The organism is Blastomonas sp. (genome assembly GCF_046294995.1).
Classification (GTDB): Bacteria; Pseudomonadota; Alphaproteobacteria; order Sphingomonadales; family Sphingomonadaceae; genus Blastomonas.
The window spans coordinates 1-54,692 of sequence record NZ_JBKBOG010000016.1; the positions used below are offsets into that span (position 1 = coordinate 1).

A 54,692-nucleotide genomic window follows, 5' to 3' on the forward strand; every position below is an offset into this window, starting at 1 on the left:
GGTTCCAGAAGATCGACGTCAACGAGCCGACCATCGAGGACACGATCAAGATCCTCAAGGGTCTGCGCAGCGCGTTCGAGGATCACCACAAGGTCAAGTACACGCCTGAGGCGATCAAGACTGCGGTGGAATTGTCGGCGCGCTACATCAACGACCGCAAGCTGCCCGACAAGGCAATCGACGTGATCGACGAGGTCGGCGCGATGCAGATGCTGGTGCCGCCCAACAAAAGGCGCAAGATCATCACCGCGCGCGAGATCGAAAGCGTGATCGCGACGATGGCGCGCATCCCGCCCAAGTCGGTGTCGAAGGACGACAAGAAGGTGCTCGAGCATCTCGACCGTGACTTGAAGCGCGTCGTGTTCGGCCAGAACAAGGCGATCGAGGTGCTGTCGAGCGCGATCAAGCTCAGCCGTGCAGGCCTGCGCGATCCCGACAAGCCGATCGGCAACTATCTGTTCTCCGGCCCCACCGGCGTCGGCAAGACCGAGGTTGCCCGTCAGCTCGCCAGCATCATGGGTATTCCGCTGCAGCGCTTCGACATGTCGGAATATATGGAGCGGCACTCGGTCAGCCGCCTGATCGGCGCGCCTCCGGGCTATGTCGGCTATGATCAGGGCGGTCTGCTCACCGATGCGATCGACCAGCAGCCGCATTGCGTGTTGTTGCTCGACGAGATCGAGAAGGCCCACCCCGACCTGTTCAACATCCTGCTGCAGGTGATGGACAACGGCAAGCTGACCGATCACCACGGCAAGACTGTCGATTTCCGCAATGTCGTGCTGATCATGACCACCAATGCCGGCGCTGCGGACATGGCGCGCGAGGGCATCGGCTTTGGCGATGTCAGCCGCGAGGATGCGTCGGACGAGGCAGTGAAGAAGATGTTCACTCCGGAATTCCGCAACCGTCTCGATGCGGTGGTGCCGTTTGCCTATCTGGGGACCGAAGTCGTCGCACGCGTGGTCGACAAGTTCATCCTCCAGCTCGAGCTGCAGCTGGCCGAACAGAACGTCCACATCCGGCTCGATCAGGAAGCCCGCGACTGGCTGTGCGAGCGTGGTTACGATCGCCTGTACGGCGCGCGTCCGATGGCGCGGCTGATCCAGGAGAAGATCAAGCAGCCGCTGGCCGAGGAACTGCTGTTCGGCAAGCTGGTGCAGGGCGGCGAGGTCAATGTGCATCTGAAAGATGGCACGATGGCCTTCGAGATCGTCCCGGCACCGCCCAAGGCGCCGAAGCCGAGGAAATCGCGTACGGCCAAGAACGCCAGCGACACCAAGGCGGATTGAGAATACGGCCCGGCTGGCACAATGTCAGCCGGGCCTTTTTTCTTTGAGCACCGTTACCCCCTCCGTTTGTCCCGAGCCCCTCGGCTGGCTGTCAAGCCAGCCGCTCGGGATAAACTTCCCGGCGCAGTCGGGAAGTCGAGCGACGTGCGCGCCACCGTTCGTGATCACGTCCCTCGACTTCGCTCGGGAACTCGGAGAGGGTTGAGCTGAACCGTTATAGGCCCAGACCGCCATGAACACCTTCTCCCGCACCTTCACTGCCGAACCGCAGCACATCGACGAGCTCGATCACGTCAACAATGCCGTGTGGGTGCAATGGCTGCAGGAGCTGTCGGTCGCGCACTGGCAGGCTGCTGCCGACCCCGCGCATGTCGATGCATACTTCTGGGTGATCGTCCGGCACGAGATCGATTATCGCGGCAATATCAAGCTGGGCGAGCAGGCGGTGGGTCGCACCTGGGTTCCCGGTACGCCGAAGGGCGCGCGGTTTGCCCGGCATGCGGTGTTTTCCGATGCGAACGGGCGCGAGATTGTCAGGGCGATTTCGACCTGGGCAATGCTCGACAAGGTGACGGGTCGCCCTGCGCGGGTGACGGCTGACATCGTGGCTGCGTTTCAGGACTGAGTTAGCTTCACCTACCCACCCGTCACTTCCGTCACCCCCGCGAACGCGGGGGCCCCGCTTCCTCTTTACCGTTAACGCAAAAGCGGGGTTCCCGCGTTCGCGGGAATGACGATGAAGGCAATGGAACGGACCCTAGCGCCCCGCCATTTCCTTGACCCTTGCCAGATACGTGCGGCCCACGCGCAGTTCGCTGCCGTCGGCGAGGCACGCGAACCACACCCCGCCGCCATTGTGGCGCAGCGAGGTGATGTAGTCGTTGCGCACGATGTGCGAGCGGTGGAGCCGGACGAATCGCGCAGGGTCGAGCCGCTCCTCGAGCGTCTTGATCGTCTCGTGCATCAGATAGCTGCGCGGGCCGACGTGCAGCCGCATGTAATCGCGTTCGGCGTCGATCCGCTCGATCAGGTCGGCATCGATGCGCTTGAGCTCGCTGCGATGCGGCACCCAGAATTCGCGGACCCAGGTCTGGCTCTGCTTGGGCTCGGCCGGAGCCGGGTTGTCGAGCACGAAGCTGCGCCGGTCGAGTACGCGCGCGACCGCGCGTTCGAGCCGGTCGGTGGCGACGGGCTTCAAGAGATAGTCGATCGCCGCCAGATCGAACGCCTCGACCGCGAATGCCTGATAAGCGGTGACGAAGATGATCGCGGGCGTCTGGTCCATCTTGCCCAGCGCGCGCGCGACCCCCATGCCGTCGAGCCGGGGCATGTTGATGTCGAGAAACACCAGCTCGGGGCGCAGTTGCTCGGCCAGCCGCAGCGCCGATTCGCCGTCGCTCGCGGTACCGACCAGGCTGATCCGGGGCAGCCGGGCACACAGCAGCTGCAGCCGCTCGACCGCCAGCGGCTCGTCATCGACGATCATCGTGCGCAGGGGCGCACCATCAGGCATCGTGGGCAGGGGTGCGGTATCCATATCAACAGTCATTGCGCACCGCCGGTAGGGTAAGTTCGACCACAAAGCCTCCTTCAAACGGGACGTGCCATTCGATCCGCGCCGCGCCGCCATAGCGCGCATCGAGCCGGTCGCGGACATTGGCAAGGCCGATGCCGCTGCCCTTGTCCTGGTCGGACGGGATCACGTCGCCGTCATCGCTGACCGTCAGATGCAGGACGCCGTCCATCTCGCGCGCGGTAATCTGGATCGTCACCGGGCGGGTGGCGCGCGCGACGCCGTATTTGATCGCGTTCTCGACCAGCGGCTGCAGGATCAGCCCCGGCACGCAGCATCCCATCAGGTCATCGGGCACGTCGATCTCGATCTTGAGCCGGTCGGGAAAGCGCACCGCCTCGATCGCCAGATACAGCCGCTGCAGCTGGACCTCGTCCTCGAGCGGTACGTCGTCAAGCGGATCGCCGGTCAGGCTGGTGCGGTAGAAGGTCGACAGGTTCATGATCATCGACTCGGCTTCTTCCGGGCGGTTGCGCAGCACCAGGGTAGAGAGCGAATTGAGCGTATTGAACAGGAAGTGCGGATTGACCTGATAGCGCAAGCTGCGCAGCTCGGCCTGCTGTGCGGCCTGGGCAAAGCGCGCGGCGCGGCGTTCGGCCGCGCGGACCTCGCTGGCATAGCTCAGCGCCAGATACAGCATCGCCCACGACATCAGGAAGTAATAGCTCGAGATCGCAAACTCGAGCACGATCGCGAGCGGATCGATCTCGGCGATCTTCTCGCGCAGTTCATTGTCCTCGAACACGCTGATCGGGTCGTAGACGTTGAACGCGAAATAGTTGAACGACGAGATCGCCAGCGCCGCAGGGATCGCGCCGATGCACGCGGCGATGATGCGCGGGGTGAGCGGCTTGTCCTCGAACCAGCGCAGGCCCAGATACAGCGCGATATTGGTGATGATGCCGAACACCGTCACCCCGACCCGGCGGACGACCAGCTCCTCCTGCGCGGGGAAATCGAGCACCGCCGCGCGCAACGTCACAATGATCATGTAGAACAGCCAGAACCCCAGGATCGACAGCAGGGCAACCTGCTGGTCCACCCTGGGCCGGGCACTGCGTATCACGAGTGTTTTCATCGGCTGCATTCTTAACCGCAGATGACTGCGATGTCTTCACCGCCTCCGCCTGCTGGTCGAACCGGGGGAGAGGTTGGTCGAAACACCCACCCGGCTTCTTGCGCAGGGCTACTCGGCGAGTGCGACGCCCGGGCTGCGCGGATCGGCAAAGCCGGTCCATTGGCCATCGCGCATCTGCGCGGCGTTGAGCTTCGATCCCAGATCGCCCACCACCACCGGCTGGCCAAGTGCGGCGAGCGCCTCGCTCATGTCGCCAAGCGCGGTGCCCTGCTCGACCATCAGCGATCCGTTGCCGAAATAGATGTTGGGCAAAGCCAGCGCGTCGCCTGCGGGCAGGCCGAAGTCGATCACGCCGATCAGCGCCTTGGTGACATGCATGATGATCCGCTTGCCCCCGGCAGAGCCCACCGCGAGCACCGGCCGGTCAGCGGCATCATAGACGATGTGCGGCGACATCGAGGACAGGGGCCGTTTGCCCGGCTGTACCCGGTTGGCGACCTTCTTGCCGTCCTTTTCGGGCGCGAAGGTGAAATCGGTCATCTCGTTGTTGAGGAAATAGCCGTTGGCGATCAGCTGGCTGCCGAACGGCCCTTCGACCGTCGAGGTCATGCTGACGACGTTGCCCGCGCCATCGACCGCGACGAAATGCGTGGTGCCGGCAACCTCGCTCGAGATCGCTGCGGTGCGCGGCTCGGCGCCCGGCGGGGTGCCCGCTTCATAGCGATTGAGCGCCTTGGCGGGGTCGATCATGCTCGCGCGGCTGGCGACATAGGCCGGATCGAGCAGGCCGTTGACCGGCACCGAGACGAAATCGCTGTCGCCAAGATATTGCTCGCGGTCGGCATAAGCGAGCTGCATCGCCTCGCCGATCAGATGCCAGGTCTTCGGATCATTCTGGCCCAGCCGTGCGATATCGTGTGGCTGGAGCATGCCGAGAATCTGCTGCACCGTGGTCGCGCCCGACGAGGGCGGGCCCATGCCGCAGACCTTGTAGCCGCGATAGCGCGAGCATACCGCCGGGCGTTCCTTGGCCTTGTAGGCGGCAAGATCGGCCATCGTCATCGGTGCCGGATTGACGCCCGCCTTGCTCACCGCATCGACCAGCGCCTGGCCGTACTTGCCGGTGTAGAACGCGTCGGGACCACCTTTGGCCACCGCGCGCAGCAGTTCGGCGAGCGCGGGGTTGGTCACCCGCTCGCCTGCGGCCTTGGGTCCGGTGGTGTTCCAGTAGATCGCGCGGGCATCGGGGAAGCGCGCCCAGATCGGCGCGAGGCGGGTCAGCGTGCTGGCGAGGACGTTGCTGACCTCGAACCCTTCGTCGGCCAGCCGAATCGCAGGCGCAAACAGGTCCGCCCAGGGCAGCTTGCCCCATTTGGCGTGGGTCATCGCCATCAGCCGGATATTGCCGGGGACCCCCACCGCGCGTCCGCCCTGGAAAGCGTCGATGAACGGCTTGGGCTTGCCGTCCTTGCCGAGCAGCCATTGATCGGTGGCAGCAGCAGGCGCCATTTCGCGTCCGTCGATGGTACTCAGCATGCCGGTCGTCGCATCGTGATGCAGCAGCAGCCCGCCGCCGCCTATCCCTGAACTTTGTGGCTCGACCACGGTCAGCGCCAGCATCATCGCCATCGCTGCGTCGGCGGCAGACCCGCCCTTGCGCAGGATTTCCTGCCCCGCAGCCGTTGCGCGCGGATCGGCGGCGGAGACCACCCCCTTGCCGGCCTCGGCGGTGGCGGAGGTATCGCGCGGGGTCGGCGCCTGCGCATGGCAGGCGATCGACAGCGAAGACAGGGCGAAGGCGGCTGCGGTGAGCAGCGTGCGGGAGAGTGCGGTCATCCCAGCGTTATAGCGCGGGGGCGGGAGGCGGCAAGCACTGCCTCAGGCGAGCAATGCAACGCCTGCGGGGGCGGCAGGTTTGGCAGCCCAGACCTTCTCGTGAAAGAAGAACGCGACCGCGTTGACCATCGGCTCGACGATCGCCAGCCCGCCTGCAATCTCGAGCGATCCGGTGAAGGCATAAGCGACGGAAAACCCTATGGTCAGGTGGACCGCGAGATAGCTCAGGGTCTTGGCAAGATCGCGGGGCATCGGGAAACTCCTGTCGGGTGGCAACAGGCTTATTGATAATCGCTCGCAACAAGTTTCGCCAATGAAGGATTTGAGCCGCGTTGATCGAGTGGGGCGATCAATCGCGCGGTGTAATGAAAAATGGTTCACGCGAAGACGCGAAGAGCGTTCGTTTTCCGGCGAAAGCCGGAATCCAGGGGCGGTGTTACGCTCCGGGACTCCTGGGCTCCGGCTTCCGCCGGAGAACGGAATTGGCCGTAAATTCTCTTCGCGGCTTCGCGTCTTCGCGTGAAACCCCTTTAAGCCCGAGCGCTCAGTCCACCCCGACCGCTTCGCCCAGCGTCGCAAAGCCATCGCGCTTGAGCAGCTTTTTCAGCCCCCGGTTGATCTGCGCCGCCAGCCCCGGCCCCTGATAGACCAGCGCCGAGTACACCTGCACCAGCGATGCGCCTGCGCGGATGCGGGCATAGGCGTCCTCTGCCGACGCGATGCCGCCGACGCCGATCAGCGGGATCGCGCCGCCGCTGGCCGTGCGGAAATCGCGCAGCCGCTGCTGCGCCAGATCGCGCAACGGCGCGCCCGACAGCCCACCTGCCTCGCCCGCATGGCGCGAACGCAGCGTGGGCCGCGAAATCGTGGTGTTCGATACGATCAGCGCATCGAGCTTTTTGTCGATCGCGATCCGGGTGATGTCGTCGATGTCGGCGGGTTCCAGATCGGGTGCGAGCTTGAGGAACACCGGGCAGCGATGATCCCCGCGCGCCTCGATCACCGCATCGAGCAGTGCGGCCAGCGCGCCGGCATCCTGCAGCGCGCGCAGGCCCGGCGTGTTGGGCGAGGAGATGTTGACGGTAAGGTACCGCGCCAACGGCGCCATGACCCGCGTCATCGTCGCATAATCGGCGATGCGGTCGGCCGAATCCTTGTTCGCGCCGATATTGACGCCGATGATCCCGGCCTTCGATCGGCCCGCGACCAGCCGCTCGACCACGGTGCCCGCACCATCGTTGTTGAAGCCCATGCGGTTGATCACCGCTCTGTCCTCGACCAGCCGGAACAATCGCGGGCGCGGATTGCCTGCCTGGGGCAACGGTGTCACCGTGCCGATCTCGACAAAGCCGAAGCCGAAGCCGAACATCGCATGCGGCACCTCGGCGTTCTTGTCGAAGCCCGGTGCCAGGCCGACCGGGGCGGGAAAGTCGATCCCCGCCACCGTCATCGCCAGCACCGGATCGGGCGCGGGCGGGGCCGAGGCAGGCGCCAGCCGCAGCGCCGCCAGCGTCAACCGGTGCGCGTTCTCTCCATCGAGCAGGAATATGGCGGGCCGGGCGAGTGAAAACAGCATGGGTCCAGCCTATGGCTTTGCGACGGGCCGATGGTCAAGCCGCGCCGGGGCGGTTTACCCTGCCCCGCCGACTGTATACGGTTTGCGCCAACGCCCATCAGAACAACAGAAAGTCGCCCATGTCCCTGCGTATCTTCGCCACTGCCCTGCTGATTGCTGCCAGCCCGCTGGTGCTTGCCCATCCCGTTGCCGCGCAAACCGCGTCTGCCGCCACGCCTGCCCAAGCCCCGGCAAGCGCCGAACTGGCAGCGTTCTTCGAGCAGGTCGATGCCGAAAACCTCGCCGCATCGCCGCAAGGCAAGGCCTATCGCGGCATTCGCGATGCCGATTACGGCAAGTGGAACGACCCTTCCGATGCGGCCGAACTCGCCAATTTCGAGCGCGGCCAGAAGGCACTGGCGACGATGAAGGCGCGGTTCGATCCGGCCAGGCTCAACGCGGAGGATGCCCTGAGCTTCCGCCTGTTCGAATATCAGGCCGAGCGCGCCGCCAAGGCGCATCCGTTCCGCCGCAACGAATATATCTTCGACCAGATGAACGGCGCGCAGAGCCAGATGCCCGCGTTCCTGATCAACATCCACCGGGTGGCGGACAAGAGCGATGCCGAGGCCTATGTCTCGCGGCTTCAGGGCATCGGCCCACGCCTGGACGGATTGATCGCCGAGTCGAAATCGCGTTCGCAAGCGGGCGTGATGCCGCCCAAATGGGTCTATCCTTATGTGATCGACGATGCGCGCAACGTCATCAAGGGCGCGCCGTTCGACGGTGGCGCACCTTCGACGCTGCTCGCTGACCTGACCAAGAAGGTCGAGGCGCTTGATATCCCCGCTGCCGAAAAGGCCGCGTTGATCGAATCGGGCAGCCAGGCGCTGCTCACCAGCGTCAAGCCGGCGTACCAGCGGCTGGTCGCCGAAATGGAGCGGCAGCTGGCGATCGCACCGAGCGAAGACGGCATCTGGCGGCTCAACGACGGAGCGGCCTATTATGCCGAGCGGCTGGCCAATTATACCACCACCGATCTCAACGCCGATCAGGTCCACCAGATCGGCCTCGACAATGTCGCGCGGATCCACGGGCAGATGCGCGAGATCATGAAGACGGTCGGCTTTGCCGGCACGCTGCAGGAGTTCTTTGCCTTCGTCCGCACCGACGACCAGTTCTATTTCGACACGCGCGAGGAGTATCTCGCCACGGTCGATACCAAGCTCAAGGCGATGCAGGCCAGGCTGCCCGAATATTTCAACACGCTGCCCAAGGCGCCGCTGACGGTGAAGGCGGTCGAGGCGTTTCGCGAGAAATCGGCGGGCAAGGCGTTCTACCAGAGCCCCGCGCCCGATGGATCGCGCCCGGGCACCTATTACGTGAACCTCTACAACCTCAAGGACATGGCCTCGACCGAGCTTGAGGCGCTGGCCTATCATGAGGGGTTGCCTGGCCATCACCTCCAGCGCGCGGTGCAGACCGAACTGGGCGACCTGCCGCCGTTCCGCCGCTTTGGCGGGGTCACCGCCTATACCGAAGGCTGGGGCCTGTATTCCGAAGAGCTGGGCAAGGACATGGGCTTCTACGAAGATCCCTATTCGGACTTCGGCCGGCTGGGGATGGAGTTGTGGCGCGCCTGCCGTCTGGTGGTCGATACCGGCATTCACCACAAACGCTGGAGCCGCGAACAGGCGATTCAGTATCTGACCGACAACACCCCCAATCCCGAGGGCGATATCTCGAAGGCGATCGAGCGCTATGTTGTGTATCCGGGCCAGGCCAACGCCTATATGATCGGCAAGCTCAAGATCATGGAATTGCGCGAGCGGGCGCAAAAGGCGCTGGGCGCCAGGTTCAATTATGGGCGATTCCACGATGCCGTGCTCAAGAGCGGACCGGTGCCGCTCACCGTTCTGGAAGAGCGGATCGATGGCTGGATCGCGGCCGGCGGCTGATTCCCCCGGATTGCGGTAGTTTTGGATTACCGGGCAGAATTTGCACGATTTTTTCGCGGTGTCGAATCCATCCAATCAACCCTTCGGGTCTTGGCCTATAGCGCGTTTGCGACCCGAAGGGCTCAAGGCAGAGATGCCGAGAGTTCTTTTCCTAAAGGCGATCCCGTCCTCGTGACGGGATCGCCTTTTTTTTATCGCGAATTCGGGCTATACCCCCCACTGGGTCGACATCGAATAACACCGGCAAGAGGAAAGGCGGGCAACCCGCCGCCTGTTGACCGGTTGGGTGGGGTCGCGCATGCCGAATCTTCAATATGCCCTTCCAGGCGAATCACTTCGTGAGTTCGTCTCGGTCTATTATCTGTTCGACAGTCCCGACCCTTATGTGGTCGATGGCGAACGCGCCGCGATCGCGCAGCTGCGGCTGGGCACGCGCGGCCGCGTGACCATGCATTTTCCCGACGGATCCAAAACGCAGATCAGCGGTGCCACGCTGGTCGGGCCGACGACAGCGGCGGTGAAGTTCGAGATCGAAGGCCCGTTCCATATGTTCGGGCTGGGCATCACGGCGGCAGGCTGGGGCGCACTGACCCAGCAAAGCGCCGCGCGCTATCTCGACAAGATCGTGCCTGCGGTGATGGTGTTCCCCAATATCGAACAACGGCTCGATGAGCTGCGCGCGCTCGAATCGCTGCCCGAGATGTGCGCGGCGGCCGATGCCATTCTGGGCCCGATCATGGCGCAGGCCAATCCCGAGATGGTGGCGTTCACCCGAATCGTCGATCAATGGCTTGCGTCCAGCGTCTCGCCGATGGTCACAGAGCTGCACGCGCAAAGCAACCTGTCCGAACGCCAGCTCACCCGGCGGGTGAAGCAGCTTTACGGGATGCCGCCCAAATATCTCTCGCGCAAATACCGTGCGCTGCGCGCCGCACGCGCGCTGATCGATGCGCAGCCCGACGAGGCCGATTTCCTGCGTGATGCGTTTTATGACCAGTCGCACATGATCCGCGAGCTCAAGCTGTTTGCCGGGACCACGCCGACCAGGCTTCGCATCGGCGAGGGCGAGCTCGCCCGGCTGATCGACCAGCGCAGCCAGCTCAAGGGCAGCATCAATCCGCTGGTCGCCGACACCTGACGGCCGATGCCTGACGCTCAGTCGCGCAGCTTGAGCTCGAGCCGGTTGATGCCGTTTTCGGTCCGGTAATCGACGATTTCGGCCCAGGCGCGGATCATCGCCAGCCCCACGCCGCCACCGCGCTCCGCATTGGGCATCTCGATCTCGCCCTCTGTGCGCGGATCGAACGGCGGACCCGAATCGGACAAGATCACGCGCACCGAGTCGCCGTCGCCGGTCAGGGTCAGTGTGCCTGCAAATCCTGCGCGAGCACCGCCATGATCGTAAAGATTTGTCACCGCTTCTTCGGTCAGTATCGCCAGCCGCGCCTGTTGCTGGGGGGTCAGTGCATTGGTTGTACTGAACAATTGCGCCATCGATACGGCGCGATGTATCGATTCGGGACCGTTCTGGTCGAGTTCGCAAGAATGCGGATTGAAATTGCGCCGGATCATGGCTGCGGTTATGCCATGTCAGCGGGCAAGAAGGGATGCATATTATGAAGTGCGCACTGCTTGTTACTTTTTCACTGCTGGCGATGACGGCCCAGCCGGCCTGGGCCGACATTGGCCGGGTCAAGAAAACCGCCGGCATAGCCTCGATCGAACGCAAGGGCGCTCGGCTCGATCCGGCGGTGGGTACCAGCCTTCTCCCCGGTGACGTGCTGGTCACCGGCAAGGGCGGCCAGATCGCGGTGACCTTTGCCGACAACACCCGTTTCTCGGTCGGACCCAACAGCCGCATCGCGGTCGACACGTTCGATTTTGACCGGACGACCCGCTCGGGCGCTTTCGAGACCCGGGTCGAAAAGGGATCGCTTGGGGTTGTTTCCGGGCAGATCGCGAAGTCGCGGCGCGATGCGATGAAGGTTCGCACGCCGACATCGCTGCTGGGGGTGCGCGGCACCCGCTTCATCGTCAACGTGCCTGAATAATGCGCACGTCCTGGGGGGCATATCTGGCAACCTGCGTGGGGACCAGCCTGTTGGCCGCATGTGCGGGGCCATCGCTGCTGCTGCTCGACAACGAAGACGGCTCGTCCGAAGGCGCGCTGGCGGTGATCGACGAGAATTGCGGCACGCCCGATGGGGCGACGATCGCCGGAGCGTTCACCCGCACCAAGCTGTCGGGCTGCAAGCCGCAGCCCAAGGGCGTCGGTGCCGATGGCCTCAAGCCCGACGAACGCGCGCTGATCAACGATCTGCCGCCGCCGCCTGCGCGTTTCATCATGTATTTCGTGCCCGACACCACCGATCTTGCACCGGGGTCCGAGGGCATGATCGAGGCGCTCGACCGGCACTTCAAGGCGCGGCCAGGCGCCGAGATCGAGATCATCGGCTATACCGACACCGTGGGCAAGGCGGACTACAACCTCGTTCTCTCGCAAAAGCGCGCCGATGAAATCAAGGGGCGGCTGGTCCAGCTGGGCTTCCCCACCGATGCGATCACCACCACCGGGCGCGGCGAGACCGAACTGCGCTTTCCCACGCCTGACGAGACCGAGAATGGCGGCAATCGCCGGGTGGAGATCATCGTCCGCTGATCGGCTGCGCTTGCCAGCCGCAATTTGCCTGGACTAGACACCTTTCATCGTCAGTCCCTCATTGTGCTCCGGCGAAAGCCGGAGTCCAGGGCGGGTACAATGCAACCTCGCTCCTGCACTCCGGCTTTCGCCGGAGAACGGGATTGCCAGAATCGCCGGAGTGTTTACCCCCCACATGCTCACCGACATCCAGATTTCGCGCGCAGCCAAGCTCCAGCATATTTCCGTCATCGCCGACAGGCTGGGGCTGAGCAGCGACTCGGTCGAACCTTATGGCCATTACAAGGCCAAGATCGACCTCGCCGCTGCCGGGATCGGAGCGGATGGCGGCAACGGCAAGCTCATCCTGGTCACCGCGATCAACCCCACGCCCGCCGGCGAGGGCAAGACGACGACCTCGGTGGGGCTCGCCGATGCGCTCTGCCGGATCGGGCACAAGACCGTGCTGGCGCTGCGTGAGCCCTCGCTGGGGCCGTGCTTCGGCACCAAGGGCGGTGCGACCGGGGGCGGCTATGCGCAGGTCGGTCCGATGGAAGACATCAACCTGCACTTCACCGGCGATTTCCACGCGATCACCAGCGCGCACAACCTGCTGTCGGCGATGATCGACAACCATATCCACTGGGGCAACACGCTCGACATCGATGTGCGCCGCATCGTCTGGCGGCGGGTGCTCGACATCAACGACCGCGCGCTGCGCCAGATCGTGCAGTCGGTGGGCGGGGTCGGCAACGGTTTCCCGCGCGAAAGCGGGTTCGACATCACTGTCGCATCCGAAGTCATGGCGATCCTGTGCCTGGCGCGCGATCTGAATGATCTGGAAGAACGGCTGGGGCGGATCGTAATCGGCTACACCCGCGCCAGGACGCCGGTGACCGCAAGCGACCTCAAGGCCGCAGGCGCGATGGCGGTGCTGCTGGCGCAGGCGATCAAGCCCAATCTGGTGCAGACGCTCGAGGGCAACCCGGCGCTGCTCCACGGCGGGCCGTTCGCCAACATCGCGCATGGCTGCAACTCGGTGATCGCGACGCGTGCGGCGATGGCATTGGGCGATTTCGTGGTGACCGAAGCCGGTTTCGGCGCGGATCTGGGCGCGGAGAAATTCTTCGACATCAAGTGCCGGCAGGCGGGGCTGCATCCGGCGGCGGCGGTGATCGTCGCCACGGTGCGCGCGCTCAAGATGAACGGCGGCATCGCCAAGGCCGACCTGGGCACCGAAGATGTCGAGGCGGTGCGGCGCGGCAGCGTCAACCTGATCCGGCATATCGAGAACATGCGCAGCTTCGGGGTGCCGGTGGTCGTGGCGATCAACCATTTCACCAGCGATACCGCAGCGGAGATCGCAGTGCTGCACGAGGTGGCGGCATCGCAGGGGGCAGAGGCGCATGTCTGCCGCCACTGGGCCGATGGCGGCGCGGGAGCCGAAGATCTGGCGCATGCGGTTGCAGCGCTGGCGGGCGCCGGGACGGCACAGTTCGCGCCGCTCTATAGCGATGATCTGCCGCTGATCGACAAGATCACCACCGTCGCCACGCGGATCTACCGCGCCGGATCGGTCGCGGCATCGGCGGCGATCCTGGCGCAGCTCAAGCGCTGGGAAGAGGCGGGATACGGGCATCTGCCCGTGTGCATGGCCAAGACGCAGTACAGCTTTTCCGCCGACCCGACCCTGCTCGGCGCCCCCACCGGCCATGTGCTGCCCGTGCGCGAGGTGAAGCTGAGCGCGGGCGCCGGCTTCGTCGTCGCGATCTGCGGCGAGATCATGACCATGCCGGGGCTGCCCAGGGTGCCCGCGGCGGAGACGATCCGGCTGGATGAGAAGGGCGAGATCGAAGGGCTGTTTTGAGAAATAGAGCGACTGCGCCTTGCCAAGCCGATTGGCCTATCGCTTGATGAGAGAGGCAGCGAGATCTGGTGGCTCTGCCACCTAGTCGCAGCGGTGACGGTGATGGTGCGGCTGGGCGCTGCTGGTTTATCGTCTCAGACAGCCACAATCCGGAGAGTTCACCCCCACCCAACCCTCCCCCATCGAGGGGGAGGGCTTTTGCAGGCCTCCCGCAAGCGGGAGGAGAGATGCGGTTAAATCAACCGTTCACGTCGGCCTGGGTCACCGGAACGATCCGGATCTCGACGCGGCGGTTCTGGGCACGGCCATCTTCGGTGGTGTTCGATGCCACCGGCTGCGATTCGCCGAAGCCGCGGGTTGCCAGGCGCGCGGGCTGAACGCCGCGGCTCGACAGATAGCTCGAGACCGACTGCGCCCGGCGTTCCGACAGCGTCTGGTTATAGGCATCGCTGCCGGTCGAATCGGTGTGACCGTAGACATCGATATAGGTGCTTTCATACTGCACCAGCGTCGCAGCGACGTCGTTCAGCGTGTTGCGGAACTGCGGCTTGACCGCCGAGCTGTCGACATCGAAGGTCACCTCGCTCGGCATGTTGAGCAACAGGCTGTCGCCATCGCGAACCACGTCGATCCCGGTGCCTGCGGTCTTCTGGCGCAGTTCGCGTTCCTGCTGCTCGAGATAATAGCCGATGCCCGCGCCTGCGACCGCGCCGATGCCTGCGCCGACGATCTTCTCGGTCCGGTCGCGCCGTCCGCCGACGATGTCACCGAGCAGATAGCCGCCAAGCGCACCGCCGACGCCGCCGAGGGCGGCACGGTTGATCCGCTGCTGGCCGGTTTCCGGATCGGTGACGCAGGCGGCCAGCGCAAGGCTGGACAGGCCGGCGAATGCGGCGATGCGGATGGTCTTGCTGTTCATGATTTTGCTCCCAGGAGAATTCTGTCGTGCGTACGTCTCGTAACGCCTCACCGCGTTATTCGATCCTGCGGCTGAATGGTTCCCGAACCGAAATGTAACTTCTGTTAATCGAGGTCGCAAACGGCCGCCGCCGGCCAGGATGCTGCGCCCATGAAATCGAGTGACACGTCGGGCTGCCGCGATATAGGATGACGCCTTGCAACTGCATAAGGCCCGATGGACCCTCTCCAACCTTTTCCGTGGATCGACGCCGTCATCATTCTGGCGCTGATCTTTCTCAATGGCGTGTTCGCCATGTCCGAACTTGCCATCGTATCGGCCCGCACCGCGCGGCTTGAGGCGAAGGCCAAGGAGGGCAGCAAAGGTGCGCGCACCGCGATCCGGCTGGGCGGAGACCCGGGCAAGTTCCTTTCCACCGTCCAGATCGGCATCACGCTGATCGGCATCCTGGCGGGCGCGTATTCGGGCGCCAGCCTGGGCGGGCCGGTGGGCGACCGGCTGGCGCTGATCGGGGTGCCTGGCGATATTTCCGACACGGTCGGTTTTGCGGTCGTCATTGCGCTGACGACCTATGTCAACCTGGTGATCGGCGAGCTGGTTCCCAAGCAGTTCGCGCTGCGCAAGGCAGAGGAGCTGGCGGTGATCATGGCGATCCCGATGGACCTGATGGCGCGCGGGGCAGCTCCGGTCGTGTGGCTGCTCGACAATTCGAGCGCGCTGATCTTCCGGCTGCTCGGGCTCAACCGCGAATCGGAGAACATCGTCACCGCCGAAGAGCTGCACATGATCTTTGCCGAGGCGACCAAATCGGGCGTGATCGAGGAGAGCGAGCGCGCGATCATCTCAGGCATCGTCCGGCTGGCCGACCGGCCGGTCCGCGAGGTGATGACGCCGCGCACCGAGGTCGACTGGCTGCCGGTGGAGGCGGGACTCGACGACTTGCGCCGAATCATGGCCCATTCCCCGCACAGCCGTCTGCCGGTGGCCGATGGCTCGGTCGATGCGATCATCGGCATCGTCACGGTGCGCGATCTACTCTCGGCGATCATCGAGGGTGCGCCGCTCGATCTGGCGGCGTTGGTCCGGACAGCGCCGATCGTGCCCGATCAGGTCGATGCAATGGACGCATTGCGGGTGCTGCAGAAGGGCGAGGTGCCGATGGCGCTGGTCCATGACGAATACGGTCACTTCGAGGGACTGGTGACACCTGCCGACCTGCTGCAGGCGCTGGTCGGCGATTTCGTATCGGACCAGGGCGAAGGCGATTCGCCGATGGTGGTCGAGCGCGCCGACGGCAGCATGCTGATATCAGGCGCGATGCCTGCCGATGCGATGGCCGAGCGGCTGGGGATCGATCTGTCGGGCGACCGCGATTACGCCACTGCCGCAGGCCATGTGCTGCACTGCCTGCGCCACCTGCCCAAGGAGGGCGAGGTGTTCAACGACCAGGGCTGGCGCTTCGAGATCGTCGACATGGACAACCGCAAGGTCGACAAGCTGCTGGTCAGCCGGATCGAGCCCGAAGCGGCCTGAGCCGCAGCCGCCGAGTGTTATTGGCCAGCGTTACTGCGGCGCGCCTGCACCCGCGCCCGGAGCTCCGACCGCGCCGATGTTGCCGAACAGATCCTGGAAGAAGCTGCGGTTGCGGCCCAGCGTCGGGGTCTTCTTGCCCTCGGGGCTGATGCTGGCGACCTGCTCGAGCCCGGTGAAGTCGACCGTCTCGACATTGCCTGCAGCGTCGAAGCGCACGCGCATCACCTGCTGCGCGGTCGGGCGCGGGTTGCCGAAGGCGAGCTGGCGCGTATCGCGCGCGAAATAATACCATTCGTTGCTGGCGAACTGACCGGTGAAGGTCGGCCGGCCCAGCGTGCGCTCGACCGACTGGCGGTTGTCGACGCCGGGCAGGATCTGGGTCGACAGCGTCTGGTCGTAGATAAAGCCCTGGTGCCCGCGCAGCTGGCCGCAGCCTGCCAGCAGCGGAAGCACCGCCAGTCCGATCAGCATGGCGGCCCGTGTGGTGCGGCGGCCTGGACCGCGATGTGCGTTAGCTTTGCTGATCATCATCTTTCCTTGGCGTTGATCCGCCTGACTGCCGGGTTACCGGACGCTGCGCTCGAGGCTTTGGATGCTTGCACTACTCTTGCAACCACTCTTGCAACTTGCCGTTCGCGCCTCAATATGCGCTAAGCCCCTGCATCACAAGTGGCCAATGAATTGTGGCTTAACGCTGCCCGCTCCATCTGGAAATGCTCAAATCATGTCCGTGTTTTCCCGAATTTTCGCCCGCAAGGATCCGCGCCAGCAGGCGGCGCCTGCCTATGAGCGGGTCGTCGCGCTGGGACGGGATCCGTACTGGTATCTCGACGGCGGTGTCGAAGACAGCGTCGACGGGCGGTTCGAGGCGGTGACGACGATGCTGTGCGCGGTACTGTTGCGGCTGGAGCATGACGATAGCGACGCTGCGGTGCGGCAGTTTTCGGTCCACCTCGCCGAACTGTTCGTCGACGACATGGACGGCCAGCTGCGCCAGAATGGCGTCGGCGATCTGATCGTGGGCAAACATATCGGCAAGATGATGAGCGCCCTGGGCGGAAGGCTTGGCACCTATCGTGAAGCGCTTGCCGCAGGCGACAACGTGCAGCTCGCCGAAGGTCTGCGCCGCAACCTGTACCGCGACGCTCCGGTCAGCGATACTGCGGTGGCGGCATCGGCGCAGCGGCTGGCCGATATCCATGCGCGGCTCAAGGCGCTGCCGGTCAGCGCGGTGATGCAGGGCGATTTCTGATGGAGAGCGCAATCGAGTTCTCCCGCCCCGTCGATCTGCGCGCATTGCCGCGCCAGCAGGTCGAACTGGTCGCCAACAAGACCGAGCGGGCCGCGCTTGCACGCCGGTTCGGCATCGTCGCCATCGGTGCGCTGAAAGCGAGCGCGACGCTTGAGGAAGGCGCGGCGGGGGTCGATGTCACCGGCAGGATCACCGCCGAGCTGGTCCAGAGCTGCGCCATTTCGGGCGACGACTTCCCGGTGCGGGTCTCGTCGCAATACCGTCTTCGCTTCGTTCCCGAGGCGGATTACGAGGCAGCGATGCAGGCCGCGGGCGACGAGGTCGAACTGGCCGAGAGCGATCTCGACACCATCGCCTATTCGGGCAGCACGCTCGATCTGGGCGAGGCGATCGCCCAGACGCTGGCACTCGAGATCGATCCTTATGCCGAGGGCCCCGGGGCCGAGGCTGCGCGCGCGCAATATGGTCTTTCGACCCCGGAGGAAAACGGCCCGTTCGCAGCGCTCAAGGCGCTCAAGGACAAGCAGGGCTGACGGCAGGCGGGGGCTGGGCCAAGCGCTGGCTCAGGGCACCCCGGCGTTGCCCAGCAGCCGGTCGATCGCGCGCAGCGCCCGCGCATATTCGGGCGAATCCACCGCAGTGTAATCGCGCTCGAACGCCGCCTGGTCGAGCCCTTCGGGCTTTGCCAGTGCCTCGCGGGGCAGCATCTGGTCTTCTGTGATCGCGATCAGCCGCAGCCGAACGGTACGCGCCAGTTGCGGGTTGACCGCGGCCATCGCGAAACGTTCGCCTGAGCGGTCCGCCGACAGATCGACGAACGAAAAGCCGGTGCCGCCCTCGGTGCTGTCGGCCAGCTCCTTCCACGTCCCCATGGACCGCGCCACCTGGCTGCCGACGGTGGCCGCGAGCGCGGCCGACAGCGCCCAGTGCTTGGCGAGATCCTCGCGCCCGGCCAGCGTCAGCGTTTCTGCGCTGGCGCCGCAGGCCAAGGACTGCTCCCACACGGCGCCGGCAAGCTTTTCGCGGTATTCGGGTACGGCGCGCATCGCGACGGCGGTCAGCACCACCCGGTTGTGCTCGTGTGGTGTGGTGCCGGCGGGGATATTGAGCGCGGCGGCGCGGCGGACGAGCACCGCAAGGTTGGTCTGGCCGGTATCGGCAATCGCGCAATAGGCATCCAGCAGCGCCTTGGGGTCGGGATTGGTCGCCCCGGCGCGCGTCAACCCCCACAGCGCCGTTCCGCGCCCGGGATTGACCAGCACCAGCCCGGCCTGCCGGGGGGTGATGGCGAACCCCTTCATCGCCCGATCGAGCGGGATCGGCCTGGCGGAATTGCTCTGGGTCTGGGCCCAGATCCGGTTGAGCGCCCAGCGTGTCGCCGATTGCGGGAGGGGAACGCGGCCTATCGTGACCGCGATGTCGGGGAGCGCGGTTCCGTCCGTCGCTGCGGCCGGACGGACCACGGCAACGGCGTTGAGCCACAGCCCCCAGCCCATGTCCCGGCTCGCATCGACGACGATCTCGCCTGCAGGCGGGGTGGGCTTGGCGCCCTTTGCGCGTTCGGGGCCGGGCACTGACCGGAGCCGTGCCTGCAGGCGCAGCGGCTGCAGCGCCTCGCTCGCCAGCGCGGCGAGACCGTCGAGCTCGCGCTGGGCCAGCGTGATCCGCACCAGTTCGCCGCGTTCGGTGTCCTCCCCGGTGATGGTCTGCAGGACATCGCGCGCGGCCGCCGCTGTCGGCCCATCGGGCGCGCGGGGTGCCGGCACCACGGGAGACAGGCTGAGGAGACACAGGGCCAGCACCGTCATCAGCCCCGCCACCGCGACGACGGTGCCGATCGCAAGCCTGCGCCAGCCGGGCCGCCGGGGGGCGGGCGGCGCCGCGCCCGGCAGCAGGGTATCATGGGTCGGGGTCATCGGTCAGGCCTGAAGCGAATCGGTGGTTCGGTGAAGACGCACCGCCGCCAGCCAGGGCCAAGTGCGCCGCGAACGTGCACGAAAAAGCGCCGGAAATCGAATGATCCCGGCGCTAAATCCGATTTTTGCGATGACTGTCGTCGCTTATGCGGCGGGCAGTGCAGCCTGGGCCTGCTTGACCAGGGTCTTGAAGACCTCGGCTTCATGCATGGCGAGATCGGCCAGGACCTTGCGGTCGAGTTCGACGCCCGCCAGCTTCAGACCGTGCATGAACTGGCCGTACGTGAGGCCTTCCATGCGGGTCGCAGCGTTGATGCGCACGATCCACAGAGCGCGGAAATTGCGCTTTTTGGCCTTGCGGTCACGATACGCATACTGGCCTGCCTTTTCGACGGCCTGACGCGCGATGCGGATGGTATTCTTGCGACGGCCATAATAGCCCTTCGCCTGTACGAGAATGCGCTTGTGCTTGGCGCGGGTGGTAACACCCCGTTTGACGCGTGCCATGAACTATATCCTTTGAATTACGAGAATGGGGGAGGTTGAAAGATCAACCCAGGCCGTAAGGCGCCCATTTCTTGATGGTGCGGGCATCGGCATCGGAAATGACGCTGGTGCCGCGATTCTGGCGGATATACTTCGCGTTGTGGCTCATCAAACGGTGACGTTTGCCAACGACTCCGTGCTTGATCTTGCCGGTGGCGGTGAGCTTGAAGCGTTTCTTCACACCGCTCTTGGTCTTCAGCTTGGGCATTTTGGTCTCCTTCGTTGGAAGTCCGTAATCAAGCGAACGTGGCAGCCCATAACCGGCCAGCCCGCTTAGTCGGAAGCGTGCGCGCCTAGCGGGATTCGCGCAGCTTTGCAAGTCGGCAGTTGGCGCGGCATGTGCGGGGGCGACCCGGCGCCGCCCCCGCACAGCGGATTACAGGCGGTGCATCGCGCAGACCTTGTTGCCTGCAGGGTCGCGCAGATAGGCGAGATACAGCTTCATGCCAGCGCCTTCGCGCACCCCCGGCGGGTCCTCGATCGCGGTGCCGCCGTGCGCCAGTCCCGCAGCATGCCAGGCATCGGCCTGCTCGGTCGAGGTCGCGGCAAAACCGATGGTGCTGCCGTTGCCGCAGCTTGCCGGCTGACCGTCGATCGGCTTGGTCAGCAGGAACAGGCCGCCATTGTTCATGTAGATGACGCGGCCCTTGGGATCGACCATTCCCGGCTTGCCGCCCAGCGCAGCGATCGTCGCGTCGTAAAACGCCTTGGACGCGTCGATATCATCGGCGCCCAGCATCACGTGTGAAAACATGCATCTCTCCTGTTGCAAACCGGCCTGCTCTAATTGGCCTGCCCTTAATTGGATGATTAAATCATCATGGACAAGCCGTTTCCCCGCCGTCAATATCCGGCAATGCAAAGACAGCCATTGGCCGCAAAAGGTCAAGGCATATTGGGGAGGGACAGGCGATGACGAAGGCTTGGATGGCGGCGGCGCTGGCGCTGCTGGCGGCGGCATGCTCGGCAGGGGGCGCGGGCACCGCCGAGCGCGGTACCACCGGAATCGATGGCGCGCGGATCATCCAGGCCGATGGCGCCGAATGGCTGAGCTATGGCCGCACCTATGACGAGCAGCGCTTCAGTCCGCTCGACCAGATCAACCCCGGCAACATCGCCGAACTGGGCCTCGCCTGGTATGCCGACATGGATACCGCACGCGGCCAGGAAGCGACGCCTCTGGTGATCGACGGCAAGATCTACGTCACCACCGCCTGGTCCAAGGTAAAGGCCTATGACGCGGTCACCGGCAAGCCGTTGTGGGATTACGACCCCAAGGTGCCGGGCGAGACCGGGGTCAAGGCGTGCTGCGATGTCGTCAACCGCGGGCTCGGCGCCTGGGGCAACATGCTGTTTCTCGGCACGCTCGATGGCCGTCTGGTCGCGCTCGACCGCGGCACCGGGCGCGAAATCTGGAGCACGGTGACGGTCGATCAGGGCAAGGCCTATACCATCACCGGTGCGCCGCGCGTGATTGATGGCATGGTGATCATCGGCAATGGCGGCGCGGAATTCGGCGTGCGGGGTTTTGTCGCGGCCTATGATGCGGCGACCGGCAAGCAGTTGTGGAAGTTCTACACCGTTCCCGATCGCCCCGGCGCCAACGAGGCCGAATATCTCAAGGCCGCCGAGAACACATGGAAGGGCGAATACTGGAACATCGGCGGCGGCGGCACGGTGTGGGACGCGATGGCCTATGATCCCCAGCTTGGCCTGCTCTATGTCGGCGTCGGCAACGGAAGTCCGTGGAACCAGGCCTATCGCTCGCCCGGCGGCGGCGACAATCTGTATCTGTCCTCGATCGTCGCGATCCGGGTGAAGACCGGCGAATACGCCTGGCATTACCAGACCACGCCGGGCGAGACCTGGGACTATACCGCGACCCAGCACATCATGCTCGCTGACCTCGAGATCGACGGAAAGCAGCGCAAGGTGCTGATGCAGGCGCCGAAGAATGGCTTTTTCTACGTCATCGACCGGGCTACCGGCGAATTCATCTCGGCCAACAACTTCGCCCCGGTCAACTGGGCGACGGGTGTCGATCCGGTCAGCGGCCGTCCGATCGAGAACCCCGATGCGCGGGTCGACAAGACCGGCAAGCCCTATATCGTCTCACCGGGCCCGCTCGGCGCGCACAACTGGCACCCGATGGCCTATGACGCCAAGCAGAAGCTCGTCTTCATCCCGGCACAGATCACCGCCTATCCTTATATCCCGCAGACCGGATGGACGCCGTCGAAGCTGGGCTTCAACGTCGGCATGGACACCGCCAACAACGCCATGCCCGCCGACAATGCGGTGCGCGAGGAGGCGAAAAAGGCGACCAAGGGCGTGCTGATCGCCTGGGATCCGGTCGCGCAGAAGGAGCGCTGGCGCGTGACGTTGGGCGGCCCATGGAACGGTGGCGTGCTCGCCACCGCAGGCGGGCTGGTGTTCCAGGGCAATGCGATGGGCAATTTCGTCGCGTATGATTCCACGCAGGGCAGGCAGTTGTGGAGCTTCCCGGCGCAGACCGGCGTGGTCGCAGCGCCGATGACCTTTGCCGTCGATGGCCAGCAATATGTCGCGGTGCTCGCCGGATGGGGCGGGGCATGGGCGATCACCGCCGGCGTGCTCAGCGACATGTCCGGACCGGTGCGCAACATCTCGCGGCTGCTGGTGTTCAAGCTTGGCGGCACGGCCAAGCTGCCCGATATGCCGCCTGCAGACACCATGCCGCTCGACCCGCCGGCGCTGACGGCTGCAGCAGACGTGGTGGCCGCAGGCGCCGCCCAATACGGCCGTTATTGCACCGTCTGCCACGGCGATGCGGCGGTGCAGGCCTCGGGGCGCGGCGGGATCATCCCCGATCTGCGCTATTCGGGAACGCTCGCCAGCGCGGAAAACTGGCAGACGATCGTCCATGACGGCGCGCTCAAGGACAATGGCATGGTCAGCTTCGCGCCGGTGTTGACCCGGCCGCAGATCGACAGCGTCCGCCACTATGTCATCGCGCGCGCCAACGAGGACAAGGCGTTGATGGCAAAGCAGCGCGCGGTGAAATAGGCGCCGCCGCCGGGCGTATTGGTCGGCGATCACTTCCACTTGGCTGGCCTTGGTTTAGGCCCGGCGGCGGCGGTTTCACGCCGCGCCTGCTCCTGCGTTGTCTGGAACGATCACCCGCAGCCCGGGTTGATGGTTCAGGCAACAGGAGTGGATTATGGAAGACGCGCGCGTTTGGGAATTCGAGGAAAGTCTGTGGACCGGTGACCCGGAAACCTATCAGCAGCTGATCGATGACGAATGCCTGATGGTGCTGCCCGAGCAGGATTATGTCTTCACCGGCGCACAGGCGATCGAGGCAGTCCAGAAAACCCCCCGCTGGTCCGAGGTCACCTTCAGCGACCAGCAGATTGCCAGGCCGCAGGAAGGCCTGATCGTGCTGGCCTATTGCGCCAAGGCCAGCCGCGAGGACAAGAGTTACACGGCCTATTGCACCACCACGATCCGCAGGCTCGAGCACGACTCATGGCGCGTGCTGCAACACCAGCAGACGGTTCCGCTGACAGCAGGATAAGGCCAGGCACGGCGCCGGTCGATGCACGCTGCCATCTGGTGGAGCCGAGGGGAGGCCCCTCGCGCGTTGCCAACTATTGAAAAACAAAGGATAATTTTTTAGCGTCGGTACGGTTGCATTAGCCCTTTGTACTAGCCGTGGCAAGCCCGAGCAAAACTGAGGCCTCAATAGGGATCGAGGCGAGACCGCTAGGAGCGCAGGGGTATCAACGGCCTTCTGATGGGTTTGGGGTGGACAGGGCGACCAATCTGATCCACCTTGACGAAAAGGGAGGGCGTTGTGCAGGCAGTAGGATGCCTATTATTTGCCGCATTTGGTATAACGCAGCTCATCGCCGCTTGGTTCGGTGCTAGCTACGCTGTCGGACCATATTGGGCTGTCGCTATATTTGCGGTTTGCGTGTTGTTGCGTTTTACACTTCCCATTACAATTTTTAGCTTCGTGGGAATGATGTACGTGTGGGATTGGCCTTGGTGGGGTGCCTTGCTGTTTAACTTCCCAATGCTGATCGTTGCCATTCCCTCGATGTTAGCCAGCGTTTTGGAAATGATCGGAGCGGGTCGATTGAAAGGCCGATAATGCCGCCTCAATCATTTTTGGCCGCTCTTTCAGTCGCTATGATGATTGCTGCCCTGCCTATGCCCTACGGGTATTACCAACTCTTGCGGTTGGTGGCTTTTGGCGTTTTAGCTTGGCAAGCTGTGGTGTTTTTAAGGGCGCTAAAAAAGGAAGCGCTAGCGGGTGCGTGTGGTGTGCTGGCGTTGCTCTACAATCCTTTCGTAAAAGTCCATTTTGAGCGGGACACTTGGGCTATCATCAACATTGCGACAGCGGTTTTCATAGCGTTTATAATCCGGCTACGACAAAAAGATGCAATTTGACGGCCTCGATTAGCCTCCAGCCAATGGCCTGAAAACGATATAAATCTGCGAGAGGGCAATCAGACAAATCTGAGCGCGTTATCTCCCCCGTATCCCTACCCGTCCGGCTGGTGAATATCGAAGGCCTTGCCACGCCCATATCGTTTCGCAGCGATCATGCGGACTGCCGAGCCTGTCGCCGCTGCCAACTCCTGCCCGCCGCTCGATCATTGGAGCCACTATTGCGCTATCAGATGATCTGTATCCAAATCGACCGGTTACGATACAGCCCGCCATGGTGTATCGAAAGATAGCTTGACAGGATATCCGATACACTCCACATAACGAGCCACGTATTCGATACAGGAGATTATCATGGCTCGCACATTCGCCTACTGCCGCGTCAGCACAACCGACCAGACTACAGACAATCAGGTTAGGGAGATTGAGGGCGCGGGCTTCACGGTCGATCCTAAGCGGATTGTCACCGAAACCGTATCCGGGTCCGTTGCTGCTATGGAGCGCAAGGGCTTTGCTAAGCTGGTCGATAGGCTGGAAGCCGGGGATATCCTGATTGTCACCAAGCTAGATCGACTAGGCCGCAATGCGATGGACGTTCGCAGCACTGTGGACAATCTCGCCAAGGAAGGCGTCAAGGTGCATTGCCTTGCCCTTGGTGGCGTCGATCTGACTAGCCCCGCTGGCAAGATGACGATGGGCGTTATCGCCGCTGTTGCCGAGTTTGAACGGGATTTGCTGGTTGAGCGGACGCAAGCCGGTCTTAGCCGCGCCAAGGCTGAGGGCAAAACGCTTGGCAGGCCATCGGCCCTCACGACTGAGCAGCATCACGCCATTCGCGTGAAGCGGGCACAAGGGCTGTCCCTTGGCGCTCTCGCTGCCGAGTACGGGGTATCTCGCGCTGCCATTCAACGGGTTGAGAAGGCTGGCGCATTGAAAGCCCCTGCAATCGCCTGAGGATGCCCGTGAGAGCCGATACGGAAGGCTTGGGTAGCGACTAGCCGGAATACTATGGCGGCTCTCAGCGGGGCTTATTTGGGGGTGGACGAAATACCGGCGTAACCTGTCCGCCATTTCGGGACCGTATAGCATAGGAAACCTCGACGTATCTATATGTCGAGGTATCCCTTAGGAATGAACAGGCACGAACCTGAGGCTAAGCCTCAATAATCGCCAATCCTAATTTAGTACCGTCACGAGACAGAACCATTTATTACCGCCAGCGTCCGTTTAGCCGGAGCAAGCCTGACAGTGCTTAACTGTATGGACCCACAGCCAGCAATGGTTAGCGAAAGCGAGGGGGCGTGCCGTTCTTATGAATAGGCACATGGCGTCCGCAACGATGGCTTTACAAGCGACGTATTCTGTAACTCAGGATCATGCTGCTGTGACCGCGTCCCACTGACCGTAACCTAGGCATTCGGCCTATCGTTGTGTGGTCGATCTATCCTTAGCCCGCTTTACGGGTAGCGTCCGATTTCGGAGGCTTGGGGGGTAGGGGGGCAACGATGGATACAGCTCCGTATTTGTAATCTAGGATCATACTATATCCTAGTTTTTATAATATTATCCCACCCTATGGCCTGTATTAATTTATCTCAGGCAAGGTCATTCATTCTTCTGATTGCTCAGTGATCCGATAACAAGGTGTTTTCAGTCTTGGTATTGTGAGCGCATGGACGCATCTGGCTTTCTGGTCATGGCTTCCAGAATATCTATGCTGATCGCTGAGCAATCTGAGGAATGACTACCAATCTTTTTAAGCTCCAGTTCAAAGATTGGCGAGCTTCCTCTCCCTACGCATTGCTCAATAAACCAATGTCGCCCATCGGCCTGAGCAATTGTCAGCCTGCCGGTTATAGCATTGCCCATAGTTGGTAGCTGGCAGGCGACCCTTTCCATAACAGCAATGCCCCCGTTCTGATTTGCCTACGAGCAAGCGGGGCCTCTGTCTGTAAGTTTTGTTAAAGTTCCTCCGCCGATAATAAGGATATACTATGAACCCCACCCCTATTGACCTTAGCCGTCTCGATGACCCCCGCGTTGCCGCCCGCATTGAACGGGTAGACAGCCGTATCACTGGCGGCTTCCGTCTAGCTCTTGAAGTCCTAGGCATCCCGCTTCCCGAGTACGCTAAGCGCAAACCTGCCGGTCGCCCTTCTATCGCCAAGCTGATGGCCGCTGCCGATGCCGATAGCGGGACCATTCACACCTACCGCCATGAAAAGCTGCGCATTGGCGCATTCGCCCCAAAGCCCTGATCCCACCTACTCCATTCAAGGAAAAGCTATGACCAAAACCAATACCCTCGCCGACATTGCCGGTGAGATTGAAACCCTCAGCGCCGATTTGCTGAAAGTAAATGCGACTATCGACTTGCTTGGCAAGTCTGCCATTGATGCGGCAAACAAGATCGACAAGGCCTTGAAGGACGCCAAGGACCGTTTTGCTACCGCACTGGCTGATCAAGCTACCGCTGATCGCAACAAGCGGCTTAGTTCGTTCTCTGATATTCAGGTCACTGTTAGACCGGGTGATAACCTGATCAGCACGGGCTTTGTCATTCGCTACACCAAGGACGCTTGGGATATGTCGGTAAACGCCGTTGTACCCAAACCGCACGAGTGCAACGGCTTTGCTGCCCTTGCCGATGATGCGTACGAATATCTGGTAACGAAAAAGCCTGAGAATATTCCCGCCGTCATCATGGCGCTTGCACCGGGCAAACCCCAGGAAGCAATCTCCGCCTATCTGGCTGGCAAGGCCCGTGGATATTTCAAGGGCGGGTCGGTTTCCGCCTAATGCCTGATCTGCACGATAGGGGAACGGGACAGGCACCGACGCCACCCCGCAAATTCCCACCTGATCCCCGGCCAAAATGGCACGTTGAACCCCGTACTCTTGATGACCTGCTACAACGGGCAGGCCCATATGCCGATGCCACCAAGGCCCATGTGGAATGGGGCGCGATAGAGACTTGGATGATGAAGGGCGCAGCAAATGCAGCACTGGCATCGGGGTTCATTCCCTGCGGTGCTGCGAGCCTTTCCGTTCTGCTAATTCGGGAAGCTGTCGAGCATGACGCCGGATGGCCCCAGCTATCCACCAGCCGCGCAACCCCTGCACTCTACGACCTGACCGACGATGCCCAACGCATTGCCCGCAGCATGGCCGCTCAGGTTTATGCGCTCTGGGAAGCCGCAGGCCGTCCATACCTCAATTCCGCCCGCTTCAAGGATGCTTACCGCTTCCTAGTCGCCTGCGTCCGCAAAGGGACGATCCCTCACGTTCTCAACATTGGGCACGTCCCGCCTCTGTATCCCTAAGGAAAACACATGACCGCACTAACTCCCCGGCAGGCCATCAAGGTCAAAGCCGCCCTCTCCCTGATCGCAATACACGGCCACAATCCCCGCGCCGTGCAGAAGCAAGCCCAAGGTGAGCTAGCCAAAGGCCTGCCCGCAAATATCGCCTACAAGAATGCACTGGACGCTTTTACGGCCCGCGTTCCGGCAATGCGGGACACCCTGCATATTGCTGTCGATCTGATCCATCATAGCGACGATGCAACGGTAGCAATCTATGACCGGGCGCTATCGGCCTTCAATGACAGTGGCGACGAAAGCCATTTGGATAGCCTCGCCCCGATGATCCTAGAGGATGCGAAGGCGCTGGCGATCAGCAAGGGCGAAGTGACTGAGGCGGATACAGCGGATTGGACCGTTGAGGATGCCCTTGGCAGCACTGGCGAAGCCTTCGCAGCTATCCCCGATGTACCGGATGCCGCCTCGATCCCACCGGGTCAGACCGTGGCCAGCGCGTTCGGTTTCAATGGGCTGGGAGGCAATGCGCCGCAGGCCCCCGCTGCCGCCGCTCAGACCCCGGCGACGGGTCCGCAGTGGGTGCAGGGGCCGACCGGGTTTGTCCTCGCTCAGCAGCCGCCTAGCGGCCCTGCCACGGGGCAGAGCATGACCGGCTACGACCCCTTCAAGGGCGGACAGGACGCGACCGGCATTCGAGTAGCTCAGACCGGCGAAGCTGCCCGCCGCTCGCATGGCACCCCGGTAGGTGACTTGGCCTATGTGGCAACGGCAACCGGAGTCCGTATCGCCCCGACCGGGGAACAGGCCCGCCGAGAGGCTGGTGTCCCGCTTGGACCGGATGCCTGAAAAGCCGCCTAAGCCGCTCGCTCAGAGCTTCTAAATGATCCCGGCCTACAGATACCTGACCTCATTCGATTTGCTCCCCACGGGGCTGAAACGGGCGTTTTCGGGTATCTGTATGTCGCGTTCGGTTCAGAGGCAGAAGTTTAGGCGGCAAGGGAAGCCCTTAACCGTTAAAAGCTGGACGAACTCCGGTTCTATCCGGTCCTCGTCACGCCAGCCGCCATCCTTTCAGGCGGTCCCGCGCTGTCTCAACCTATCGCTAGGCTGGCATCCTTCCGACTATCCCTTGCCGATTAAGTCGGCGCTCTTAGTTCAACCCGAAGGCTTCACCGTCACCCGAAGGCGAATAGAACAGGATAGCCGTTGGCTATGTCGGACCAATTCCTACGTTACAGCGGCAGAAATGACAAGCCCCGGAACTCGATAACATGCCATCGCCTCAGCCAAGCTATGTAGATCGTACCCGCTTCCGTAGTCGTCAGCCACGTCCTTGCCCGCATGGCCCATTAGCTGCCGCTGCACTCCCTCAGCGATCTTTGCCCTACGGGTGTAATCCTTGAACGTGTGGCGGAACGAATGGAACACCTTCCGCTTGTCTGTAATCCCGCAAACGCCGCGTATATAGGGGCCGAACCATTCGCCCCATTTTGCTGTGAGCCGCCCATAGATATTGGGCACCAAGTCGGGAAACACTCTGCCCTTTTGATCCTTAAGCCCTTGGACGTAGGTGATAAAGCCCAGACGCTCTAGCTCAGGGTGCAGCGGCACAAGCCGTTCGCTGGCAGCATTTTTGATCCGGTTCGTCTGTCCGCGCTCGTCGGTGCTTTCAGTAATATGAAGGAACCAGCCCGCCTGCATCTGGCCGTCTTGGTCAGGATATTCTAACCGTTGAACGTCGGGCACCCGTAGCTGTCCTATTTCTTCTAATCTCGCCCCGGTGAACAACCCTAGCAGCGGAAGCCAATATGCCGCCTCGCCCTTACCGGCTTTAGGTCGATCCCCATTGGCATAGACCGGGCTGGCGAAGATGGCCTGCAATTCAGCCAGCGAAAACGGAAGCCGCTTCCCCTTGCCGCCATCGGCAACCTTGACGCTAATCCCAGCAGCGACGTTCGCTGGCGCTAGATCATTCTGATATGCCCAGCTTATCAATGTCCGCAGCCGGGACAGCTTCACATTGGTATTGGGAACGGACTGTCCTTCAGCAAGCAGGGCGTCCTTAAACGCCAGTACGTCCTGCCGAGTGATCAGCTCGACCGGCTTACGTTCGGTGCGGGCATAGAACCATTCAGCTACCGCCCGATGCGTATCCTTGCCCTTCGCCACGACACCCCGCTCAGCCGACCAGCGATCTAAAACTATGCCATCAAGGAACAGACCGGAACCGGAAGCAGGCTTGCAATCTACGGCCTGACTTTGACTTTTCGATACGCGGGCATCCTGTCCATAACGGGCTTGCATGGATGCAATCAGCGCCCCTGCATTCTCCCGCTCATTTGCGACCAGAAGCTTGCCAGCCTTGGCTATGTCAGCGGGTGATGCGTCAATCTCGATCCCCGCCGCAAGCGCGTCCATAACCGGTTCTAAGCGCTCTATCTCGCTGTCGGCAGCATACAGGTCATCCGCTGCAAGCTCAGCCTGTAGCTGATCATCATCCCAGCGCTTACGTTCCCGCTCGATTTGCAAGGCGGTCTTAGGGACAGCGACAGGGGCAGGAGTGGCAGCCGCCCGATCCTGCTTGGCCTGATTGAGCAAAGCGTGCGCAGCTTTGGTCATATCGGGGATAAGGGCTTTCGCTTCTTCCCGATCCTTTAGGCCCAGCGAGTGTTTGATTTCACGCTTGCCGCCGATGAATGGGCGCAGGTCCGCCGGTATCCCCATGCGGAAATAATAGACCCCATTGGGCGATTTGTGGAGATATGAACACATAGGCTTCCGTCCTCGTACCTTTGTACTAGACGCTTGTAAAATGCCTTTGTTTTCCGCCATTTTCTAGGCTTTTCAACGGCCTAGTGCAACTGGTGGAGCCGAGGGGAATCGAACCCCTGACCTCGTCATTGCGAACGACGCGCTCTCCCAACTGAGCTACGGCCCCGGTGGCAGCGATATACCGCACCGGTCAGCCGCTATCCAGCCAAACCTGGCCCGGATTGGGGGCGCGCGCGCCTCAGCTGCCGCTGTTGGACAGCACCGTGGGGAGGACGGGCGGCTGCGACGATGGGGTTGGCTGAACGGCTGCCGGAGCACCCGTCGGCTGGACCATCACGTTGGCCTGCCCGGCCTGCGCTGCGCGCATCTCGGGGCTGCCGTAAAGCGCGATCCACTTTTGCAGATCGGTCTGGTAGCTCTCGTAGCTCGCATAAAAGCGGTCGAAGACGCCTTCGAGCTGCGGCAGCGCACGCATGGCGAAGGAAACCAGCTCCGACGACGGCAGGGCCGCAGCTTCCTGGCCCAAGACCAGCGCAGCATCGCAGAAATCATACTTCACCGGCGGGAAGGCGAAGAAGTTGTAGACCTGCGTGTTCTCGGTGTCGCGGATGCGGGCAAAGCCCGTGCCGTAACGCTTGCGGTAGGATTCCTCGACCACCTTGTTGACCCGGTCGAGCTCGCGCTTGTGGGTCTTGATGAACTGGTTGTAGTCGTCCGCAATGCGGAAATGCTGCGGGCTCTGGCAGTTGAGCGCGGCGACGTTGAGCGCGGAGCGAAAATACCACAATTTCTCGTTGTCGTTGATGTCGCGCATCGGCGTGTCGCGCAGGCCATCGGCGCGCAGCGGCGGCAAAGCCATCGCCATCATCGCGTTGGCCGGCGGGCTGGGCATGCGCGGCGGCGCCACGACCACGGGTGGCGGCGGCGGAGCGACCGCGACCGGCGGGGGTGGGGGCGCTGCGCAGCCCGCAGCGATGATGGTCATGCCGACCGTGGCGGCAAGTGCTGCTGCACGGTTAAGGCCCAGACGTGCCATTTTAATGTTTCTCCCGGTGTCGCGCGGACAGCTTTTGCGCCGCTGCGTTCTCATGTCTCTGATTCTATGCCCACCAAGCGGTGATCTCAACACCAAAACGGCGAATGGTTAAATGGCTGACTTGAGGCTGCTCCCCCTCGGCGCGACGAAGCGAGTCCCATAAGCGACCGGTTGACGCGGGCGTCTGCGCGCCAGGCACGAAAAACCCGGCGGATCGCTCCGCCGGGTTCTGAGGGTTCCAAGGCTTTCCGGGCTGCTTACTCGCGGCTGCCCATGATGCTCAGCAGCGCCTGGAACATATTGATGAAGTTGAGGTACAGGCTCAGCGCACCCATGATCACGACCTTGCCGATCATGTCGGTTCCGGCGACATAGGCATAAGTGCTCTTGAGGCGCTGGGTGTCATACGCGGTCAGACCAGCAAAGATCAGGACTGCTGCATAGCTGATCACCAGACCCATCACCGACGACTGCAGGAAGATGTTGAGGATGCTGGCCACGATCAGGCCGACAACGCCCATGATCAGGAAGCTGCCCCAACCGGTGAGATCCTTCTTGGTGGTATAGCCGAACAGGCTCAGCCCAGCGAACGCCGCTGCGGTCGAGAAGAAAGCAAGCGCGATGCTCTCCCCGGTATAGACCAGGAAGACCGTCGACATGCTCAGGCCCATCAGCAGCGCAAAGCCCCAGAACATTGCCTGAAGGGCGGCGGTCGAGAACTTCTGCATGCCGAAGCTCATCGCGAACACGATCGCGAGCGGCGAGAAGATGATGACATACTTCATCAGGCCGGGGCCGAACATGATCTGCTCGGCCATGCCCGACTGGGCGAATAGCAGGGCAACCACGCCGGTCAGCAGGATGCCGCTGGTCATGTAGTTGTAGATGGAGAGCATGTAGGAGCGCAGACCCGCGTCAGTCGCGGCGTTGCCCACCGAGCCCGGTTGCGAATTGATCGACCCCGGACGGAGTCGCTCCGTCATGCGAGGATCAAAACGGTCAGCCATCGAAAAATTCTCCTTTGCCCGGCATTGTTGCCGGATGGACACAATATCACCCTTCAGCGTCCGAATTTCAAGCGAAACCGGTGTTCTGTTCGTCGTGCTTTGCTATTGAACTCCTTAACCATGCGCCTGTTCCTTGCCCTTGTGCCCCCTGCGGCGACCCGCCGGGCGCTGCTGGACACCCTGCACGCGCTGCCCGGCGCGCGCTGGCAGACCGATGAACAGCTCCATGTGACGCTGCGCTTCGTCGGCGAGGTCGATCGCCATCAGGCAGACGCGCTGGTGCTGGCGCTGCCGCACGAGCGTTTCGCCCGCATCGAGGCGCGGCTCGACGGCTTTGGCCATTTCGAGCGGCGGGGGCGGGTGGATCAGCTCTGGGCAGGCCTGGCGCCGCGCGCACCGCTGGAAAATCTGCACGCCCGGCTCGACCGGCTGTGCGTCGGAATCGGGGTGGAGCCCGAGCGGCGCAAATATGTGCCGCACATCACGGTGGCGCGGTTTGCGCGCAGCACGGCGCCTTCGCCCGAGCAGCTTGCCGCCTGGCTGAGCGCACAGCCGCTGCTGCCGGGGGAGGCGTTCGCCTTCGAGCGGCTGGTGCTGATGGAAAGCCATATGGGCAACGATGGCAGCGTGTACGAGCCGGTGTTCGAGGTGGGGATGGGGTGACCCCGGGTTCTTATCGTCTCGGGCGATAACGGGTGTACGACGTCCCTCGACTTCGCTCGGGAACACGGGAGGCGGGGACGATCTCGCAGCACACCTTGGGGAAGGTATTTTGGGACCAGGATCACTTACTCTTGCTCTCCCCCTCGCCGTCTGTCCCGAGCGAAGTCGAGGGACGTGAGCGCCAAGGCTAGCGGTTTCTCTACCCGATCTCCAATACCATCCCCGGTACCAACCTCGGCAACAGCGCATCCATATCGGCGCGCGCGATCGCGACGCAGCCTTCGGTGGTGCGCTCGGCCACCGGTTTCGCCTCGTTCCACAGGTGGAAGAAGATCGCGCTGCCCTGGCCCGCCACCGGCGGAGAATCATTGTGGCCGAGCACGAGAACCACATCGTACAGCATGTCGTTGCGCTGCAGCGTCTCGGCGCTGAACCTGTGCGGCAGCCGCACCGGGCGGTTGTAGGCGGGATCGGCAGGATCGTCGGACCAGCCATCGCCCGGCGAAGTCCAGCGCCAGGGCAGTGCGAAACTCGGCGGCGGCGCGGCGCGGCCGGGGCGGAACAATACCGCGCGCAGCGGCCAGCGGCCCAGCGGCGTGCAGCCATCGCCCTCGTTTTTGGCATCGGCAGCGCATGCTCCCCCGCGCCCGATCGTGCACGGGGCCGTCCACGCGCCCAGCGTGACGGTGAGCGCCCGGACATCGACGCGGATCGTGTCGCTCACAGCTGGTGCCCGGTTCGGTCGCGCTTGGTGACCAGATAGTGCTCATTGTGCGGGTTGGCGGGGATCAGCAGCGGCAGCCGCTCGGCGATCTCGACCCCAAGGCTGGCAAGCACCGCCTGCTTTTCGGGATTGTTGGTCATCAGCCGGATGGCCGGGACGTGCAGTGCTTTCAGCATCTGGGCGGCGACCGCGAAATCGCGTGCATCGGTGGGGAAGCCCAGCCGGTTGTTGGCATCGACGGTATCGAAGCCCTGGTCCTGCAACTGATAGGCGCGCAACTTGTTGATCAGGCCGATGCCGCGGCCTTCCTGCCTCAGGTACAGCAATATGCCCCATTGCGCGTGCGCCATCGCGTGCAGCGCTCCGTGCAGCTGCGGCCCGCAATCGCATTTGAGGCTGCCCAGCACATCGCCGGTCAGGCATTCGGAGTGCAGGCGGACGACGGGCAGGCTGTCATCGCGCGTGCCAATGACCAGCGCGACATGCTCGTGGAAATCGGCATCCGAGCGGAACGCCACGATCTCCGCCGCATCGCTGGCGCTGACTGGCAGCCGCGCGCGCGCCGCGATCCGCAAGCTGGTCGGATCGGCATAAGCGGCGACATCGGCCGGCGTGACGCGGGGCGCATCGGCCTCTGCCTCGGTCAGGATATGATAGGCCGGCAGCAGCCCCGCCAGCCGCGCAAGCTGCATCGCGGCCTCGGCGGCTTGCGGCGCGGGCAGCGGCTGGGCTGCAAACGGCCCCTTCATCGGCCGCGCCATATCGAGCGAAGGATCGGCGATCGCGATGGCCAGCGCCGAATCGACCGCTCCGGGCACCGCGATGCACACCGGCGCATCGGGCCGGGCGGCTTCCTTCTGGTTGGCAAGCTTGAGCGTGATCGCGCGCGCGGCGGAGATCAGCAGCAGCGGCTGGTCGGCATCGGGCGCGGCGCCGGTTTCGACCGGGCGCAGCATCAACCGGCCATCGGGCGCGTCGATGATGATATCCCAGCCCCGGGCCAGCGCGTCGAGCGCCCGGGCCGCAGCGCGCGCGTTCATTGCGCCAGACCCCTGAGAGCCGGACACCGGGACGCGCGCTCCATCAGAACATGAACTCGCTGATCAGCGGCGCGTGGTCGGAGGGCTGCGGCCAGCCGCGGCAGGGTTCGACCACGCGGTGGCTCTTGACCGTATCGACGATGTCGGGCGACACCCAGATATGGTCGAGCCTGCGGCCCCGATCGGACACAGACCAGTCGCGCGCGCGATAGCTCCACCAGGTGAACAGCCGCTCGGGCGCGGGATAGAATTTTCGGCCGATATCGACCCAATTGTGCGCGTCCTGCATCGCCTTCAATCGTGCGATCTCGATCGGCGTGTGGCTGACGGTGTTGATCAGCTGCTTGTGGCTCCAGACATCGGATTCGAGCGGTGCGATGTTGAAATCGCCCAGAATGATCGTGCGTCCAGCAAGGCCGCTCGACCACTGCGTCATCCGTTCGATGAAGTCGAGCTTCTGACCGAATTTGGGGCTGACGTCGCGGTTGGGGATCTCGCCGCCGGCGGGGACATAGACGTTCTCGAGCCGCAGCGTGCCACCCTGCGGCCCGGTGATGTTGACGCCGATATGCCGCGCTTCGCCATTGGCCTGCCAGTCGAGCCGCGCGTCGTCGCTCAGCCGGACCTTGGAGATGATCGCCACGCCATGGTGCATCGGCTGGCCGTTGAGCTTCTGGAAGTTGTACCCCAGTTGCCGGAACGGGCCCTCGGGAAAGTCACCGTTGATGACCTTCGTCTCCTGCAGGCACAGGATGTCGGGCTGTTCTTCACTGAGAAAACGGAGCACGGATTCCAGCCGGAAGCGGACGGAGTTGATATTCCACGAAGCGATTTTGAGAGGGGCTGCCATGCCCAAGGCTCTAGCCAGCGATCCGCGCAAACCCAAGCCCTAAACTCAGTGCGTTGGAGAAAGGCCGCAAAAAACCCTCGTCCCGGGGGCATTGGAACGAGGGTTCTTTTTTGCGTTCGTCACGCTTGGTCGAAGCCGGTGGTTCGGCAAGGTAACAGGGGGAAACCTTGTCGCCGTCTTCGAGAACTGTTCTAGACGGCAAAGCCTGTCTGCCATGTGAACGGATTGCGAAAGCTTCGCATTTCGTCGAAGGCGGAAGGCGGTTCGTCAGCGCCGACGGCAGGATGACTGAATTTTATCGTCATCCCCGCGCACGCGAGGGTCCCGCTTTCGCGGGAATGACGATCATACGCTGACGAGAATGCCTTAGCGGCGCGGGCCCTTGGCGCGCGGGTCGGTCCAGGCGAACGCGGTGTCCGGAACCGCGACATTGTATTGCTGGCCCGACAGGCGGATCGTCGTGCGCTTGTTCTGCGAATCGAGCGCGACCCAGCCGACCAGCGACAGCCCGCCGGGCGCCGACGGGGTGCGGGTGAAGATCAAAGTGATGACGCCATATTCGGGACGGCTGGGATCGCGGACCTCGACGCTGACGACGTCGGGATCGTTGGTGGATACCTGTTTGCCGAATTTGGTGAGGTCGCGGGTGGGATCGAGCAGCGCGCCCAGCGGCGAGTTGCGAATCGGCCAGCGCTGTACCTGCTTGACCTGATAGTCGATCATGGTCAGCGCGCGGCCATCGCTGACGACCAGCAGCTGCGCATCCTTCTGGTATTCGAAGCGGATGCGGCCGGGCTGCTTCAACGTCAGCGTTCCGGTGAGCGTCTGGCCGGTGCGGTCGGTCTGGGTGAAATTCGCCCGCAGCGATTGCATCGCCTTGAGGTGCCGGGAGACCTGCGCCAGATCGTTGCTGGCGGTCGCCTGCTGGCCGATGGCTGCGGTGGGCAGCGCCAGCGGCGTTGCGACCATAGAGGTTGCAAGCAGCGCGGCAGCAATGGATTTGAACCGGAAATTCAGCATCTGGATCGGGCTTTCATCAATGAAGGAACCCCGATCCTGTGGGCGCAGGCGATTGAACCGGCGCTGAATTGCCAGTTCATCGTGCGCGCGCCCCCAAGATTACTTGATCTTGGCTTCCTTGAACTCGACATGCTTGCGCGCGACGGGATCGTACTTGCGGAAGCTCATCTTCTCGGTGGTGTTGCGCGGGTTCTTCTTGGTGACATAGAAGAAGCCGGTGCCTTCGGTGCTGACCAGGCGGATTTTCACAGTGGCTGGCTTGGCCATGACCTGTTCCTTTGGGTTGAATGAACATCGTGGTCGACGGCAAGCGCCGGGCCCACTGAATAAAATAGGCGAATCAAAAACACAAAGAGCGGCACCAACGGCCGCCCTGCACATGCGAGCGCCGCCCTTGCCGCAACGGCTGTCGCTTGTCAAGCATCGGGCAGCATGCGGCCTGTAGCAGCAGCGATCAGCCTTGCCCAAAAATTAACCGGCTTGTGGCATGGTTGCGGCACCAGAGACGATCGCAGGAGCCCATATGCACGACCCGGCCGCATCGGACAGCGCAGAAGACCGGCTGAAGCTGGCGCGCCAGCAATTGCGGATGCATGCCGGACACGTCCGTGCGATTGCCTGGCAGGTCTCGCGCCAAGAGCTTGCGATCCAGATCGACCGCATGCGGCAGATCGCCGACAGCCACAAGATGCCGTGCGTCAGCGATCTTGCTTATGGCCTCGAGCATCTGCTGGCCCATGGCTGGAGCCGCAATATGGCGCGGCATTATTTCGATGCGATGGACGAGGCGATCGCCAGCGATTGCGGCAACCTCGAGATGCGCACCGCCGTGCTCGCCTCGATCGCGGTGCGCGGGGCGCGCTGATTTGCGCTATCGTCCGCGCTGATGGAAGCTTTCGTCACGACATTGCTGCTGACCGCCATCGTCCAGACCGGCGATCGCAGCCAGTTGCTGTGCGCAGCCTTGGCGATGCGGTTCGACCGCCCCGTGCAGATCGTCGCGGCGGTGCTGCTGGCAAGCGTGGCGGGCGCGGCGCTTGCGGCGCTGGGCGGGGTCATCGTCGGGGACTGGATCAGCCGCGATGCGCTCGCCTTGTTCTATGCGATGTCGCTCGTGCTCGCAGGGGTCGGCATGCTGGCCTGGCGGCGCAGGGTGGATCTGCTGGACGGATGGCGGATCGGGCCGTTGCTGACGACGTTGCTGGGGGTGCTGATCCTGCAGCTTGGCGACAAGGGCCAGTTCATCATCGCAGCCACCGCCGCGCGCAGCCACGATGCGCTGTGGCCGATGCTGGGCGGCGCCGCCGGAACCGCTCTCGGGCTGCTGCCTGCGGTGATCTGGCAGGAGGACCTGGCGCGCTGGCCGCTGCGTGCGCTGCGTATCGGCGCAGGCGCCGCGATCACGCTTATCGGCATTGTTCTTGCGCTTTCGGCCTTCGGGATGGTGTGATGCGCAGCGGTGTGCCGAAAGCGATCACAGTGACTTGATAAATTGTCATGCCAACACGGCGTTTCCAACCTATGTTAACAATGACCGCAAGCCAGGACAGGAGACAAGAACCATGGGCAGCAAAAAAGGTGACAACACGGGCAAGGCGCTCGCCGAGGCGATGAATGGCCTGCTGGCCGACAGCTTTGCGCTCTACCTCAAGACCAAGAATTTCCACTGGCACGTCGCAGGGCCGCATTTCCGCGAATATCATCTGTTGCTCGACGACCATGCCGCGCAGATTCTCGGAATCACCGATGCCATCGCAGAGCGCATCCGCAAGAACGGCCACCGCACGCTGACCTCGATCGGCGATATCGCACGGCGGCAGACGCTGGCCGACAACGACAAGTCGGGCGTGGCCGCCGAAGCAATGCTCAAGGAACTGCGCGACGACAATATCGCGTTCGTTGCAAAGCTGCGCGCGGTGAAAGAACTTGCCGGCGACGCGGGCGACAATGCCACCGATGGTCTGGTCGATGACTGGACGGATCAGGCGCAGGAGCGCGCCTGGTTCCTCAGCGAGACCTTGGGCAAGTAAGCCCAGCGATACCATTCGGTCCGCCACTCCCCTGTTTTAAGGGGGGTGGCCCGACCGAAGGTTAATCTGGATCATGGCAATTTGCGCCAGCGATTAACAAAATGTGTCCGTGCGGCAACACCGTAACATAATCGCAATGTCTTAAGCGGAGGCGCGTTGCGTTTAATTCCGTCAGGTATAATTTCCCAGTCTACGTAATAGTGAGCAGGGGATGATCATGACACGAGTAAATGCACGTTTGGGCAAGGCATTCAGCGGGGGCGTGGCAGCATCGGCGATGGCAGTGGCACTGGCCGCCGCTCCGGCACTTGCCATCGAAGCCAACGCGAGCTCGGCTTCGGACATCCGCAATTCGCTGATCTCCGACAGCCTGTCTCCGCATTTCGATGCCAGCCTGAACCTCCTGGAAGTGAAGCCGGAGCCGCATGCGCTGCGTCTGGATATCCAGGACGTCCAGCTTGATCCGCAAATCCTCATCGCCAATCCCAACACGCCGACCACGGCGCGCGATCCGGTCAACATCACCGGCATTGCCCAGATGGTTATCGACAACGGCAACGGCGGCGTCGGCCTGTGCACCGGTTCGCTCATCAATCCGCGTACCGTCCTGTTTGCCGCGCACTGCGTGAACAGCCGCGCTGCGACGGCCTATGGCGCCAATTCGGGCGGCGTTGGCATCGCCTTCGGTTTCGAAACCAACACCCGCGCCAATGCACCGGGCGAAGTCGATGAGCTGGTCCGCTGGCTGCTCGGCACCAACGGCCAGGGCCGGTTCCAGACCAACACCGCGCAGGCGTTCTATAACGTCAACGGCGTTGCCTATCACCCGCGCTCGGTAGAGCCCGGCAACGGCTTCCTCTATGCCGATATCGCCGTTGCTTCGCTCGACACCCCCGCCGTCGGCATTCCGACCTGGTCGCTGCTGCTCTCGCAGCTGCCCCAGCCCAGCGCGATCACTGCGGAAAGCGGTACCGGCTATCACGTCAATCTGGCGGGCTATGGCGGCAACGGCACCGGTACTTCTGGTACGCAGCCGATCGATTTTCGTCGCCGCACGGCTGAAAACTGGCTGGGCGCGCTGACCTCGCTCGACGATTTCCAGGCGTTCCTGTTCGGCTCGCCGCCCGAAGGCCTGCCGCAGAACCTGTACTGGATCGACTTTGACGATCCGCGGCGTGGCACGGCTGCGGCCAGCCCGTTCGACTTCAACGCCTTCCGCGACAACGCGCTGCCCCGCGAGGGCACAACCGCCGGCGGCGATTCGGGTGGTCCGCTGATTCTCGACCGCACCTTCGCGCGCGAAGTCATCATCGGCGTTCTGTCGGGCGGCTATACGCGCTTCTTCAACGGTCAGCCCGCCAACGGCTTCGGCACCGCGTCGTTCTATCAGCCGCTCTATCTCTATTGGGACTGGATCGCCGAGAACAACCCGTACCGCTATGTCTCGGCCAATGCCGGCAGCCGCAACTGGAACGATCCCACCCACTGGATCACGACCCAGGACCCGAACTACTTCATCATCGGTCCCAACGGCCAGCTGATCAACGGCACGCCAACTTCGGCGGGCGGAACCACGGTCGATACCAGCGGCAAGTTCGGCCAGGCCTGCTTCCAGTCCGGCGGTTTGAGCGAATGCGTCGATTTCGCCACCGGCATCACCACGCTTGAGCAGAAGCCGATCGGTACCGATGGCGCTGCCGACAACGCCGGCTCTGCCGTCATTGCAAGCGGCATCGGCGAAGCGGTGATCGAAAGTGCAGCGGCGACTGCGCAGATTGCCGCGACCGATCCGGTGAGCCAGGCCGCCATCCCGCTGCCGCCGGCCACCATCGCCAACGGCCTGCCGGGTGCGACCAACTTCGTGCCCAACAATACCGCTGGCAACCGGACCGCAGGGGTCCTGCCGCGCTATTTCGACGTCACGCTGTCGGCTGCCGGCACCACGACGCTCGACACTGCGGTGACCATCGACCGCTTCCGCCTCAACGGCGCGGCGGCCGCGCTCAACATCACCTCGACCGGCTCGCTGACCAGCCTGATCGACGTCACCCAGACCATCGGTTCGCTGCAGGTCAACGGTCGACTGACTTCGGTGGGTGACTTCTTCATGATGACCGGCGGCCTCAGCGGCACCGGTACGGTGAAGGCGCCGTTCTTCACCAGCGTGGCAGGTACCATCTCTCCGGGTGCGACCGGCAATGCCGGAAACATCGGAACGCTGACCATCGACGGCAACGTCATCCTGGCATCGGCGACGCAGTTCAACGTCGATGTGGGTGCGGGCGTGTCCGACCGGCTTGCCATCACCGGCAATGCCAGCCTGGCCGGCCGCGTGGTCGTCTCGCCGGTTGCAGGGTACACCATCAAGAACGGTGACACCTATCGCATCCTCACCACCGGCGGCACGATCACGGGCCGGTTTGGCTCGGCAGCGCCGATCAGCGCCATCCTGACGCCGGTGCTGACGACCAGCGCCAATGCGGTCGATATGCGCATCACGGCGGGCCTGTACCGCAACGTGATCGCCGGCGGATCGCTGACCCAGGCCTCTTATGCGGGCATTCTGGACAGCAATCGCGGTGCCGAGCGCAACTATTCGGACGTCTATCTGCGTTCCGATTTGCTTTCGGCGGCGCAGATCCAGGCGACGTTCGAGGGACTGGCGCCATTCACCGAATCGACCCGGCTCAACCTGGGCGAAGCGATGCTCTCGAGCACCTCGCGCTTCCACCGCACCCGCATGCAGTCTTCGCTGTCGGGTGACATGGGCGGCACGATCGCGATGATTGGCCAGCCGCTCGGCATCGCCGCCACCGCCACCAACGGGGCAGCGCTGCCCGGCGCGATGGCAGCTGCTGCCGTGGCGCAGGACGGCCAGCAGTCGACGGTGATGGATACGACCTCGCTCGACAGCAACTTCGCGATCTTCCTCGGCGGTGGCTATCTGAACGGCAAGTCGGCACCGATGCCGACCGCGCTGACCACCGGCCGCAAGGAAAACTTCGACGGCTATTTCGTCGTCGGCGGGTTTGAATACCTGCCGCGCGACGGTGTCGTGCTGGGCATTTCGGCAGGCTATTCGGATGTCGATGCGCGCGCAGTTCGCGGCCAGCTGGTTTCGGGCGAGTTGCTCGAAGGCAGCGTCTATGGTGCGGTCACCACCGCTGCTGGCCTGGTGTTCGATGGCCGCGTCAGCGCGGGCCGGTTCAAGGTTGATACCGCACGCACCGTCGGCATCGGTGCGGGCGTGTTCAATCTGGGCACCTCCGATGAAAGCCTCTCGCTCACGGCAGAACTCGGCGTGTCGGCTCCGATCGAAACCGAGACCGTCCTGGTCACCCCGCGCGTTGCCGCCCAGTATCAGTACATCGGCTTTGACGATGTGCGCGAATTCGGCGGCGGCCCCGCTCTGGATATCGACCGCAACAAGTTCGACAGCCTGCAGATCCGCGTCGGCGCATCGGCCAGTGCCAAGAAGACCGCAGTCTTCCGGCCCTATATCTACGCCGATTATGTCTATGACGTGCTCGAGGGCGACCGGTTCTTCGGCGCCAACTTCGCCGGCAGCACCACCGGACGCTTCCCGTTCGCCTATCGCTCGGACGACTCGAGCTGGGCCGAAGCAGGCGTCGGCCTGACGATCTCGCAGCCGACCTTCGACTTCACCGCGTCAATCGACACCACGGTGGGGCGCCAGGACTTCCAGGCGCAGCAGTACTCGCTGTCGGCGCTGGTGCGGTTCTAAGCAGCAACCGGGCGCAAGCCTGAGAGAAAGCCCGTCAGCCGAAAGGCTGGCGGGCTTTTGCTTTGCGCAAGCCACACGATGATCGGCGGGGTTGCTGCGGCCATGCGCGACAGCCTATCGTCTCATAAGCCGCAGGCATCGGACGAAGGTGGTTTGAGTATGAAGATCCTGAAAATCACCTTGCTCATAATCTTGGCATTGCTGCTGGTTGTGCCAGCGTTTATGCTGTCCAGGATAATGAATGAGCCCTGCATTTCTATTGGTTGGGACAATTCACTAAAAGAATTTAAGTATATTCTATCAGGACCCGACCGTTGCTCCGCTATACCGGGAGCAGTAAAAAAGTCTGGGAGTCTCTTTCTGACCGATGAAGGTCTAGGGATAAAATTTTATGGTAGTTCTCGCTCGGACGACTATGAGATCCACCCTCCAATCCAATTATTTATCCGTGATAACCGTGAATTGTTTTTCAAATCAAATGACATTGGTAAACACACGATTGAATTCGAGGGCGTAATGCTTCGCCCCGATGAATGGAGAAAGAAAGAAACGTTTTACATTGATAGAATGAAAATCATCGAACCGAAATGAATGGGGTTGGTTTCGTGCCCCCATGCATCCTATGCCGAGCCTCCGCAATGGGCTCCACCTTCGCAAGGTTGCTTTTTCCAACCATGCGCTACAGCCGCCCCTGCTCCGCTCAGCCTGAGCCTGTCGAAGGCCCCGCTATGCGGCCAGCGTGGGCGCGGGTCCTTCGACTTCGCGGGCTTCGCCCGCGGCTCAGGATGAGCGGAGGGGGTTAGTCTGCAGCACGAAACGGGGCCGAGAGCTGCCTTGCACGCGTCCAGCCCCCCTACTGAAAACTCGCCCGCAACCCGTCGATCACGAACTGCGCCGCCAGCGCCGCCAGCAGCACCCCGAGCAGGCGGGTGATCACGGCCTCCGCCTTGGCGCCGAGCAGCTTCATCAGCGGGCCTGCGGTGAGCAGGGCGGCCAGGGTCAGCAGCAGCACCGCGACCAGCGCCGCGAGGATCGTCAGTGCGCGGTCGAGGCCCGAATTCTGCGAGACCAGCAGCATCACCGAGGCAATCGAGCCGGGGCCTGCGATCATCGGCATCGCCATCGGGAAGATCGAGACATCCTCGATCTCGGGGTCGTCGATGACATCCTGCGCGCGCTGTTCGCGGCGCTCGGTGCGCTTTTCGAACACCATGTCGAGCGCGATCAGGAACAGCATGATGCCGCCGGCGATGCGGAAGCTGTCGAGTTCGATGTGCAGCGTCGAAAGCAGCGCCTCGCCGAACAAGGCGAACACCAGCAGGATGCCGCCCGCCACCACGATCGCGCGGATCGCCATGCTGCGCCGCTGCCGGGCATTGGCGTCGGTGGTCATGCTGGCATAGATCGGCGCGCACCCGGGCGGATCGATCACCACGAACAACGTCACGAAGGCCGAGATGAACAGTTCGATCATGAGGCGCCGCCTGCCACTTCGTCGCTGACAACGGTGTCGAAGCCGCTGCCGTTCCACAGATCGATCGAGACCGTGCGGCTGCCATCGGCGCGCACGTCCCAGCGCCACACCATCGTCCCGTCAGCCGAGGCGCGTGCGCCGCTGGCAGCGGGAGCGGCGACCGGAACGCCCTTGGGCGGCGGGCCGAAGGGTATCGCGCCCAGCATCGCCTTGGGGTTGCCGGTGCAGGCTGCGGTACGCGAGGATATCATCTCGTCGCCCGCGCGCGGCTGCGCCAGCGTGGTGCCGTGGTCCATCACCCATTTCCAGTCGGGTTTCTTGGCACGGGGCTTTTCCATGTTCTGCCACACTGTGGTGTAATAGCCTGTCGCGCCGCCCGGATATTGCGCGGCGCCGGTCGATGCCCCGGTGCGGCCATCGCACGCCATGAACAGCTTCTGCGCCTGCCAGGTCACGGCGACAGGCGGGTCGGCGCGGCCCTTGAGCCAGGCTTGCGCCAGCACCGGCTGATCGACGAACATCACCGCGTCATCGGCAGCGGTCTGGCGGAAGGCCGTCCACTGGCCCTTGTCCCGCGCCAGGCGCGCAAAGGCGATTTCGGCAACCAGGATGGCGCTGGAGTTGGCATAGGATTGCCCCTCGGGCCGCGGCGGCGGCCCGCGCCGGTCACCGCGCGGCGGGCCTGGCTGGGCGGAGGCGGTGAGCGGGGTAATCGCGGCTAGCGTCAGCAGCAAGCCACTCAAAATCCTCCCCTGAAAGGGGAGGGGGACCGCCCGCGCAGCGGGTGGTGGAGGGGTGTCCCCATTTGCGAAAGGGTTACACCCCTCCGTCTGCGCTGCGCGCAGCCACCTCCCCTTCAAGGGGAGGATTTGCTTGGTCCAAAGCATCACAAGCCCTCCGGATCGGCCAGCCCGGCGCGGCGGTGGGCGGCGACCAGCGTGTTGCGCAGCAGGCAGGCGATGGTCATCGGGCCGACGCCGCCGGGCACCGGGGTAATCGCGCCTGCAGTCGCAGCGCATTCGTCGTACGCCACATCGCCGACCAGCTTCTTCTTGCCCGGTTCGGCACCAGGGACGCGGTTGATGCCGACGTCGATCACGGTCGCCCCCGGCTTGATCCAGTCGCCGCGCACCATCTCAGGCCGGCCAACAGCGGCAACGACGATATCGGCCAGCCGCACGATCGCGGGTAGATCCCTGGTCCGGCTGTGCGCGATGGTGACGGTGCAGCTTTGCTGGAGCAGCAACTGCGCCATCGGCTTGCCGACGATGTTCGATCGGCCGATGACGACGGCGTGCAGCCCGGACAGGTCGCCCAGCGCATCCTGCAGCAGCATCAGCGATCCCAGCGGCGTGCAAGGAACCAGCGCCTCTTCACCCACGGCGAGCCTGCCGGCGTTGACGACATGAAAGCCGTCGACATCCTTGGCAGGGTCGATGGCTGCGAGCACCGCCTTGTCGTCGATATGTGCAGGCAGCGGCAATTGCACCAGAATGCCATCGACCGCATCGTCGGCGTTGAGCTTTGCTACCAGATCGAGCAGCGCCTGCTGGCTGGTGTCGGCGGGCAGGCGGTGCTCGAAGCTGAGCATGCCCGCCTCCACCGTCGCCTTGTACTTGGAGCGGACATAGACCTGGCTTGCCGGGTCGTCGCCCACCAGCACCACGGCAAGACCGGGCGCGCGGCCCGTGGCCTGCACGAAGTCAGGGACAAAAGCCGCGAGGCGGCCGCGCAAACCGGCCGCGAAGGCCTTTCCATCTATGATCCGGGCTGTCATGCCCGTCGCTCTAACGTCAAATGCGCGTCATTGCCACCGCCGAGCGCGCGACGGTCAGGCGAATTGCACCCACAGCCGCGGGATGATCGAGCGCTGGACGATCATGATCAGCAACAGCACGATCATCGGCGCCAGATCGATCATGCCAAGATCGGGCATGATCCTGCGCACCGGCCGATAGATCGGCTCGGTGATCCGGTGCAGCGATTCGACCATCTGGCGGACCAGATCGTTCTGCGTGCTGATCACGTTGAAGGCGATCAACCAGGACAGGACGATCTGGATGATGATGAACCACGTCACCACGGTCAGCACGATATCCAGGATTTCGAGCAGAATCTGCATAAGTCTCTCAATATGGCGTTGCCCGATATCTAAGGCGAGACCGGGTGTATTACAAGACTAAAACGGCTCACGCCTCAGGCCAAGGAAGTCAGGCGCTGATCAGCGTTCCTGCCCCGCGCGAGGTGAAGATTTCGAGCAGCATCGCGTGCGGAACCCTTCCATCGAGCACAACGGCGGCATCCACCCCCTTTTCCACCGCATGGACGCAGGTTTCAAGCTTGGGGATCATGCCGCCGCTGATCGTGCCATCGGCGCGCAATGCTGCGATGTCGGCGGGGGTGAGGTCTGACAGCAGCTTCTTCGTCTTGTCGAGCACGCCTGCGACATCGGTCAGCAGGAACAGCCGCGATGCGCCCAGAGCCGCCGCCACCGCGCCTGCCATCGTGTCGGCGTTAATGTTGTAGGTCTGCCCGTCGGCGCCGACGCCGATCGGCGAAATGACCGGGATCATGCCTGCATCGGAGATGGTCTTGAGCACCGAGCAGTCGATCGTTTCGGGTTCGCCGACAAAGCCCAGATCGATCGCGCGCTCGATGGCGCTGTCAGGGTCGCGCACCGTCCGCTCGACCTTGCTCGCGCGGACGAAGCCTGCGTCCTTGCCGCTGATGCCGATCGCCTTGCCGCCCGCCGATCCGATCCAGGTGACGATGTCCTTGTTGATCGCGCCCAGCACCATCTCGGCGATGTTGGCGGTCTCGGCATCGGTGACACGCAGGCCATCGATGAACTCGGATTGCACGCCCAGCCGCTTGAGCATCGCACCGATCTGCGGTCCGCCACCATGGACGACGACAGGGTTGATCCCCACCGCCTTGAGCAGCACGACATCCTCGGCAAAGTCGCGCGCCAGTTCAGGGTCGCCCATCGCATGGCCGCCATATTTGACGACGAAGCTCTTGCCCGCATAACGCTGCATGAACGGCAGCGCCTCGGTGAGGGTCTCGGCCTTGGCGAGCAAGGCGGGGTCGTGGATGTGTTCAGAAGGTATTTTGGCACTCATGCGTCGAGCCTTTTGCCGAGACGGACGAAGAACACAATCAGGAACGGCACCAAGGCCACCGACAGCGCCACCTTGGCGGCCATCTGCCCGACCAGCAGCTGGCCGATCGGGAACACGCCGTAAAAGGCGATGGTGACGAAGATCAGCGTATCGACGATCTGCGACAGCGCCGACGCGATCACCCCGCGCACCGCCAGCCAGCGTCCGGGCATGTTCTGCAGCCGCGAGAAGATATAGACGTTGAGGAATTGCGAGACACCATAAGCGCACACGCCCGCCGCCCAGATGCGCCCCGTCGCGCCCAGGATCAGCTGGATCGCGGCGGCGTTTTCGGGCGCCATCTCGGGCGAGGCGGGCAGCGCATAGACGATCCACGACAATGCCATGGCAAACAGCAAGGGCACGAAGCCGAACTTGACCAGGCTGTTGGCGGTATCGCGGCCGTGCAGCTCGGCGATCGCGCTCGAGACCACGACCAGCAGCAGGAAGGCGAAGATCCCGGCCTCGACCGCGAGCGGGCCGATCGAGACCTGCTTGTTGCCCAGTACGCCTGCGAGGCACACCATGCCGCCGTAAAAGACGGAAAGCACATAAAGCGAGCGGGGAATGCCGGAAGTCGCGGCGTCAGGAGCAGCTGTCATGCGATCTTCCGGTATAGGCTTTTGTGGGGCGGGGGAAGGGGCCACGGCACTTGCGCGGCGGCACATCATCGCCCACACTGCCGCGATGGAATTCAGCGACGCTCTCAGCGACAAGCACACCGCGTTCATCGCCCGCCAGCCGGTGTTCTTCGTCGCCACTGCGGCCGACGACGCGCGCATCAACCTCAGTCCCAAGGGCTATGATGCCTTTCGTGTGCTGGCGCCCGGCCGGGTCGGCTATCTCGATCTGGCGGGGTCGGGCAACGAGACGCACGCGCATCTGGTCGCCGATGGGCGGATCACGATCATGTTCTGCGCGTTCGAAAACCCGGCGCTGATCCTGCGCATCTATGGCCGGGGCCGTCCGGTGCTGCCGCAGGATGCCGATTGGGACGCGCTGGCCGCGCATTTCACGATCCTGCCCGGCACCCGGCAGATCTTCGACATCGCGGTAGAAAGCGTGCAGACCAGCTGCGGCTGGGGCGTCCCGGTGATGCATTTCGATCGCGAACGCCAGACGCTCAAGAAAGCGCACCGCCAGATGGACGCCGCTGACTGGCTGGCCGAAGCCGCCAGCAGCACCCGCTCGATCGACGGCCTGCCGACGACGCCGACCACGCGCTATTTCACCGATAGCGTCGGCTGAGCGGGCATGAGTCTCAAGGCGATTGCTGAATATTCCGACCGGATCGAGGCGGAGATGGCGCGTCTGGCGCTTGGCGCGCAGGGGATCGATGCGCATATCTTCGATGGCGGCATGGCAGGGCTCGGCCTGGGGTTCATGACCCCGGCACGGCTGATGGTGCTGCCCGAGGACGCGGCGCGCGCCCGCGCGGTGCTCGAACACACCGGCGACGCCTGACGTCGCCCACAGCCAGGGACACCAAGCTACCCTAGCGATAAGGCAGCACGCCTGCCTAAAAATTGCACACTTGTTCGCAGTTGCACAAAAATTGAACTGATTGCCCCCGGCTGCGGTTAGCAATTCATTAGGATTCCCCGAAATTACGGAGTTGGCACGTCGTTTGCGTAGCATTCAGGCGGTGACGGGGCACAGCTCCGCAACAAAATAACAAAGGGGGCGTAATGAAATTCATCATTGCCATCATCAAGCCGTTCCGGCTGGACGAGGTCCGCGAGGCGCTGACCACGCTCGGGATCGCCGGCATGACCGTGACCGAGGTCAAGGGGTTCGGCCGCCAGAAGGGCCAGACCGAAATCTATCGCGGCGCCGAATACACCACCAACATGGTGCCCAAGCTCAAGATCGAAATTGCGGCAAGCGACGATATCGCGCCCCAGGTGGTCGAGACCATCCAGGCGGCTGCAAACACGGATTCCATCGGTGACGGCAAGATCTTCGTTCTCGACCTGGCGGCTGCGACGCGCATCCGCACCGGCGAGACCGGCGACACGGCACTGTAAGGGGAAGGGGGAATGATGAAACCTTTGCACAAGATTGGCGCCGCTCTCGGGACGGGCGCGCTTTCACTGATCGTATCGGCGCAGGCGTGGGCGCAGGAAGTCGCCGAAGAGGTCGCCGAGGCAGCGCCAGCAGTGGCCGAAGCCGCCGCCGAAGTCGTACCCGTTGTCGACAAGGGCGACACCGCCTGGATGATGATGGCGACCGTTCTGGTGATGGCGATGATCGTTCCGGGCCTTGCCCTGTTCTATGGCGGTCTTGTCCGCACCAAGAACATGCTGTCGGTGCTGACGCAGATTCTCGCGGTGGCCAGCCTCGCGATGATCATCTGGGTGATCTACGGCTATTCCACCGCGTTCGGACCCGAAGGCAACGCCTTCGTCGCTTGGGGCAACCTGTTCCTGGCGAACACCAACGCCGACTCGACCGCCGCCACCTTCTCGGACGGCTTCGTCATCCCCGAATTCGTGTTCATCGCCTTCCAGATGACCTTCGCCGCGATCACCGTGGCGCTGGTCGTCGGCGGCCTCGTCGAGCGGATGAAGTTCTCGGCGCTGATGATCTTCGCCGCGGTCTGGCTGACGATCGGCTATTTCCCGATCGCGCACATGGTCTGGGCGACCGGCGGGCTGATCTTCGAAATGGGCGCGCTCGATTTCGCCGGTGGCACCGTTGTGCACATCAACGCCGGCATCTCGGCGCTGGTCGGCGCGATGATCATCGGTCCTCGCCTTGGCTACAAGAAGGACACCATGGCGCCGCACTCGCTGACCATGACGCTGATCGGCACCGGTCTGCTGTGGGTGGGCTGGTTCGGCTTCAACGCCGGCTCCGCGCTTGAAGCCAATGGCTCGGCGGGCCTCGCGCTGATCAACACCTTCGTCGCCACCGCTGCAGGCGTACTGTTCTGGATGCTGACCGAGCGGGTCATGGGCCACAAGGGTTCGCTGCTCGGCGCCTGTTCGGGAGCCATCGCAGGTCTGGTCGCGGTCACCCCGGCTGCCGGCAACAGCGGCCCGTTCGGCGCCATCCTGCTCGGCGCGATTGCAGCGGTCATCTGCGCCTGGTTCGTGGTCTCGCTCAAGCCCAAGCTGGCGCTGGACGACTCGCTCGACGCTTTCGGCATCCACGGAATCGGCGGCATCATCGGATCGATCGGTACCGCCGTCACCATGCTGCCTGCTTTGGGTGGCCCCGGCGCGGACGACTATGACCTGGGCGGCCAGCTGGTCATCCAGATCCAGGCTGTCGGCATCGCGGTGGTCTGGGCTGCCGTTGCCGCCGCCATCGCCTTCTATGTCGCCAAGCTGCTGACCGGACTGCGCGTCTCCGAAGAGGTGGAGCGCGAAGGCCTCGACCTCGGCGAGCACGGCGAGCGGGCTTACAACTACTGAGTTTTACGAGTTTGGTCTGTGGCGCGAACCGCTAGCCGCGCCACAGACCTCCAGAGGTTCCTCCTGCGAACTGACAACTCAAGGCCGGGGTGGCAACATCCCGGCCATTTTTTGTGCCCGCCTTGGTGGCCCCTCGCGCCTGCCCTTCTGCGTCCGCGCCGTGCAGGCTGCCGCAGCATCGCACCATCCAGCCGCCAGATTCCGGTTGCAGTTCGAAACTGTATTGACAAAGCTGTCAGTAAGGTGAGACTTTGAAGCAGACCGCGAGAACGCGGCATTGCCGGGCGCATCGCATCCCGGACCGACCGCGACACGCAAGGAGAGAGCCATGGCCACCGTATTGAAAGATCCCGGCGCCGACCTGAACTACGACATGAGCGATGCCGCTTATTACGTCGAGGACCGTTGGCAGGCGCCGTTCGCGCAGATGCGCGCACAAGATCCGATCCACTGGACCCAGGGCGGAGCGTTCGGCGATTTCTGGAACGTCACCAGCCACAAGGCGATCCAGCATGTCGAGGCCTTGCCCGAGATTTTCTCGTCGTCGTACGAATTCGGCGGCATAACGCTGGCCGACCGGGTCGATGACGGCACCGAACTGGTGATGCCGATGTTCATCGCGATGGACCGGCCCAAGCACACCGGCCAGCGCCGCACCGTGGCGCCCGCCTTCACGCCGTCTGAAATGAAGCGGATGTCGGACGATATCCGCATGCGCACGGGCGAGCTGCTCGACACGCTGCCCTGGGACAAGCCGTTCGACTGGGTCGATACGGTCTCGATTGAGCTGACCACCCAGATGCTGGCCCTGCTGTTCGACTTCCCGTGGGAGGATCGCCGCAAGCTGACCGAATGGTCCGACTGGGCGGGCGACATCGAGCTGGTCCACTCCGAGGAGCTGCGTTCCGAGCGGCTCAAGCACCTCTATGAGATGGGCGCCTATTTCAAGAAACTGTGGGATGCCAAGATCGACGCCGAGCCGACCCCCGACCTGATCTCGATGATGATCCATTCCGATGCGATGCGCGAGATGGATGAGTACGAATTCATGGGCAACCTGATCCTGCTGATCGTCGGCGGCAACGACACCACCCGCAATTCGATGTCGGGCCTGGCCTATGGCCTGCACACGTTCCCCGACCAGCGCGAGAAGCTCGAACAGAACCCTGCGCTGATCCCCAATGCGGTGCAGGAAATCATCCGCTGGCAGACGCCGCTGGCACATATGCGCCGCACCGCGCTTGCCGATTACGATCTGTTCGGCAAGACCATCAAGAAGGGCGACAAGCTGGCCTTGTGGTACATTTCGGGCAACCGCGACGAAAGCGTGTTCGCCGATGCCGACAAGATCATCGTCGATCGCGAGAATGCGCGGCGGCATCTGGCGTTCGGCTATGGCATCCACCGCTGCGTCGGCGCGCGGCTGGCCGAGCTGCAGATCGCGATCCTGCTCGAGGAAATGGCCAAGCGCCGGATGCGAGTCAACGTGCTCGCCGAGCCCGAGCGCGTGCGCGCCTGCTTCGTCCACGGTTACCGGTCGATGCAGGTGGAACTGAGCAAATATTGAAGCTGCGCGCGGCGTTCCCACGTAACTGGAAGCGTATCCTGCCCGAACCGGTCGGGATACAGGGTACGGGATGATGGATATGGACAGGCGCACATTCTTTGAACGCGGGCTTTTGGGCGCAGCGGGAATCGGCCTGTTCGGGCTGGGGTCGTGCGGCTTGGGCGGGGCAAGTGCAAAGTCCGGCACCAGGTTCGAGATCACCAAGACCGATGCGCAATGGAAGCGGCAGCTGACCGCGGACCAGTATTACGTGCTGCGCGGCGAAGGCACCGAACGTGCGTTTTCGAGCCCGCTCGACAAGGAGAAACGCGCCGGAACTTTCGTCTGCGCCGGGTGCCAGCTGCCGTTGTTTTCCTCGAAGACCAAGTTCGACAGCGGCACCGGCTGGCCCAGCTTCTATGCGCCGCTGCCCAACGCGGTGGGCACCAGCACCGACCGGCTGCTCGGCTATGCGCGCACCGGGGTGCACTGTCGGCGCTGCGGCGGGCATCTGGGCCATGTCTTCGATGACGGCCCCAGGCCTACCGGCAAGCGCTACTGCATGAACGGAGATGCCATGCTGTTCCGGGTGGCGAAGGCATAAAAAATCCTCCCCGAGCTTGTCTCGGGGAGGGGGACCGTTCGCGAAGCGAATGGTGGAGGGGAAATGCGCGGAGGGATGCGTTCTTGCCCCTCCGTCAGCCCTGACGGGCTGCCACCTCCCCGAGGCAAGCTCGGGGAGGATTGATTTAACCGATGCGCTTGACGCTGTCCTTGTGCGCGCCGACGCCGCCGACGCGGGCACCGCCGCCGCCGCCACCACCCGAGCGACCACCGCCGCCACCGGGACGACCACCACCGCCCGAGCGACGACGTGCGCCGTCACGCTTGGGGCCGTAGTTGCGGCCACCGGGGCCCGAGCGATCGCCGCCGCCACGTTCGCCACCACGGCCGCCGCCCGCATTGACGGGCGCCTTGACCGGGGGCGGAAGCTGCGCTGCGGCTTCGCTAAAGCCCTTGGGCAACGGCATCGGCACCGGCTTGACCTTGGTCAGCTTCTCGATGTCCTTGAGCAGGCCGCGCTCGTCACCGCTGACGAACGCGATTGCGATGCCCTCGGCGCCGTTGCGTGCGGTACGACCGATGCGATGGACATACTGCTCGGCCACGTTGGGCAGATCATAGTTGAACACATGGCTGACACCGGTGATGTCGATGCCGCGCGCCGCGATGTCCGTGGCAATCAGCACCTTGATCTCGTTGTCCTTGAACGCCTTCAATGCTGCGGTCCGCTGGCCCTGGCTCTTGTTGCCATGGATCGCGGCGGAGCGGATGCCCGCACCTGCCAGCGCGCGCACCACCTTGTCCGCGCCATGCTTGGTGCGGGTGAAGACGAGCGTGCGTTCGGGGCGGATTTCCTGCAACTTGAGCGTCAGCAATGCCTGCTTCTCGCTCTGGCTGACGAAAGTGACATACTGCTCGACGCGCTCGGCGGTGGTCGACTGCGGCGCAACCTCGACCCGGACAGGGTTGTTCAGGAACCGCGCACCCAATTCGGCAATCGCCTTTGGCATGGTAGCGGAGAAGAACAGGCTCTGGCGGTTCTTGGGCAACATCGATGCGATGCGCTTCAAGGGAACGATGAAGCCAAGGTCCATCATCTGGTCGGCTTCGTCGAGCACGAAGATCTCGACGTTTTCGAGCGTCACCGCGCGCTGTTCGATCAGATCGAGCAGACGGCCGGGAGTGGCGACGAGAACGTCGGTACCCGGAGCGAGCTTCTTCTTCTGCTGGAAGATCGGTACGCCGCCGAAGATGCAGTTGACCGACAGGTTGAGGAAGCGCGCATATTCGCGGATGTTCTCGGCGATCTGCGCGGCCAGCTCACGGGTCGGCGAAAGAACCAGCATGCGCACGCCCTTGTGGGTGCGGCCCTTGGTTTCCTTGGCGAGGTGATGCAGCGAAGGCAGCGAGAACGCTGCGGTCTTGCCGGTTCCGGTCTGCGCGATTCCGAGAAGGTCGCGGCCCTGCATCAATGCGGGGATGGCGTCCTTCTGGATCGGCGTCGGGGTATCGTAACCCTTGGCATCGAGCGCACGGAGGATCGGGTCGGCGAGGCCAAGTTCATGAAAAAAAGACATAATTTTACTCTATTACAGAGCAAGGCGCTGGCCGCACCCATATGGGCGGCGCGCGCATTGCGGGGTTCAGAAGCGCCTGGGGTTTCCCAGGAACTTCAGGAAAACGCCCCGCGTGAATTGGGATGTTTGGATCAAGCAGCGGGGTTTCAGGACCCGGCCATTCGGACCTGTGTCATATCCCAGGGCGGGATCGCAACAGATCGACGTTCACGCTGCCGGTTCATAAGGGGCGTTGGGAAGGATTCCCGTGCCGAGGCGCGCTGCTTGGATGGCCATATGGCGACAAGTCCGCCCGATAGCAAGGAAAATCACAGAATCGCAGCCATGTGCGGTCCGCAGGCGGG

General features: G+C 63.3%; 57 protein-coding genes and 1 tRNA gene. 30 read left to right on the forward strand and 28 right to left on the reverse strand.

Translation table 11 applies throughout. The features are described 5' to 3' along the window. Together ACK4R0_RS14280 and ACK4R0_RS14285 are read left to right on the forward strand one after the other, a co-directional pair. The coding region (locus tag ACK4R0_RS14280; RefSeq protein ID WP_409675290.1) for an AAA family ATPase at positions 1 to 1,292 on the forward strand (1,292 nt) is incomplete at its 5' end. Between the two features lie 232 nt (positions 1,293 to 1,524). Beyond that, a complete protein-coding gene (locus tag ACK4R0_RS14285; protein ID WP_409675293.1) occupies positions 1,525 to 1,917 on the forward strand; it encodes an acyl-CoA thioesterase in 393 nt (130 codons plus the stop codon). A 132-nt stretch (positions 1,918 to 2,049) separates the two neighbouring features. Here the strand turns inward: ACK4R0_RS14285 and ACK4R0_RS14290 are convergent, their stop codons facing one another. From ACK4R0_RS14290 to ACK4R0_RS14310, 5 genes are all read right to left on the reverse strand, one after another. Further along, on the reverse strand, positions 2,050 to 2,829 hold the full coding sequence (locus tag ACK4R0_RS14290) for a LytR/AlgR family response regulator transcription factor (protein ID WP_409675296.1): 780 nt from the start codon (positions 2,827 to 2,829) through the stop codon (positions 2,050 to 2,052). 1 nt (position 2,830) lies between these two features. Further along, positions 2,831 to 3,943, reverse strand: a complete 1,113-nt coding sequence (locus ACK4R0_RS14295; protein WP_409675299.1) for a sensor histidine kinase — start codon at positions 3,941 to 3,943, stop codon at positions 2,831 to 2,833. A 108-nt stretch (positions 3,944 to 4,051) separates the two neighbouring features. Further along, positions 4,052 to 5,779: a gamma-glutamyltransferase gene (gene ggt / locus ACK4R0_RS14300; RefSeq protein WP_409675302.1), complete on the reverse strand. Its 1,728-nt coding sequence runs from the start codon at positions 5,777 to 5,779 to the stop codon at positions 4,052 to 4,054. A gap of 42 nt (positions 5,780 to 5,821) precedes the next feature. Further along, on the reverse strand, positions 5,822 to 6,031 hold the full coding sequence (locus ACK4R0_RS14305; protein ID WP_409675305.1) for a DUF2061 domain-containing protein: 210 nt from the start codon (positions 6,029 to 6,031) through the stop codon (positions 5,822 to 5,824). 292 nt (positions 6,032 to 6,323) lie between these two features. Then, entirely contained in the window at positions 6,324 to 7,355 is a 1,032-nt protein-coding gene (locus tag ACK4R0_RS14310; RefSeq protein WP_409675308.1) for a quinone-dependent dihydroorotate dehydrogenase, read from the reverse strand. Positions 7,356 to 7,474: 119 nt separating this feature from the next. Between ACK4R0_RS14310 and ACK4R0_RS14315 the strand changes: the two genes are divergently transcribed. Further along, a complete protein-coding gene (locus tag ACK4R0_RS14315; RefSeq protein ID WP_409675311.1) occupies positions 7,475 to 9,292 on the forward strand; it encodes a DUF885 domain-containing protein in 1,818 nt (605 codons plus the stop codon). Positions 9,293 to 9,590: 298 nt separating this feature from the next. Next, complete coding sequence (locus ACK4R0_RS14320; RefSeq protein WP_409675314.1) at positions 9,591 to 10,430, forward strand: helix-turn-helix domain-containing protein; 840 nt, start codon at positions 9,591 to 9,593, stop codon at positions 10,428 to 10,430. Between the two features lie 17 nt (positions 10,431 to 10,447). On the opposite strand, the gene ACK4R0_RS14325 is transcribed toward ACK4R0_RS14320, so the two are convergent. Beyond that, a complete protein-coding gene (locus ACK4R0_RS14325; protein WP_409675317.1) occupies positions 10,448 to 10,864 on the reverse strand; it encodes an ATP-binding protein in 417 nt (138 codons plus the stop codon). Between the two features lie 44 nt (positions 10,865 to 10,908). Between ACK4R0_RS14325 and ACK4R0_RS14330 the strand changes: the two genes are divergently transcribed. The 3 genes from ACK4R0_RS14330 (at position 10,909) to ACK4R0_RS14340 (ending at position 13,797) form a co-directional block, all read left to right on the forward strand. Further along, positions 10,909 to 11,343, forward strand: coding sequence for a FecR domain-containing protein (locus ACK4R0_RS14330; protein ID WP_409675320.1), 435 nt, complete (start codon positions 10,909 to 10,911; stop codon positions 11,341 to 11,343). Positions 11,344 to 11,378: 35 nt separating this feature from the next. Then, positions 11,379 to 11,951, forward strand: coding sequence for an OmpA family protein (locus tag ACK4R0_RS14335; RefSeq protein ID WP_409675323.1), 573 nt, complete (start codon positions 11,379 to 11,381; stop codon positions 11,949 to 11,951). Between the two features lie 175 nt (positions 11,952 to 12,126). After that, the gene (locus ACK4R0_RS14340; protein ID WP_409675499.1) at positions 12,127 to 13,797 is read left to right on the forward strand and encodes a formate--tetrahydrofolate ligase; all 1,671 of its coding nucleotides are present in this window, start codon (positions 12,127 to 12,129) and stop codon (positions 13,795 to 13,797) included. Between the two features lie 238 nt (positions 13,798 to 14,035). Here ACK4R0_RS14340 and ACK4R0_RS14345 read toward each other — a convergent pair whose 3' ends face one another. Then, the gene (locus tag ACK4R0_RS14345) at positions 14,036 to 14,716 is read right to left on the reverse strand and encodes an OmpA family protein (RefSeq protein WP_409675326.1); all 681 of its coding nucleotides are present in this window, start codon (positions 14,714 to 14,716) and stop codon (positions 14,036 to 14,038) included. A gap of 216 nt (positions 14,717 to 14,932) precedes the next feature. On the opposite strand from ACK4R0_RS14345, the gene ACK4R0_RS14350 reads away from it, so the two are divergent. Beyond that, positions 14,933 to 16,249 carry a hemolysin family protein gene (locus ACK4R0_RS14350; RefSeq protein WP_409675329.1) on the forward strand — a complete coding sequence of 439 codons (1,317 nt, stop codon included), beginning with the start codon at positions 14,933 to 14,935 and terminating at the stop codon, positions 16,247 to 16,249. A gap of 30 nt (positions 16,250 to 16,279) precedes the next feature. Here ACK4R0_RS14350 and ACK4R0_RS14355 read toward each other — a convergent pair whose 3' ends face one another. Continuing rightward, complete coding sequence (locus tag ACK4R0_RS14355) at positions 16,280 to 16,780, reverse strand: outer membrane protein assembly factor BamE (RefSeq protein WP_409675332.1); 501 nt, start codon at positions 16,778 to 16,780, stop codon at positions 16,280 to 16,282. A 193-nt stretch (positions 16,781 to 16,973) separates the two neighbouring features. Here ACK4R0_RS14355 and ACK4R0_RS14360 point away from each other — a divergent pair, with 193 nt between their 5' ends. Together ACK4R0_RS14360 and ACK4R0_RS14365 are read left to right on the forward strand one after the other, a co-directional pair. After that, positions 16,974 to 17,501, forward strand: a complete 528-nt coding sequence (locus ACK4R0_RS14360) for a ubiquinol-cytochrome C chaperone family protein (RefSeq protein WP_409675335.1) — start codon at positions 16,974 to 16,976, stop codon at positions 17,499 to 17,501. Continuing rightward, entirely contained in the window at positions 17,501 to 18,034 is a 534-nt protein-coding gene (locus ACK4R0_RS14365; RefSeq protein ID WP_409675338.1) for a YceD family protein, read from the forward strand. Before ACK4R0_RS14360 ends, ACK4R0_RS14365 begins: the two co-directional genes overlap by 1 nt. 30 nt (positions 18,035 to 18,064) lie before the next feature. On the opposite strand, the gene ACK4R0_RS14370 is transcribed toward ACK4R0_RS14365, so the two are convergent. The 4 genes from ACK4R0_RS14370 to ACK4R0_RS14385 form a co-directional block, all read right to left on the reverse strand. Further along, positions 18,065 to 19,417 (reverse strand): hypothetical protein, encoded by a 1,353-nt coding sequence (locus tag ACK4R0_RS14370; RefSeq protein ID WP_409675341.1) that lies wholly within the window; start codon positions 19,415 to 19,417, stop codon positions 18,065 to 18,067. A gap of 144 nt (positions 19,418 to 19,561) precedes the next feature. Next, positions 19,562 to 19,924, reverse strand: a complete 363-nt coding sequence (gene rplT / locus ACK4R0_RS14375) for a 50S ribosomal protein L20 (RefSeq protein WP_054136025.1) — start codon at positions 19,922 to 19,924, stop codon at positions 19,562 to 19,564. Positions 19,925 to 19,967: 43 nt separating this feature from the next. Then, positions 19,968 to 20,171 carry a 50S ribosomal protein L35 gene (rpmI, locus tag ACK4R0_RS14380; protein ID WP_017669464.1) on the reverse strand — a complete coding sequence of 68 codons (204 nt, stop codon included), beginning with the start codon at positions 20,169 to 20,171 and terminating at the stop codon, positions 19,968 to 19,970. A 168-nt stretch (positions 20,172 to 20,339) separates the two neighbouring features. Continuing rightward, on the reverse strand, positions 20,340 to 20,717 hold the full coding sequence (locus tag ACK4R0_RS14385; RefSeq protein ID WP_409675346.1) for a VOC family protein: 378 nt from the start codon (positions 20,715 to 20,717) through the stop codon (positions 20,340 to 20,342). A gap of 158 nt (positions 20,718 to 20,875) precedes the next feature. On the opposite strand from ACK4R0_RS14385, the gene ACK4R0_RS14390 reads away from it, so the two are divergent. The 8 genes from ACK4R0_RS14390 (at position 20,876) to ACK4R0_RS14425 (ending at position 28,566) form a co-directional block, all read left to right on the forward strand. Continuing rightward, on the forward strand, positions 20,876 to 23,008 hold the full coding sequence (locus ACK4R0_RS14390; protein WP_409675349.1) for a PQQ-dependent dehydrogenase, methanol/ethanol family: 2,133 nt from the start codon (positions 20,876 to 20,878) through the stop codon (positions 23,006 to 23,008). 154 nt (positions 23,009 to 23,162) lie between these two features. Then, positions 23,163 to 23,519 (forward strand): DUF4440 domain-containing protein, encoded by a 357-nt coding sequence (locus ACK4R0_RS14395; protein ID WP_409675352.1) that lies wholly within the window; start codon positions 23,163 to 23,165, stop codon positions 23,517 to 23,519. A 578-nt stretch (positions 23,520 to 24,097) separates the two neighbouring features. Then, positions 24,098 to 24,400, forward strand: a complete 303-nt coding sequence (locus ACK4R0_RS14400) for a DUF6804 family protein (RefSeq protein ID WP_409675355.1) — start codon at positions 24,098 to 24,100, stop codon at positions 24,398 to 24,400. 354 nt (positions 24,401 to 24,754) lie between these two features. Continuing rightward, positions 24,755 to 25,354, forward strand: coding sequence for a recombinase family protein (locus tag ACK4R0_RS14405; protein WP_409675358.1), 600 nt, complete (start codon positions 24,755 to 24,757; stop codon positions 25,352 to 25,354). A 1,040-nt stretch (positions 25,355 to 26,394) separates the two neighbouring features. Further along, positions 26,395 to 26,658, forward strand: a complete 264-nt coding sequence (locus ACK4R0_RS14410) for a hypothetical protein (RefSeq protein ID WP_409675361.1) — start codon at positions 26,395 to 26,397, stop codon at positions 26,656 to 26,658. Positions 26,659 to 26,686: 28 nt separating this feature from the next. Next, positions 26,687 to 27,199: a hypothetical protein gene (locus tag ACK4R0_RS14415; protein ID WP_409675364.1), complete on the forward strand. Its 513-nt coding sequence runs from the start codon at positions 26,687 to 26,689 to the stop codon at positions 27,197 to 27,199. A 179-nt stretch (positions 27,200 to 27,378) separates the two neighbouring features. Then, entirely contained in the window at positions 27,379 to 27,723 is a 345-nt protein-coding gene (locus ACK4R0_RS14420) for a hypothetical protein (RefSeq protein ID WP_409675367.1), read from the forward strand. Positions 27,724 to 27,732: 9 nt separating this feature from the next. Beyond that, positions 27,733 to 28,566 carry a hypothetical protein gene (locus tag ACK4R0_RS14425; RefSeq protein WP_409675370.1) on the forward strand — a complete coding sequence of 278 codons (834 nt, stop codon included), beginning with the start codon at positions 27,733 to 27,735 and terminating at the stop codon, positions 28,564 to 28,566. Between the two features lie 381 nt (positions 28,567 to 28,947). On the opposite strand, the gene ACK4R0_RS14430 is transcribed toward ACK4R0_RS14425, so the two are convergent. The 4 genes from ACK4R0_RS14430 to ACK4R0_RS14445 form a co-directional block, all read right to left on the reverse strand. Then, positions 28,948 to 30,492, reverse strand: a complete 1,545-nt coding sequence (locus ACK4R0_RS14430; RefSeq protein WP_409675373.1) for a DUF6538 domain-containing protein — start codon at positions 30,490 to 30,492, stop codon at positions 28,948 to 28,950. 90 nt (positions 30,493 to 30,582) lie between these two features. Then, positions 30,583 to 30,658 (reverse strand) — tRNA-Ala (locus ACK4R0_RS14435). Positions 30,659 to 30,730: 72 nt separating this feature from the next. Continuing rightward, positions 30,731 to 31,528, reverse strand: coding sequence for a hypothetical protein (locus ACK4R0_RS14440; RefSeq protein WP_409675376.1), 798 nt, complete (start codon positions 31,526 to 31,528; stop codon positions 30,731 to 30,733). Positions 31,529 to 31,785: 257 nt separating this feature from the next. Further along, positions 31,786 to 32,511 (reverse strand): Bax inhibitor-1 family protein, encoded by a 726-nt coding sequence (locus ACK4R0_RS14445; protein WP_409675379.1) that lies wholly within the window; start codon positions 32,509 to 32,511, stop codon positions 31,786 to 31,788. 144 nt (positions 32,512 to 32,655) lie between these two features. Here ACK4R0_RS14445 and thpR point away from each other — a divergent pair, with 144 nt between their 5' ends. Beyond that, positions 32,656 to 33,198 (forward strand): RNA 2',3'-cyclic phosphodiesterase, encoded by a 543-nt coding sequence (gene thpR, locus ACK4R0_RS14450; RefSeq protein ID WP_409675382.1) that lies wholly within the window; start codon positions 32,656 to 32,658, stop codon positions 33,196 to 33,198. Between the two features lie 199 nt (positions 33,199 to 33,397). On the opposite strand, the gene ACK4R0_RS14455 is transcribed toward thpR, so the two are convergent. From ACK4R0_RS14455 to rpmG, 5 genes are all read right to left on the reverse strand, one after another. Continuing rightward, on the reverse strand, positions 33,398 to 33,922 hold the full coding sequence (locus tag ACK4R0_RS14455; protein ID WP_409675385.1) for a L,D-transpeptidase: 525 nt from the start codon (positions 33,920 to 33,922) through the stop codon (positions 33,398 to 33,400). Next, positions 33,919 to 34,962: a GTP cyclohydrolase II gene (ribA, locus tag ACK4R0_RS14460; protein WP_409675388.1), complete on the reverse strand. Its 1,044-nt coding sequence runs from the start codon at positions 34,960 to 34,962 to the stop codon at positions 33,919 to 33,921. Before ribA ends, ACK4R0_RS14455 begins: the two co-directional genes overlap by 4 nt. A gap of 43 nt (positions 34,963 to 35,005) precedes the next feature. Then, complete coding sequence (locus tag ACK4R0_RS14465) at positions 35,006 to 35,812, reverse strand: exodeoxyribonuclease III (RefSeq protein ID WP_409675391.1); 807 nt, start codon at positions 35,810 to 35,812, stop codon at positions 35,006 to 35,008. Between the two features lie 366 nt (positions 35,813 to 36,178). Further along, positions 36,179 to 36,832 carry a LolA family protein gene (locus ACK4R0_RS14470; protein WP_409675394.1) on the reverse strand — a complete coding sequence of 218 codons (654 nt, stop codon included), beginning with the start codon at positions 36,830 to 36,832 and terminating at the stop codon, positions 36,179 to 36,181. 99 nt (positions 36,833 to 36,931) lie between these two features. After that, positions 36,932 to 37,099, reverse strand: a complete 168-nt coding sequence (gene rpmG, locus ACK4R0_RS14475; RefSeq protein WP_017669518.1) for a 50S ribosomal protein L33 — start codon at positions 37,097 to 37,099, stop codon at positions 36,932 to 36,934. Positions 37,100 to 37,355: 256 nt separating this feature from the next. Between rpmG and ACK4R0_RS14480 the strand changes: the two genes are divergently transcribed. The 5 genes from ACK4R0_RS14480 (at position 37,356) to ACK4R0_RS14500 (ending at position 43,198) form a co-directional block, all read left to right on the forward strand. Next, positions 37,356 to 37,697, forward strand: a complete 342-nt coding sequence (locus ACK4R0_RS14480) for a hypothetical protein (RefSeq protein WP_409675397.1) — start codon at positions 37,356 to 37,358, stop codon at positions 37,695 to 37,697. A 21-nt stretch (positions 37,698 to 37,718) separates the two neighbouring features. Further along, the gene (locus tag ACK4R0_RS14485) at positions 37,719 to 38,282 is read left to right on the forward strand and encodes a TMEM165/GDT1 family protein (RefSeq protein ID WP_409675400.1); all 564 of its coding nucleotides are present in this window, start codon (positions 37,719 to 37,721) and stop codon (positions 38,280 to 38,282) included. Positions 38,283 to 38,394: 112 nt separating this feature from the next. Then, complete coding sequence (locus tag ACK4R0_RS14490; protein ID WP_409675403.1) at positions 38,395 to 38,862, forward strand: Dps family protein; 468 nt, start codon at positions 38,395 to 38,397, stop codon at positions 38,860 to 38,862. Between the two features lie 217 nt (positions 38,863 to 39,079). Continuing rightward, complete coding sequence (locus tag ACK4R0_RS14495; RefSeq protein WP_409675406.1) at positions 39,080 to 42,607, forward strand: autotransporter domain-containing protein; 3,528 nt, start codon at positions 39,080 to 39,082, stop codon at positions 42,605 to 42,607. Positions 42,608 to 42,685: 78 nt separating this feature from the next. Beyond that, positions 42,686 to 43,198, forward strand: a complete 513-nt coding sequence (locus ACK4R0_RS14500; protein WP_409675409.1) for a hypothetical protein — start codon at positions 42,686 to 42,688, stop codon at positions 43,196 to 43,198. A 262-nt stretch (positions 43,199 to 43,460) separates the two neighbouring features. Here ACK4R0_RS14500 and ACK4R0_RS14505 read toward each other — a convergent pair whose 3' ends face one another. From ACK4R0_RS14505 to ACK4R0_RS14530, 6 genes are all read right to left on the reverse strand, one after another. Further along, complete coding sequence (locus ACK4R0_RS14505) at positions 43,461 to 44,081, reverse strand: MarC family protein (protein WP_409675411.1); 621 nt, start codon at positions 44,079 to 44,081, stop codon at positions 43,461 to 43,463. Beyond that, on the reverse strand, positions 44,078 to 44,815 hold the full coding sequence (locus ACK4R0_RS14510; RefSeq protein WP_409675414.1) for a hypothetical protein: 738 nt from the start codon (positions 44,813 to 44,815) through the stop codon (positions 44,078 to 44,080). The genes ACK4R0_RS14505 and ACK4R0_RS14510 overlap by 4 nt, the downstream gene beginning before the upstream one ends. A 152-nt stretch (positions 44,816 to 44,967) precedes the next feature. Next, a complete protein-coding gene (folD, locus tag ACK4R0_RS14515; RefSeq protein WP_409675417.1) occupies positions 44,968 to 45,858 on the reverse strand; it encodes a bifunctional methylenetetrahydrofolate dehydrogenase/methenyltetrahydrofolate cyclohydrolase FolD in 891 nt (296 codons plus the stop codon). A gap of 54 nt (positions 45,859 to 45,912) precedes the next feature. Further along, the gene (locus tag ACK4R0_RS14520) at positions 45,913 to 46,203 is read right to left on the reverse strand and encodes a YggT family protein (RefSeq protein WP_409675420.1); all 291 of its coding nucleotides are present in this window, start codon (positions 46,201 to 46,203) and stop codon (positions 45,913 to 45,915) included. A gap of 88 nt (positions 46,204 to 46,291) precedes the next feature. Next, complete coding sequence (gene argB, locus ACK4R0_RS14525; RefSeq protein ID WP_409675423.1) at positions 46,292 to 47,203, reverse strand: acetylglutamate kinase; 912 nt, start codon at positions 47,201 to 47,203, stop codon at positions 46,292 to 46,294. Beyond that, positions 47,200 to 47,844, reverse strand: coding sequence for a queuosine precursor transporter (locus ACK4R0_RS14530; protein WP_409675426.1), 645 nt, complete (start codon positions 47,842 to 47,844; stop codon positions 47,200 to 47,202). Before ACK4R0_RS14530 ends, argB begins: the two co-directional genes overlap by 4 nt. Before the next feature lie 85 nt (positions 47,845 to 47,929). On the opposite strand from ACK4R0_RS14530, the gene ACK4R0_RS14535 reads away from it, so the two are divergent. From ACK4R0_RS14535 to msrB, 6 genes are all read left to right on the forward strand, one after another. Next, positions 47,930 to 48,490 (forward strand): pyridoxamine 5'-phosphate oxidase family protein, encoded by a 561-nt coding sequence (locus ACK4R0_RS14535; RefSeq protein ID WP_409675429.1) that lies wholly within the window; start codon positions 47,930 to 47,932, stop codon positions 48,488 to 48,490. A 6-nt stretch (positions 48,491 to 48,496) separates the two neighbouring features. Beyond that, complete coding sequence (locus ACK4R0_RS14540; protein ID WP_409675432.1) at positions 48,497 to 48,706, forward strand: DUF2007 domain-containing protein; 210 nt, start codon at positions 48,497 to 48,499, stop codon at positions 48,704 to 48,706. A 224-nt stretch (positions 48,707 to 48,930) separates the two neighbouring features. Further along, positions 48,931 to 49,269, forward strand: coding sequence for a P-II family nitrogen regulator (locus tag ACK4R0_RS14545; RefSeq protein WP_409675435.1), 339 nt, complete (start codon positions 48,931 to 48,933; stop codon positions 49,267 to 49,269). 12 nt (positions 49,270 to 49,281) lie between these two features. Continuing rightward, positions 49,282 to 50,661 (forward strand): ammonium transporter, encoded by a 1,380-nt coding sequence (locus ACK4R0_RS14550; RefSeq protein WP_409675438.1) that lies wholly within the window; start codon positions 49,282 to 49,284, stop codon positions 50,659 to 50,661. Between the two features lie 328 nt (positions 50,662 to 50,989). Continuing rightward, positions 50,990 to 52,228: a cytochrome P450 gene (locus tag ACK4R0_RS14555; protein ID WP_409675441.1), complete on the forward strand. Its 1,239-nt coding sequence runs from the start codon at positions 50,990 to 50,992 to the stop codon at positions 52,226 to 52,228. A 73-nt stretch (positions 52,229 to 52,301) separates the two neighbouring features. Continuing rightward, positions 52,302 to 52,811, forward strand: coding sequence for a peptide-methionine (R)-S-oxide reductase MsrB (msrB, locus tag ACK4R0_RS14560; protein WP_409675502.1), 510 nt, complete (start codon positions 52,302 to 52,304; stop codon positions 52,809 to 52,811). A gap of 145 nt (positions 52,812 to 52,956) precedes the next feature. On the opposite strand, the gene ACK4R0_RS14565 is transcribed toward msrB, so the two are convergent. Further along, the gene (locus tag ACK4R0_RS14565; protein ID WP_409675444.1) at positions 52,957 to 54,348 is read right to left on the reverse strand and encodes a DEAD/DEAH box helicase; all 1,392 of its coding nucleotides are present in this window, start codon (positions 54,346 to 54,348) and stop codon (positions 52,957 to 52,959) included. Between the last annotated feature and the right edge of the window lie 344 nt (positions 54,349 to 54,692).

Excerpts from the sequence above, each read along its gene's own strand:
- ACK4R0_RS14445 (WP_409675379.1), bottom strand. The coding sequence starts at position 32,511 with ATGACGGAGCGACTCCGTCCGGGGTCGATCAATTCGCAACCGGGCTCG.
- ACK4R0_RS14430 (WP_409675373.1), bottom strand. The coding sequence starts at position 30,492 with ATGTGTTCATATCTCCACAAATCGCCCAATGGGGTCTATTATTTCCGC.
- ACK4R0_RS14350 (WP_409675329.1), top strand. The coding sequence starts at position 14,933 with ATGGACCCTCTCCAACCTTTTCCGTGGATCGACGCCGTCATCATTCTG.
- ACK4R0_RS14470 (WP_409675394.1), bottom strand. The coding sequence starts at position 36,832 with ATGCTGAATTTCCGGTTCAAATCCATTGCTGCCGCGCTGCTTGCAACC.
- ACK4R0_RS14340 (WP_409675499.1), top strand. The coding sequence starts at position 12,127 with ATGCTCACCGACATCCAGATTTCGCGCGCAGCCAAGCTCCAGCATATT.
- ACK4R0_RS14555 (WP_409675441.1), top strand. The coding sequence starts at position 50,990 with ATGGCCACCGTATTGAAAGATCCCGGCGCCGACCTGAACTACGACATG.
- rplT (WP_054136025.1), bottom strand. The coding sequence starts at position 19,924 with ATGGCACGCGTCAAACGGGGTGTTACCACCCGCGCCAAGCACAAGCGC.
- ACK4R0_RS14285 (WP_409675293.1), top strand. The coding sequence starts at position 1,525 with ATGAACACCTTCTCCCGCACCTTCACTGCCGAACCGCAGCACATCGAC.
- ACK4R0_RS14465 (WP_409675391.1), bottom strand. The coding sequence starts at position 35,812 with ATGGCAGCCCCTCTCAAAATCGCTTCGTGGAATATCAACTCCGTCCGC.
- thpR (WP_409675382.1), top strand. The coding sequence starts at position 32,656 with ATGCGCCTGTTCCTTGCCCTTGTGCCCCCTGCGGCGACCCGCCGGGCG.
- ACK4R0_RS14330 (WP_409675320.1), top strand. The coding sequence starts at position 10,909 with ATGAAGTGCGCACTGCTTGTTACTTTTTCACTGCTGGCGATGACGGCC.
- ACK4R0_RS14400 (WP_409675355.1), top strand. The coding sequence starts at position 24,098 with ATGCCGCCTCAATCATTTTTGGCCGCTCTTTCAGTCGCTATGATGATT.
- ACK4R0_RS14345 (WP_409675326.1), bottom strand. The coding sequence starts at position 14,716 with ATGAACAGCAAGACCATCCGCATCGCCGCATTCGCCGGCCTGTCCAGC.
- ACK4R0_RS14535 (WP_409675429.1), top strand. The coding sequence starts at position 47,930 with ATGGAATTCAGCGACGCTCTCAGCGACAAGCACACCGCGTTCATCGCC.
- ACK4R0_RS14530 (WP_409675426.1), bottom strand. The coding sequence starts at position 47,844 with ATGACAGCTGCTCCTGACGCCGCGACTTCCGGCATTCCCCGCTCGCTT.
- ACK4R0_RS14505 (WP_409675411.1), bottom strand. The coding sequence starts at position 44,081 with ATGATCGAACTGTTCATCTCGGCCTTCGTGACGTTGTTCGTGGTGATC.
- ACK4R0_RS14305 (WP_409675305.1), bottom strand. The coding sequence starts at position 6,031 with ATGCCCCGCGATCTTGCCAAGACCCTGAGCTATCTCGCGGTCCACCTG.
- ACK4R0_RS14370 (WP_409675341.1), bottom strand. The coding sequence starts at position 19,417 with ATGACCCCGACCCATGATACCCTGCTGCCGGGCGCGGCGCCGCCCGCC.
- ACK4R0_RS14315 (WP_409675311.1), top strand. The coding sequence starts at position 7,475 with ATGTCCCTGCGTATCTTCGCCACTGCCCTGCTGATTGCTGCCAGCCCG.
- ACK4R0_RS14420 (WP_409675367.1), top strand. The coding sequence starts at position 27,379 with ATGATGAAGGGCGCAGCAAATGCAGCACTGGCATCGGGGTTCATTCCC.
- ACK4R0_RS14385 (WP_409675346.1), bottom strand. The coding sequence starts at position 20,717 with ATGTTTTCACACGTGATGCTGGGCGCCGATGATATCGACGCGTCCAAG.
- ACK4R0_RS14480 (WP_409675397.1), top strand. The coding sequence starts at position 37,356 with ATGCACGACCCGGCCGCATCGGACAGCGCAGAAGACCGGCTGAAGCTG.
- ACK4R0_RS14395 (WP_409675352.1), top strand. The coding sequence starts at position 23,163 with ATGGAAGACGCGCGCGTTTGGGAATTCGAGGAAAGTCTGTGGACCGGT.
- ACK4R0_RS14360 (WP_409675335.1), top strand. The coding sequence starts at position 16,974 with ATGTCCGTGTTTTCCCGAATTTTCGCCCGCAAGGATCCGCGCCAGCAG.
- ACK4R0_RS14320 (WP_409675314.1), top strand. The coding sequence starts at position 9,591 with ATGCCGAATCTTCAATATGCCCTTCCAGGCGAATCACTTCGTGAGTTC.
- ACK4R0_RS14500 (WP_409675409.1), top strand. The coding sequence starts at position 42,686 with ATGATCGGCGGGGTTGCTGCGGCCATGCGCGACAGCCTATCGTCTCAT.
- ACK4R0_RS14325 (WP_409675317.1), bottom strand. The coding sequence starts at position 10,864 with ATGATCCGGCGCAATTTCAATCCGCATTCTTGCGAACTCGACCAGAAC.
- ACK4R0_RS14410 (WP_409675361.1), top strand. The coding sequence starts at position 26,395 with ATGAACCCCACCCCTATTGACCTTAGCCGTCTCGATGACCCCCGCGTT.
- ACK4R0_RS14490 (WP_409675403.1), top strand. The coding sequence starts at position 38,395 with ATGGGCAGCAAAAAAGGTGACAACACGGGCAAGGCGCTCGCCGAGGCG.
- ACK4R0_RS14565 (WP_409675444.1), bottom strand. The coding sequence starts at position 54,348 with ATGTCTTTTTTTCATGAACTTGGCCTCGCCGACCCGATCCTCCGTGCG.
- ACK4R0_RS14405 (WP_409675358.1), top strand. The coding sequence starts at position 24,755 with ATGGCTCGCACATTCGCCTACTGCCGCGTCAGCACAACCGACCAGACT.
- ACK4R0_RS14290 (WP_409675296.1), bottom strand. The coding sequence starts at position 2,829 with ATGGATACCGCACCCCTGCCCACGATGCCTGATGGTGCGCCCCTGCGC.
- rpmG (WP_017669518.1), bottom strand. The coding sequence starts at position 37,099 with ATGGCCAAGCCAGCCACTGTGAAAATCCGCCTGGTCAGCACCGAAGGC.
- ACK4R0_RS14550 (WP_409675438.1), top strand. The coding sequence starts at position 49,282 with ATGATGAAACCTTTGCACAAGATTGGCGCCGCTCTCGGGACGGGCGCG.
- ACK4R0_RS14440 (WP_409675376.1), bottom strand. The coding sequence starts at position 31,528 with ATGGCACGTCTGGGCCTTAACCGTGCAGCAGCACTTGCCGCCACGGTC.
- ACK4R0_RS14545 (WP_409675435.1), top strand. The coding sequence starts at position 48,931 with ATGAAATTCATCATTGCCATCATCAAGCCGTTCCGGCTGGACGAGGTC.
- ACK4R0_RS14540 (WP_409675432.1), top strand. The coding sequence starts at position 48,497 with ATGAGTCTCAAGGCGATTGCTGAATATTCCGACCGGATCGAGGCGGAG.
- ribA (WP_409675388.1), bottom strand. The coding sequence starts at position 34,962 with ATGAACGCGCGCGCTGCGGCCCGGGCGCTCGACGCGCTGGCCCGGGGC.
- ACK4R0_RS14310 (WP_409675308.1), bottom strand. The coding sequence starts at position 7,355 with ATGCTGTTTTCACTCGCCCGGCCCGCCATATTCCTGCTCGATGGAGAG.
- ACK4R0_RS14425 (WP_409675370.1), top strand. The coding sequence starts at position 27,733 with ATGACCGCACTAACTCCCCGGCAGGCCATCAAGGTCAAAGCCGCCCTC.
- ACK4R0_RS14485 (WP_409675400.1), top strand. The coding sequence starts at position 37,719 with ATGGAAGCTTTCGTCACGACATTGCTGCTGACCGCCATCGTCCAGACC.
- rpmI (WP_017669464.1), bottom strand. The coding sequence starts at position 20,171 with ATGCCCAAGCTGAAGACCAAGAGCGGTGTGAAGAAACGCTTCAAGCTC.
- msrB (WP_409675502.1), top strand. The coding sequence starts at position 52,302 with ATGGATATGGACAGGCGCACATTCTTTGAACGCGGGCTTTTGGGCGCA.
- argB (WP_409675423.1), bottom strand. The coding sequence starts at position 47,203 with ATGAGTGCCAAAATACCTTCTGAACACATCCACGACCCCGCCTTGCTC.
- ACK4R0_RS14365 (WP_409675338.1), top strand. The coding sequence starts at position 17,501 with ATGGAGAGCGCAATCGAGTTCTCCCGCCCCGTCGATCTGCGCGCATTG.
- ACK4R0_RS14495 (WP_409675406.1), top strand. The coding sequence starts at position 39,080 with ATGACACGAGTAAATGCACGTTTGGGCAAGGCATTCAGCGGGGGCGTG.
- folD (WP_409675417.1), bottom strand. The coding sequence starts at position 45,858 with ATGACAGCCCGGATCATAGATGGAAAGGCCTTCGCGGCCGGTTTGCGC.
- ACK4R0_RS14295 (WP_409675299.1), bottom strand. The coding sequence starts at position 3,943 with ATGAAAACACTCGTGATACGCAGTGCCCGGCCCAGGGTGGACCAGCAG.
- ggt (WP_409675302.1), bottom strand. The coding sequence starts at position 5,779 with ATGACCGCACTCTCCCGCACGCTGCTCACCGCAGCCGCCTTCGCCCTG.
- ACK4R0_RS14520 (WP_409675420.1), bottom strand. The coding sequence starts at position 46,203 with ATGCAGATTCTGCTCGAAATCCTGGATATCGTGCTGACCGTGGTGACG.
- ACK4R0_RS14415 (WP_409675364.1), top strand. The coding sequence starts at position 26,687 with ATGACCAAAACCAATACCCTCGCCGACATTGCCGGTGAGATTGAAACC.
- ACK4R0_RS14355 (WP_409675332.1), bottom strand. The coding sequence starts at position 16,780 with ATGATGATCAGCAAAGCTAACGCACATCGCGGTCCAGGCCGCCGCACC.
- ACK4R0_RS14390 (WP_409675349.1), top strand. The coding sequence starts at position 20,876 with ATGACGAAGGCTTGGATGGCGGCGGCGCTGGCGCTGCTGGCGGCGGCA.